Here is a 57,671-nt window from a genome sequence, read left to right on the forward strand (position 1 = left end):
AAACAGAAGACAAAACGAAGAAACAAAAATGAAAACGCCGTTAATACAAATACGAAACAAACCTCATCAAACCCGTTACGCGGCGCGCATACCTTCGCGTTCTTTTTGTTTTGCGTTGCACCGCGCTCGCCCGTGACAACACCATACCGCTCTTCTCGCGCGAGATCCCGTGGCTGCGGCTGGGCGGCCGTTTGGCACAAACGTCCATCTCGCTTCCTCTTACATTTCCTGCGTGAGCGGGCCGCAGGGCGCGAAGCGTCCTCGTAGAGGACGAGCGGGAATCCGCGAGCCCGGAGTCACGCGACTCGGAGCCGCCGGAATATTCCAAAAAATGAATGTAGTTTGGCCGACCACCGGCGGCTCCGAGACACGCCCCGAACCCCCCTAAACCCGATCGCTTCTTCCGGACAAACCTTACAAACCTTTTCCGTCGAAACGGCCAGGGGCGACGTTCCAAAAGATCGCTTATTGCGAAGCTCGCGATCGCAAACTTCCCTTCGATTCTGCCGGCAACCAATCGAGGTTCCCAGAAATAACCGTTTGACAGTCAGGTTTTCCGGATTGAAATGGAATCGGAGCTACGTTTGGAATCAAAAGAAACTTCTAAAAAGAAATCGGGCTGGCTGCTCTACATTGCGGCGGGGATTCTTTTATTTTCCGCGCTCCTATTTCTAATCGGCAAATTCAACCGAACCGGGCTGGAAGAGAAAATCGCTTCCGGTAAACCGATCTACTTTCTCTTTCACGCTTTAGGCGATAACGAAGAATATGAATTCGGTCTTCTCGCAACCCTCTTCCCCGCGAATAACCGCTGTGCGTTGTATTTCATTCATCCGATCACTTCCTTCGACGATCCGGACGATTCCTTAGATCTTCTCAAGTCCGGGGCCAAATCCTCCGTAAAAAGCGCAGTCACCGATTTGATCGGCGCAAAACCCAATTATACGATTTCCATTTCAGCGGGAAATTGGATCCGTCTCGTCGATCTACTGGGCGGTTTAAACGTTTATATGGATCACAAAACCGCCCGCAGCTCGCAGGAATACAATCGGGAAGCCGGGGTTTATACGATGTCCGGTCAGGACGTTTACGACTACACATCGACGATGGAAAAAAAGGAAACACTCGATTATTTGGATCGAATCAGCCGACAAGAAAGTATCGTTCTTACCCTTTACGAAACTCTGACCGAAAGAAAGGAATTCCTAACTCTACCGCTTCTCCTCTTCGCACACGGTCTGATCGAAACGGATCTCTCGAAAGAGGATTTCCTCAGTCTCGTCAAATACGTCAATTCCAGAAGAATTCAATTCGGAGTGGGAGAACTTCCCGGCGAACCGCAAAACGACCCGAAGACGAAAAAACCCTTTCTCAAAACGGATATCGCAAGAGCCAGAGTCGCGTTTCGTAAATTCTCCAAGGATATGAACTCCGACGTCTTTACGGATGCGGAATTCGGAAGAACCGAGGTTCTCAACGGAACCGAAGTCGCGGGACTTGCCAAAGACGTCCGCGGAATTCTTTCCGATAAACGGATCAAGGTTTTGGCCGCAGACAACGCTTGGAAAAAAGGATTTCCGAAAACCGTAGTCATCGACCGCTCCGGCAACACGGCGATCATGGATCGCATCTCTACGGTCCTCGAAAAAGCCGAAGTCCATCACGTCCTCAGAAAGGATTTGGGAATGGACGCGACCGTGGTAGTAGGCTCGGATTACGAACCCAGAAAATAAACGCATGAACCCTACCCCGAAACAAGATTCCAATACATTAGAAATTCTTAAAGTTATCCGCGATATCATGACGGATAAGAAGTGCGAAGAAGTGAGTATTCTCAACCTCGAAACCGTGAACAGTTATTTGAGTTACTTCGTCATCTGTACAGTAAACTCCGCCGTTCAAGCGAATGCGGTCGCGAGAGAGGTTCGCAAAACCTTGAAAGAATACAAACTTTCCCACAAAGAAGCGGATAAAACCGGAACATCCGCAAACTCAGGCTGGACGCTTTTGGATTTCGGAGAAATCATCGTGCACATCATGACCCCCGAAAAACGGGAATATTATAATTTAGACAGACTCTGGCGGGACGCCAAGAGAATGGAACTCTAAGGAGAATTCGGACCGTTTCGGACCGCCCGATCCAGGATGATTTTCAACTCAGCCGTATTCGTTTATTTCTTTTTGATCGTTCTTGCGGTCAGTTATTGTTTCGCGCTCCGCAAAACCTCTCGCGCCGTGCAGAACCTCTTTCTTCTCGCGGCTTCCTATTTGTTTTACGGTTGGTGGGATTGGATTTTTCTGATTCTGATCATCACGACTACGGTTTCCAATTTTTTCATTGCGATTCTGATCGAAAAAAAGGAATCCTCACGTTTACGAGGCTGGCTCCTTTTCCTGGCGGTCTTGATCGACATGGGAATGTTGGGCTTTTTCAAATATTATAATTTCTTTATAGATAATCTCAAAGCCGTCGTCAAAACCTCGACCGGTCTTTTGGGGGTAAACGATCCTTCCCTCTTTCAGGACGCTACGTTTTTGCAGATTATTCTTCCGGTGGGAATCAGTTTTTTCACGTTTCAAACTCTGTCCTACGTGATCGACGTATATTTCCGCAAACTCAAAGCGGAAGACAATCTCGTGGATTTTTCCCTATTCGTTTGTTTTTTTCCGCAGCTCGTCGCAGGCCCGATCGAACGAGCCGGCGATCTTCTACCGCAGATAAAAGAGGATCGAAAGATCGATCTGGATTTGTTCTATAAGGGTTGTCTTCTTTTACTCGTAGGATATTATATGAAAACCTACGTCGCGGACAATCTTGCGGAATTGGTCGATCTCGTATTCCTGGACAATCCCCTGATCTACAAAGCCGATCCGAGTCTGGCGGGTGGGCATTCCGCGGCGCATACGATCCTCGCGTTTCTCGCGTTTTTCTTCCAAATTTACTGCGACTTTGCAGGCTATTCCTACATAGCGCGAGGATCCGCCTTTCTATTGGGCTTTCATCTCAGCGAGAATTTTATAACGCCCGAGTTTAGTGTGAACTTCCGAGAACTCTTCCGTCGATGGCACGTAACGTTAAATCGATGGTTCACCGATTACGTTTATATCCCGTTAGGTGGAAGTAAGGTCAGCCGTCTATACAACTTCAGGAATCTCCTGATCATATTCGGCCTATCCGGAATCTGGCACGGAGCGAGCTGGAACTTCGCCTTTTGGGGGCTTTCCTGCGGATCGTTCATCATCCTTTATATGATCTTTAAGGAACCGTTCGAAAGTTTGAAAGGATTTATGCTCGCGAAATTTCCGTTTTTGCAACGGAACGTATTCCGAAAAACTTTCTTTTTTTGGTCCTGTTTTTTTACGGTTTTTATGTTCGCGATGACTTCCATCTTCTTCCGTAGTTACGACTGGAACCACGTAAAGATTCTGTTCTCCGGGATTTTCGAGAATTTTTTCTCCCTACGCGGACCGAACGATCAGATTTCTATTTCGAATTATCTGGTGGAGATTCTCAAGGTCGTAGTACCTCTGTTAGTCTGGGATTACCATCATTTTAAGAATAACTCCGCGTTTTTTATCTTCGAAAAACACGCCGTAGTCCGCGTGTTGACGTATTTATTTTTCTTCTACTGCATAGTTCTGAAAGGTGTGTTCGGCAAGAATGTCATTTACTTCGCTTTTTAAGAATAAGGTCGTACTGAGCGTTTTGGCGATTCTTCTCTCAGTGGAAACGATCGCGCGGTTTACTGAAATTTATTTCTACGAGCACACGGAAGTATTCTTGGTAAACAACGTGCGTAAAAGAATGGAATCCGGCACACTCGCTTACGACGGATTGATTTTCGGGGATTCACGAAGTATGTCCCTGATTCCCTCTTCGGAATCCCACGTCTACAACTTCAGTCTTCCCGCGATGGGGGCAAGATATTATACGCATTACCTCGCTAAGTATCTGCGCGCAGGAAACAAAAAACCGGAGTATGTCATTTTCGCGTCCAGCCCCGGCCTGATCGCGGGAGGATACGGCGAACCGATCGTAGATCCTTCCCTGATGAAATACGTCCGTCCAAATATGAGTCTTTTCGAATATTTAAAAAATCGATTCCTTTCCGGATTAACGTATAAGAATTTCATCATAGAATCCGATCCGGCGAATATGCGCAAGACAATCTCCGAAATCAATTGGAAATTTTTTTCGCACAGGATTCTACATCTGTTTTCGATCCGAGAGATGTTCGATCAATACGACGGTCCGGAACTTTTATACGTCCTTTCCTCTTCGTTGCCCAACGGACTTTCTACGTATCGATACCGTAAGGCGTTGTTAAACGTATTCTCCTACGAAAATTACAAACCCGCGGAAGCCGCACTCAAGTTGGATTGCGGTTGTGAGGAGCTCTATACTCCGCGGTGTACTGCTCCGGAAAGTAATTACAGGGACAATCGTTGGATCGCGGAAAAACTTTCGTTTCAAAACGGAGGTTTGAACATCTCCGACCGGATCAAACCCCAACACGCCCTTCTGTATCAGATGAGCCGAGACAAACTCAAAGAGGAAATCCTAACTCCGTATAAGGACGAGCCGCATTTCGATTTTTCCGCGTTCGAGGATTTTTTACGGTATACGAAAGAGCAAAAAGTGGAGGTCCGTTATCTAGTGATGCCCTTTCCGGAATATTTGGAACCCACGGGATATTTCGATAAATTCTGGAAGGCCTTCGCTCCGCTCTTAGAAAAATATCCGCATCTCAAAGTTCTTCGATTCGAAAAACAGTTTTTAAAACCGGAACACTATTCGGATCAAATCCATCTCAACTGCAATGGCGCCAAAATCACCAATGAGATGTTTCATAAATTAGGATACTGATTCCTCTTCGAAACGTCCCCTACTGCAAAAGTTGTTTTTCCAATTCCGATACGGAATCCGTCGGAAGTTTGCAGGAGAAATTTTCGCAGACATATGCCGTGGCGGAATTTCCGGCGGACCGTCCCGCAAAAAGATCGGACAACTTCGCCGCTTCCTCCAGTTCTGCTTCGTCGAGGATCACGACGACCGCGTCCGGAAGAAAGCGGGTCTGAACGGCTGCTATCAATTCCCTACCGTGATTTTTGTCCTTCCGAACGATTACGATTTCCCGTTTGAGATTTTGGCTCGACCAGAAGGCGGAAAGCATATAAGGAAAACTTAATCCTTGAGAGGAAATTTCCTTCGAAAAATAGGCGAAAATCGTTTCCGCCGCGGCCCGATAACGATCCGAATCGACGCCTAACGCGGAGAGACGAACGAGAGAATGGGCGATCGAACTGTTTCCCGAAGGTTCCACTCCGTCGTATCCATCCACGCTTTTACGCAGAAGAACTTCAGCGTCCGTTCCGGTATCGTAAAAGACGCCGGCCGGGGAGCGGAACAGACGGATCACGTCCTCCATCCACAAAACGGCGTTCTTGAGAAAACGGACTCCACGGCCGGCCTCGAACAAAACGATCGAAGCGGCTATCATCTCGGCGTAATCATTAGAATATCCTAATATTCCAGATTCTCCGTCCCGGTAACGCCGTAGAATTCTTCCATTCGGATCGACGAGTTTTTCGGTTAAAAACGAATACGTTTCCTCCGCGGAAACGAGTAAACTTTCGTCCTGAAACGCGGTCCCCGCTTTCACCAAGGCTTTGACGTAGAGTCCGTTCCAAGAGGTGAGAATTTTGTCGTCGCGGAGCGGGCGAATTCTTCCGTTTCTGCGTTCTAAAAGTTTTTTTCTGGCCCGCTCCGCGACGAGTACAACTTCACCGAAATCACCTTCGTATTGTTCGGCGAAAGAAAGAGGAAATCCCTCGTGCAGAATGTTCCTTCCTTCGAAATTACCGGCGTCCGTAACGTTCCAAACCTTCTCCAACAAGGAAGAATCCTCGCCGCATACTTCGCGGAATTCCTCCGAACTCCAAACGTAAAAACGACCTTCCTCTCCTTCCGAATCTGCGTCTTCTGCGCTGCAGATTCCACCTTCGGCCGTTCGCATATCCCGATGAAGATATTCGATCACGTCCATCGCAAACTCTCGCGCGGAAATACGACTCGAAACTTGCGAACATTCCGCGAGAACCTCGATAAACAGGGAATTATCATACAACATCTTTTCGAAGTGGGGAACCAACCAACGATGATCCGTCGAATAACGACAAAGACCTCCTCCGATTTGATCGTAGATCCCTCCGTGTTTCATCGCGATCAAAGTCCGTTCCGTCATTTCGAGCGCACGAGGATTTCCGGAAGAATAAAAATATCGGAGTAAAAACGAAAGCCCCATACTGGGAGGAAATTTGTTAAGCGAATTCGTTTTAAAACCGGCGAACTGCGGATCGTAATAACTTTCGAATAATAAAAACGCTGAATCAAAACTCTCCGGTCCGGGAAGAGAGCTATCACCGGATTCGCCCGCTTTCGCTTCTCCGTTATCCTTCAAATACCGGGTCAATTCCGCGGAAGCCTGGAGCAACTCTTCTTTTTTTTCTTTCCAGACCCGATCTAAAATATTCAAAACTTCTAAAAAACTCTTTCGACCGTATTTCGGTTCCGGAGGGAAATACGTTCCTCCAGTAATCGGTCTTCCCTCCGGTGTGAGGAAAAGATTCAACGGCCATCCTCCGGGTTGATCCATCGCGTGTAACGCATCCATATAAATCCGGTCGATGTCGGGGCGCTCCTCCCGGTCCACTTTGATGGAAACAAATCTCTCATTGAGAAAGCTCGCAATCGTTTGATTTTCAAAGGATTCGCGTTCCATAACATGACACCAATGACAGGTAGCATAACCGATCGATAAAAAGATCAGTTTATCTTCCGACTTGGCTTTTGCAAATGCTTCGTCTCCCCAAGGAAACCAATCCACAGGATTGTAGGCGTGTTGTTGGAGATACGGACTTTTTTCTCGCACAAGGCGGTTGGGAGTTTGTGAGTGACGCTGCATTGTACTGATTCCTTTTTAAGTTCGAAAATTCATTTTTCGATTTGTAAAAAACTTCCTGAATTAGAGCATGTCCATTAAGTAGGCACTTACATGGCTTTCAAAAAGGAACGGATTCGTAGAAAATTCAAAACAGTTCTCATTTCCGGAACCCTCCTTTTTGCCGCGATTCAACCGGCAGTCGCTCAGGAAATCAATCCGAACGAAGCCCTTGTGGAAGAGGAAAAAAAATCTTCCGAAGGGAACCTCAGCGATTCCAGAAAAGTGCTTCGTTTGACTCTTCGAGAAGCGGTGAATCACGTTCTCGAAAAGAATATAACAATCCAAAATGCCAAGATGGAATATGTCAAGGCGGATGGAACCGAACTCAAAAACGAATCCCAATTCACCTGGAATTTGATCGGTGGGATTACCGTTTTTAAGACCACTCTTCCCAACAACCGAAACAATATTTTCTTAGGAACGAAACAAAGTCAGGATAAGATCAGCGTAGGGATCGAAAAGAATTTCCGTAGCGGAACCTACGCGAAATTAGAAGGAAGCACCACTCGTTTTGATACGAGCGCATTCGAGGATCCGGCCACGACCCCGTCCAGTTTGTCGCAACTTGCGATTCCTCCGCAATATACGAGCGCCTTGACGATTACTCTGAGCCAAGAACTTTTAAAATACGGCTTCGGAGAAACGCAGAAATACAAGGATTCGATTCTCAGACAAAACACCGTAGTAAAACGGGAAGAATTGATTTATACCTTATCCCAACTCGTGGTCCAGACGCTGATCCAATATTGGAGTTTGAACATTTACGATTCCAACGTAAAAACCTTGGAAGAATTACAGTCCAACACGAGAAATATCCGGGATTTGACCGTAAGAAAGAGGAACTTAGGACTTTCCGAAGGATTTGAAGTCAATCTCTGGAGTTCCATTCTTTCGCAAACCGCGGCTAATTTGGAAAAAGCGAAGGTTTCCCGACGGGAGGCGGAGAGGGTTTTGATTCGAATTCTAAACGCGGATCCTTCTTCCCGGGTGGAAGGGGTCACCGATTTGCAGGAAACGGTCCCTGCGGACTTCGACGTGGAAAAGGATTATCAATTCGCTTTAGAACACAGAACGGATCTGAAAAATTTGCGGAAGCAAAGAGAAATCGCCGAACTCAATCTTAAAATCAAAGAAGCGGAAGATATGCCTTCTTTGAAGATTTCCGGTGCGTATTCCACCCGCGGGCAGAATATCGTCGCCCCGCAACAAAACGTTACGGATACGAATCGTGGAATTGCCTCGTTTAAGTACCCCGAAGCGTACGCTGCGTTTCAATTTTCCTATCCTCTTTGGGATAAAGGAATCAAAGCGGACATTCGCAACGCCAAACTCGACTTAGAAAACTTGGAAAAAAAAGAAACCGAGTTAAAACTTTCCATCAAAGAAGAATTATCCAATCGTTACGCTGCCATTGTGGCCGGAAAAGATTTATTGGAAGGCACCAAAAAAAGAAAGGAAGAAGCCGGTAAATTTTACAGAGGACTTTCGGAGCGTTTTCGACAAGGGCGTTTCACCGCTGTCGCCGTCAAATCCGCGTTGGACAATTTGATTCAATCGGAATTGCAAGTGACTCAAGCCAAAATCCAATTCAACATCGATATTCTTCGTTATGAACTCGCAAAGAACCATATCTTTGAGAAATTCGGGGTGAATGCGCAAGAGATCATCGATCGTTTGCTGAAAGCCGCCGCAGATTCCAAAGCGATTTCAGCGGGCGCGTCTTCGGACTAATTTTTCTTCTTCTTTTGCCTTTGCGGCATCCTGCGCCCTTTTTTCCAAGGATCCTTCCGTCGTTTCATCTCCGCAATTCTTTCCCGCATGCGCTTTTCCCGTGTGAGTTCCCGCACAAGTTTTACAACAAAACCTTCATCTCCGCAATTCTTTCCCGCATGCGTTTCCCCGTGTGAGTTCCCACACAAGTTTTACAACAAAACCTTCATCTCCGCAATTCTTTCCCACATGCGCTTTTCCGTGTGAGTTCCCGCACAAGTTTTACGACAAAACCTTCATCTCCGCAATTCTTTCCCACATGCGCTTTCCCGTGTGAGTTCCCGCACAAGTTTTACAGCAAAACTTTCATCTCCGCAATTCTTTCCCACATGCGCTTTTCCGTGTGAGTTCCCGCACAAGTTTTACGACAAAACTTTCATCTCCGCAATTCTTTCGCACATGCGCTTTCCCGTGTGAGTTCCCACACAAGTTTTACGACAAAACTTTCATCTCCGCAATTCTTTCGTGGGAGGACCAAAAGAAACGGATGCCGATCCCGAAACCACATCCATCCAAAACCGAAAGGCCGAAATCAAGCCTTCGGAATTTTAGGCATTTCGAAAGGAAGAGATTCACCTTCCAGAGATTTCAAAAATTCGATCAAGTCCCTCTTTTCTGCTTCGGAAATCGCAGCGGGTTTCAACAACGGATCTTCGATCGAACCTCTGGCGCCGCCGTTCACGAAATGACTGACCACGTCCTCCAAATTCCTAAATTCACCGTTGTGCATAAATTCGTTCTTTTTACTCACGTCCCGCAGACTGGGCGTTCTCACAGTTTGGGTGATTCCCTTCAAACCGGTCGTATGACGCTCCGAATCCGAAAAATTGGGCCCCTTATGGCACTGCGAACACTTCGCCTTGTTCATAAAAACGTCGAGTCCTCGTTTTTGGGCCGGAGACAAAGCCGATTCCTCACCCATCACATAACGGTCGAATTTGGAATTTTTAGAAACGATCGTTCTTTCAAAAGCGGAGATCGCTTTTACGATCCGATCCATCGTAATACCGGGAGATCCGAACGATTTTTCAAAAAGCTCCCGATACTCCCGTATCTGATTCAATCTTGCGACGATGGTTTTTTCGTCCTTCAACATGACGGCGGTGTGGACCCGTTCTTTGACGATGTCTTCGAGATCGTTCGCCTGCGGATCCTTGAAAACATCCCGATACAACGCAACGTTCGTCAAGGCTGGAGCGGAGGATTTATGAATTTGATTCCGAGGCGCCGCAGAGGAATTTTGAATCTCCACGCCGTGACAGATGGCGCAATTCGTGTCGCCCTTTAAAGAAAGACGTTTGTCGAAGTAGAGCAGTTTTCCCAACTCCACCTTATCCTTGTTATAAGGATTGTTGTTCGGATGAATGACGTTCTTGACCACAAAACTTTCCAGTTCCGGTTTTTGAACCGGTTCCTTGCAGTCGCTCAGAACGAGCCAAACGCAAATCGAAAACGAAATGGACAAAATCCGTATCATAAGGACCATCCTGCGTCCATGGTTCAATGAAAATCCCTTCTGTCAATTCGAATTTAGAACAATTCTAATTACATATTCCGTGTTAAAAAGAAAGAAACCTTTTATCGTTCGCAAACCGTAACGATTTACGAAAGAAAAAATTTCATTCTTTGTCACACGACCCTTGGAGCCTGCGTCTTCCTTTCAGAACAGGAGGCTAACATGTCGCAAATCAAAACCGTGCTGATCGCAGGCGGAGGATACGCGGGGATCATCGCAGCCAATCGTCTCGTCAGAAAAAAACTTCCGATTGAGATCGTATTGGTGACCGCTCGGGAAACGTTTCAGGAAAGAATACGGAACCATCAACTGCTCGCGGGAACTCTCAAAAACACGTACACCATACGATCGCTTCTTCATAAAAGCGTAAAACTCGTAATCGAGAAAATCGCAAAGATCGAACCTCAATCCAAGCGTGTGGTTCTCGAAAACGGTTCCGCTTTGAAATACGATCACCTCGTTTACTCCCTCGGAGTGCAAGGTTCGTCCGCCGCAAAAATCAACACGAACGTTTACTTTCGAATTTCGGAAACGGAAGAATGTGCGAAGATGCACGAACTTCTAAAATCGAATCCGAACGCTAAAATCACGGTTCTCGGAGCCGGTTTGAGCGGAATCGAAACGGCCGCGGAACTTGCGGAGAATTTTCCGAACCTTCGACTGACACTCGTGGACGCAAGTCCGCTTGGAAAAGGTTTTTCCGTTCCAGCACAGAAAAAACTGAGAGAATTTTTCGAAAATAAGAACGTAAGAATTTTAGAACATTCTAAAATTATGGAATACGAAGACGATGCTCTCGTAACCGCGGACGGGAAAAGAATCGAACACGATTTCTGCGTTTTATCGAGCGGACTTTCCGCTTCCAAAGTGGGAGAACAATCGGGTCTCAGAACCAATCCGATCGGTCAGGTTTACGTAAATCAATTCCTCGAAGTAGAGGATTATCCGGAAATCATCGGCGCGGGCGATTGTGTACAAGTGGTTTCTTCCGGTTACGATCATTTGAGAATGGCTTGTGCGAGTGCGCTTCCGATGGGAATCTACGCGGCTGAAAGACTTACCCATTTGCTCGGGGGAAAAACCAAAAAAGGAATCGCGCCATTTTCGTTCGCGTATTTGGGAAGAAACGCAAGCCTTGGAAGAAAAGACGGAGTAATCCAAGTATCCAATCCGGACGATTCTCCGACTTTAAAAATCTGGACGTCACGAAGCGCTGTTTGGATCAAAGAATCGATTTGCAAATTAACAATCCTTTCGTTCCGACTCGAAAAATGGTTCGATTTTTATTTCTGGAAATCCTTTCCTGAAACCAAGGCAGAGTACGGAACCGCGGTTCTTGCGACAGAATCGGAGAAATGATCATGGATAGACTCGGGCAATTTTTAGAACACAAGTCTCTCGTTTTCGGGATAGCTTATCGAATGACCGGAAGCGTCAACGACGCGGAAGATATCGTTCAAGAATCGTATCTGCGTTGGGAAAAATCCGGTTCCGACGAAATCCGTTCACCGAGAGCTTTTTTGTCCACGATTGCCACGCGTCTATCCCTCGACACTCTCCGCAAAGTGAAAAACAAACGGGAAACTTATATCGGTCCTTGGCTGCCGGAACCGATCCCGACTTCGCCCGAAATCGAAGAGCCGGATCCGGAAACACTGGATCTGGCCTTTCTTCATCTATTAGAAAAATTGAATCCGATTGAAAGGGCGGTTTTTATCCTACGGGAGTCCTTCGACATGGACTACAGTTTGATTTCGGAAGCGGTCGAAAAATCCCAGGAAAATTGCAGACAAATCCTAAAACGCGCCAAAGACTCTCTGAAATTCGGAAGAAAAAAATTCACCCCCGACAAGGAAACCAAACGTAAACTACTCCACAACTTCCTACTGGCTTCCTCCAAAGGAGAACCGGAACTTTTACTTCCCTTTTTAAAAGAGGAAATCGTGGTTTGGTCGGACGGGGGCGGCAAGGTCCACGCGGCGAGGATTCCGATTTTCGGCAGAAAACGTGCCGCCTCTTTTTTGATACGAACCTCCAAAAATGCTTTCTTTAAAGAATCGGAAGTCGAACTCTATTTTACGGAATGCAACGGTGCGGAAAGCGTTTTAGTCTACAGAAAAAACAAACCCGTTTATCTAAGGAGTTTCATCATCGACGAAAACGGAATCTCTTCCATCTACAGTGTGTTAAACGAAGAAAAGATGAAGGCGTTCGAAAATAAAAGCGAACTTTTGGAACGTAAGGTTATCCTTCCTCTGGAATTTTTTCTTCTGTTCCCCAAGGGTTCCGCACGAAATCCTACCCCTCCTCTTTGGACAAAACCTTTGTTGAAAATCGTACACTGGGCCATACTCAGAAAAAAATGATTCACCGAACGCAAAACGTATTGTTTACGATTCGAACGTGATTTCGTTCCTATACTTTCAATTCGTCGGAATTCATTCCGAGTGGTTCCGCAAGAAGATTGAAATAATGCTCCGTTGCGGACAACCAGGTTATTTCCACGATTTCTTTTTCGTCGTAAAATCTTCTAAGTCCGTTAAACGTTTCGTCCTTTACGAATTTCGTTAAACATATCTCTTCCAAATATAGGAAAAGAGCTTTTTCCTTTTCCGAATACAAATTGCTGACTCTGAAATTCATCAACTCTTTGACTTTTTGAAATTCGACGGTTTCCTTTTGTGCGGTATATTCGGCGAGATTACTACAGTATTCGCATTTATTTTGATAGGATACGAAACTGCGGATATGAAGTTTCGTATCCGCGGACAACGAAAGTTTTTTTTCTGTCGAAATGATCTTTGTGGCCACGAACAAAAGCGGGGAACTTCTTACGTATAGCACGTTAAACAATGCCAAAACTTTTCCGAATCGTCTTTTGGACATCCAATATACTACTCTCATCAAAAGGGAAGCGGGACGATCTATCGGTTTTAAACGAGTCATGTGATTCTCCTGAACAAATCATCGGCTTGAAAATTCCGCCGAATCGTTCAGAGAATATACCGCCGGCAAGTTCAAGAATAGGAAAAACCTGCTGGAAATTTCTTTTTTTCTGGAAAATTCAGCGTTTTTAAAAGAATGGATCATTATGCGCGATCTATCGAGAACTCTACTTTATCTCTGGGACAATAAGGGTTTGTTTGCAGGAAGACATCCAGATATAGAACTTCATACGCACGCTGTTCATGCTTTATGTGTGGGGATCGACGGAGAGTTTGAACACAGCGAAGACGGATTCAATTGGATCCGATGCAGATCCGCGATGGCGCCTCCTGGAACTCCCTCGGCGATTCGTTTTTCTGGAACTTATTCCGTCATTTTATTTTACGAGCCGAACTCTTCCGAACTTCCAAATCTAACATCGGAAAAGGAAAGTCCAAGTCGAAGCGGAGTGATTTTACATCTTAAAAAAGAAAAAGAGCTTCTAAACAGTATAGAAACGTTGATCGATTCGAATCGAAAGGAGGATATCCCGAAACTATTGGAAAATATTTGTATTCCTCCTATCCGAAGATCGAAACCAAAACCTTGGAATCATAGGCTTTTGCCGGTGATGCGTTTGATTCTGCAAGATCCGGATGAGAATTTCTCGATCGAAGAAATGTCTCAAAAAGTCGGGTTATCGCCTTCCCGTTTGGCGCATTTGTTCAAAGATGAAATCGGAATTCCCATTCGCCTGTTCCGTACTTGGTTCCGATTAAAAACGGCGATTTTATTCATCAAAAACGGAGCTTCGATAACCGAAGCGGCCGTCAACGCGGGCTTCTACGATTCATCCCATTCGTCGGAATTCATTCCGAAAAATGTTCGGAGTTTCTCCGACGGAGACGTTCCGTTCCAACCGAAAGATAGAGTGGTACGTCGAAAACGAACTCGAATTTCAGGAATTCGCCGTTAAATGTTTCGTATAGTCGATCAAACCAGGATTGAGAAGCGGAGACGATCCCATAAGAAATCCTGCAACCGATTCGTCGATTTTATAGTGTTTCCCAGAGTCGCGGACAAACGGGATGAATTTCCTCGGGAAACGTTAGGCGGAATTGCAAACCCATTCGCGACCGAATGCGACGTCCTCGAAACGAAAGGATAAAAACGGAAGGGACCTACCTCCGAAAACGAAAAAGCGCGTCCTCAGGGAACGCGCTTTCGAAAATTCTAATTTTCTAATAGAAGATTCTTATTTCGCGGAAGCAGCCTCGCGGATGACGTAAGCCGCGATTTCGTTCTTCTGGATCTGAGTCGTTCCTTCGAAGATACAGAGAATTTTCGCGTCTCTCATCAGTTTTTCAACGGGGTATTCCTTCGTATAACCGTATCCGCCGAAGATCTGAACCGCATCCAAAGCGCATTTCATCGCGGTTTCGGAAGCGTGCGCTTTTGCGATCGCGGAATACTTCGGAAGTCTCGGATCTTCCGCATCGGACATTCTCGCAGCGAGATACGTAACTTGACGGGAAGTTTCCAAACCGATCGACATATCCGCGAGCATGTGTTGAACCGCCTGGAAGCTGGAGATCTTGGATCCGAACTGTTCTCTTTGTCTTGCGTATTTAGAAGCGTAATCGAGAGCCGCTTGTGCGACGCCCACACCCATCGCCGCGACGTAAGGACGGGAAGCGTTCAGAGTTTGAAGAGCGTAAATGAATCCTAAATTTTCCTTTCCGATCATGTTGGCTTCTTCAACCGCACAATCTTCGAAAATGATCTGACGAGTATCGGAGGCGCGAATACCGAGTTTATCTTCCTTTTTACCCACGGTCAAACCGGGGGTGTCCCGCTTAACGTAGAAACAGCTGACCCCTCTGGTTCCTCTTCCTTTATCGGTATATGCGAATACGGTATAAGCTCCAGCGCTGCCTCCACCGGTGATCCATTGTTTGGTTCCATTGATGACCCACTTGTCGCCTTTTTTAACGGCGGTGGTGCTCATGCCGGGAACGTCGGAACCTGCGCCGGGTTCGGAGAGACAAAAGGAAACTCCGTATTCCCCTTCGACGACGGGAGGAAGCCATTTTTTCTTTTGTTCGTGAGAAGCTCCTTTCAAGATAGGAAGGATTCCGAGACCGGTATAACCGAAACAAAGAGAAATTCCGAGACAACCTCTGGAAAGTTCTTCCGTAACAAGACATTGTTCCACGGAACCGAGTCCCCATCCGCCGTATTCTTCCGGAACAGTAAGACCGTTGACCCCCAATTCTCTTCTCATACGATTGATGAGTTCTTCGGGATGTTTATTTTCTTCGTCCCAGTGGATTGCGACTTCATGAGTGATTTCTTTTTTCACGAAATTACGGATCTGATCCCTGATTTCGATCTGCTGTTCAGTATATTCCTGGTACATGGGCTTTCCCTTCTTGCGCGAGTGATTCTGATCCTACTTTTTTTTTTACGTCGATTAGATCAAACCAAAATATGAGGAAAAAAACGGTCGCATCGATTGTTCACTGCATTTTCGAGAAGAATCTTGTTTCTATTTTTTTAACGTAAAACTCGAGTCCAACAATCGGATTCAAAATAAAGAATCCGACCTTTTTTCAAAGAACGAACGTTCTGTTGCGAATTTAAACCGACTCAATCAGGAAAAATATTCCGATGTCCGAACGTCATAAAAAAGGATTTATATCACTTTTTCCTTCTTCATCGTTTCTATTTCCTCGGGAGAATAACCCAGAGATTGGTAAATCGAAGAATTATGTTCCCCGTGTTCCGGAGGATCCAATCGATATGTGATCGGAGTTTCCGAAAAAGGAAACGGAGCTCCGAATTGGAAATAATCGCCGTAACGCGCGTGTTTCTTATCCAGAATCATCCCCCTTTCCTTAAGAACGGGATCACTGCTGACTTCCTCCATCGTCTTCACTGGCGTCAGACAGGAATCTTCGTTTTCAAAAAGAAAGTTAAGATCTTCGTACGTTTTCGATTCGAAGTAAGAGATAAGAATTTCCTTCCATTTAGGAAAATGTTTTTCCTCGGTCGGGAATTCTTCGAGATGTTTGTCGAGTCCCGATTGCCTAAGAAAGGTTTTGAAGAACATATCCTCCAGAGCGCCGAGCGCCACCCATCTTCCTTCCTTAGTGCGATAAACATTATAATTCGGTAATTTACCGGAAAGAAGCTCGTTGCCTCCTTCCGGATTTTTTCCGGTCGCGGCGAAAATTCCCCCGTACAAGGAGAGAAACGGAAGTGAAGCGTCCATCATGGAAACCGCAATTTTTTGTCCTTTGCCGGTTTTTTCCCGGGCGTATAACGCCGCTAAGATGGAAGAAAGTGCGGTCATCGTTCCGCCTCCGATATCCGCGAGTTGGTATCCTGGAATCTGCGGAGTCGCACCCGTCTGCGACAAAACGCCGGAAAGAGAAAGGTAATTGACGTCGTGCCCGGCAAAGTCCCTGTATTTTCCTTCCGCGCCGTAACCGTAAATACCGCAATAAATCAGACGCGGAAAACGGTCCTTGAGATCGTCGTAACCGAGACCCATTTTCGCCAAACCGTCCGGACGAAAACCCTCCAACAGTATATCAGCATTTTCTAATAATTTAAAAAGAATCTCTTTAGACTTTTCCTTTTTGAGATTGAGCGTGATCGCCTTTTTGTTCCGATTGAGCATAAGAAACAAAGAAGGAGCCCCGTTCGCCTTTTTGAACATCACCCGGGTCGCGTCCATCGCCCTCGGATTTTCGATCTTGATTACTTCCGCCCCCATGTCTCCCAAATACATGGAACAAAGCGGACCGGGAAGAAGCAGACTCAAATCGATTACCTTTATACCGGAAAGTGGACCTTCGTTCATTCTAATCCTCGCGCGTTAAAAAGTTTTTCTCCCATCTAACAAAGAAGAGGAATTTAAGATACCTTTTTTCGCTTCGTAAACGATTCCGGAACAAGCGAAGGCGGACGAAGACGTGCGGCCGTTGATCGACGAACCGAGGTCGAAATCAATGAGGAACTTCGATCGTGTGTTGAAAGAATTTTACGATAACGATAACCGCGAGCGATCCCCGCGGCGAATACGAATTCCATCCATGAGATATTTAGAAGTATAAGTATTCGGGCGAATTAAGATTTAGCGTCGAACATGTTTGCCGCACATAACCAAACACCGGCGAGGATCAAAACGATTCCGGCCCATTGAGACCAGCTCAGTCTTTCCTTAAACGCGAACGAGGAAACGATCAACACGATGATAAAACCGGCGCTCGTAAAAACCGGATAAGCGAGGGAAAGTTTCAAACCTTTACCTAAAACGAAACGATAACCGAGCAACGCTAAACCGAAAGAAGCCAAACCTCCGATAAAGATCGGATTCAAAATCGTACGGAGAATTCCAGGAACTCCTTCCGGATTCGAAGCGGCGTCTCCCAACGAGCTCGCTTTGATGAGAATGTTCGCCAATGCGTTGAAAACGAGAGCAACGATAAACACGATAAGAACTTGGATCTGCATGACGAACTCCGGTTTTGACTTTACGAAAACCAGTTCACCGAAGGAGTTGGAAAGATCAAGGTCAAATCTCTTTTCAATGTTCAGAAAAACTTTCCCTTTCCGCGGACTTACGCTCTCTTACATAGATACCGATCCGAAATCCGTCGATAAACCGACGATCCTACTTTGTCACGCAAACGGCTACAGCGCCTACACGTATCGTTTTTATATCGAAGAACTTCGAAAAACGCATCGTGTCCTCGCCCTGGATTTTTCCGGTCACGGAGAGTCGGAGTCCACGCTCGAGTTCGCGAATTGGTATTTTTTCAGGGACCAAGTATTGGCCTTGATCGAATTCGAAAATCTAAACGACTTAGTCGGAATCGGACATTCCCTCGGAGGAGCAAGTCTTCTACTTTCCTCGTACGCGGCACCGCGCCGTTTCAAGAAAGTGATCGCTCATGATCCGGTAGTATTAAGTTTTCTTAAAGTAACGTATTCACGCATCGCGCACAACCCGATGGCCAAAGTGGCGATCAAACGAAGAAGGGAATTCAAAGACTTGGACACGGTCCGAAAAATCTACAAAAGAACTCCTTCCTTTTCGGGCTGGGATCAAGAAATCTATGAGGATTACATAAAAAGTTGTTTTAGGATCGACGAAACCGGAAAAGCGCTCTTACGTTGTGCACCGGAAGTGGAGGCGAAAATATTCGATTCGGTGAGTTATCTGAGTCTCTATCAGTACGGAAAAATCGAAACGGAAACGCACCTGACCATTCCAGAACCGTACGAAGTCTGTTCTCCGAAAGGAGCCGAACGGATCGTCCGCGGAAATACGGAGTCCACTTTGGAAATCTGGCCCGGAACCAATCACTTTTTTCCTTTCGAACACAAACGGAAAACTTTGGAACGGATCCGCGCGGTCTTATAACGTTTCTCTTCTTGGATCAGGAAATATTAGAATTTTCTAATTCGATTAGAAATAGCGGAACACTTTTACCGAAAACGAGACATCGTAATCCTTCTCCTGAAACTTCGTATCCCGGGCGGTCAAGGTTCCGTCCGGTAAACGAATTCTCGCGGTGGTTATCGGAAACGAAACGCCAAAGCTAAAGGGTTCCGTATCTAAAAGAACTCCGGGAGCAACCACGGTCGAATAAAATATTTCCGCTTTAGGATCGGACGTTCGTGTCATTTCCAAACTAAGCTCGAACGAACGCAGCCCATACGACAACAGAGATCGAAATACCGAGTTTTCTCGAATTATTCCCCGTCCCTCTCCGTAAAATCTGTGTTAGTCTGCAAGTTCCACCGCGTCGCAGAAAAAATTCCGAACGTGTACTTCCGAAAAAACAACCTGCCGTAAAATTCCACATTACCGAAACGTTCCGAACCGATCGACAAATTTCCTTTCCCCGAAACAAAACGATAACTCGTTCAATCTAAAACGGAAAACGATCCGAAAGTAAAAAAATAATTTAACGCCGATTTGGTGATCGTTCCAACGCGCTTTCCGTCCTTCCCGGCCTACCGGACCATCGCATAAGGAAGAACGGCAAAAATAGAAATCCATTAAATTCCGGATTCATAATAAAAACTGTATATTAAATAACTTATAAGTAGAAAAATATAATACGCCGGAAGTATTCTACGGTTTTTTTTTCAGAAAGAAATCGAGGACGAGGATCGATACTTAAAATAAAAGTCACATAACGCTAAAAAGGAAAAAATTTTCGGATCGGCACAAAACAATTCCTGAAACGTATTTTTCGTCGCTTCGGAAACTATTTTGATTTACGTCATTTTTTTAGAAAACCCAGGTGAAGGACAGAGAATTGGCGCGCCCACCGTCCGAAGTGGAGACGCTAACACTTTTTAAATCCCCGGACGATAGATCCCTATTACTCAAAAAAATATCCAAGGTAATCGCGGTCAAAAGCAGATACGCGTAATTTCTTCTTCGTTCGTAAAAGAGTTCCTCTTCCATACGGGTACCGTTAGACGAAACCACGTAGTCGGAACCTTTAAGTCCGAACTGATAGAGTAAAAAAGCGGCGCTGGCTGCATTGTTTCCGGTAGGACTCGACAAGAAGGCTCCAAACGTCAAGTAAAAATCCTGCCTCCCCTGCGGAGAAAGATCTTCCTGCCCAAAAGCGAAATAAGGGCGGGGTTTTTGGAAATAAGTCCGCCCCTCGTAGAGAATAAATAATTTGGTGAAGATCATAAGTCCTCCCAAAAGCTGCTGACTTCCGCGATCGGAAAGTAATAACGGAGACCAAAACGGGAGCAAGGCCTGCAACAAACGCCAGCGACTTTTTTTACCCGGATTCTTCGCATTAACGTCCTTTGGATCTAAAGCGACATCCGGTATCTCCTCCCGAACCTTTGGAGTCTCAGAAGTCTCAGCAACGTTGGAAACTTCGACGATCTTTCGAGTCTCTGAAACTTTTAGAGCTTTGTCCGTCTCGGGATTTTCTAAAACTTTCGGCTTCTTCGGAATTTGACCGACTGAATCGGTCTTATTTTTTTTTGCAGGAAAATCCGGTAGAATCGATTCTATTCTGGAAAAAGGAATCGTCTCCACCTTATTTCCGATCACGATTTCGACCGAATTGCCTCCGTTTTTCATTCGAACCCTATCCGCTCGGATCTTTTGGCCGTTTTTTAACACGATTTGATCGGCATCAAGAATCGGGCAAAAGACAAGGATAAGAGCGAAAACCGCAATTTTTTGAAACGTTGCGTTCTTGTCCCTATTCCTGAAAAAAAATAAAAATAAATTGGCGAACATTATAATTCTCATACGTAAACAAGATGTAAGAGCTTAAGCGCGAATGAGCGATACATTAGAAGAAGTAGAACGCCTTTATAAAAGTTACTATAATAAACTCAAGTTTTTCTTTTTGAAGTCAGGTTTAACGAACGAATCTGCGGAAGAACTTTGTCAAGAAACTTTTATAAAGATATACAAACATCACCAGAAATACGACCCGAACAAAGGTTCCGAAAACACGTGGGTATACGCGATCGCCAAGAACGAATTGATCGATTTTTATCGGAGGAATAAAAACGAAAAAACGATCATCGATTGGGAGAAATGGGAAAATTTGACTTTCTCCAGCGGTTCTTCTCAAAATGATGCGGAAGAAAAAATGCTGATGGAACAACTCAACAAATCGATTCATCAGTTGAAAGAACCTGAAAAATCGATCGTGGTTCTGCATTGTATTCACGGTAAATCGATCGCGGAAACTTCGGAACAAACCGGAATCGCGCAGCGAACCGTGAGCAGAAGATTGGTATCCGCTTTCAAACTTTTGAAAGATGAATTAAAAATGTCCGGCATCGATGGCAGCTGGTTACAAGGAGTTCAGGAATGAAAAAAGATTCGCACGAAAACCTACTCCGCCTGATTCAAAATTCCGGAGACGCCGATTTAAACGAGATCCTTTCCGATCCGGAAGCTAAAAAGGAACTTTTCGATTATCTCAGAATGAAACGTATGTTGAGTTCCTTGGATCCATCCGACTTTCCCGTCCCGACAACCGTGCTTCGACCTCCGATTTCGTTGTGGAAAAAAACGGGAGCGTTCGTATTGGCCGCTGCATCCCTGTTTTTCGTGTTCGGATTATTTTTATTCTATCATAAAAACGAAGAGAAAATCTCTCTCGTGACGATCGAAAAAGCTCGGCAAGGCCGGTGCGAAAAGACCGCACAAGAAAACGGAGCGGTCGTTTATCAAACGGTGGAAAATTCGTACTGTGATCTTCGTTTGGAAGGTTTCGGAGAATTTTCGATTCGGATTCTTCCCGAAACCGTTGTGCGGATGGAATCCCGAAATGAGGAGCTGAATTTTATCGTGCAAACGGGATCGGCGCTTTTTTCAACGATTCGGAAGAAGGAAGGAAGTATCGTGAGCGCTAACAGCCCTCACCTACGCGCTGTTATGTTAGGAACTTCGATATTTATTTCGGCGTCCGGATCGAAAGAAAGAATAGTGCTCATAGACGGAGCCCTCCGTTTGGAACCTTCACAAGCAAATTCGGCAAACGGAATTCGACTTGAAAAAGGATCTATCGCCGAAGCGACGAACAACGGTGAGACGGGAAATTGGAACGAGCCTAAGATCCAAAAATTATCGGAAACGGAAGAATCCGTACTTCGAGAACAATTCGAATCGATGAATTCGATCCAACGAAATATCGTCGAGCACGAATATCGGCCTCTGGAACTTCAAAAAATCCGTAAGATCAAAGAATCTGAAAAATGGTCCGATCGACCTTACGTCAGAATTACCTTACAGAACGGAGATACGAAAGAAGGGTATTTAATCGAAATAGGAGATTCTTATTCAATCCAACCCATCGACTCCGACGTAATTCGAATCAATCGATCTTCCATTCAGGAAATTTCAACTCTTCGACAGTAAATCGAGCCGGATCGTCTTTGACCTTTTCGTTTTTTAGAAAAGCGTCAAGACCGCCTTCCATTTACAAAACCTTCCACCTAAGTGATAACTAGAAGATTTTTTTGTTTTCATCATTTTGCCTCTTATTAATATTGGTTTATCATTAGTAGTAAGAATAAAATGTCTCTCAACCGCCTCCAAATCGGATTTCTGCTAATTCTATTACTTCTTTTCGTAAGCAGGGAGACTCATACCCATTCGGAAAGGGAACTCGCGGAGAAAACGGTTTTCGAAATCGAATCTTCCGACCCCGATTCCAAGCCGAACGCTTCCTGTCCGATCTGCGAGCTGCAAAGAAGTTCGCACACGATCGCAAATCCAGATCTTTCGGAGATTTCGATTTCTCCCGTTCTAGGACGATACGCGACCTATTTTTTAGATTCACTTTCCCTAATATCTTTTTTTTCCGGCTCCGTTTGTTTCGGACGCGCACCTCCCTTTCTATCGGCGTAATCCTTTAGTTCCGGTTACTCGATTTTAAATGGGCGTTTTACGTCCGGGAGTCTTCTTTGAAAGATTATTTATATATTCATATTAAAATATTATTATTTATTACTTTTCTTTTTCCTTTTTCCGTAAACGCCTTGGACGTGGCTTTGAACGGATACGTCCGGGATAAGGACGGCAATCCGGTCGTCGGCGCGAAAGTACTCATCCGCGAATCCAGAAAAAGCGCGGTTACAGACCGGAAAGGGGAATTCACTTTGGATCATATTCCGCCGGGAAAATATACGTTAACCGCTTTCGCAAACGGATTTCAATCGGAAACGATATCCTTCTCTGCGGGTGACAAGGACGAAAAGATCCAGTTTATCCTAAACAGAAGTTTGCTCGAAGATACCGCGATAAACGTCACCGCGAAATCTACCATTTCTGATTTTTTGAATTCCCCCCAACCGATAACCGTTTTGTCCGGAAGACAACTGGATAGACAAAGGGGTGAAACGGCGATGTCGGCCATAAACAACACTCCCGGTGTCTCGAACCTCACCACGGGAGCGGGAACGTCAAAGCCGATCATCCGCGGTCTTACAGGTCAGAGGGTGTTAGTCATGACCGACGGAATACGTCAAGAGGAACAACAGTTCGGCGACGATCACACAGTAGAATTAGATTCGTTTAATATTCAAAAAATAGAAATCATACGGGGACCGGGAAGCGTTTTATACGGTTCGGACGCGTTAGGCGGCGTTGTAAACGTAATAAGGGATAAGGCGCCGATTTCCGGAGACGGAGTTCCCAAGATGGCGGGTATTTTCAATTCCAACAGTTACTCGAACAATAAGCAGGACGCCGGAAATTTTGCGGTTTACGGGAATATCAACGGTTTCGGATATCGCGCCAGCTCGAACACGAGGAAGGCCGGGAGAATCGCCACTCCCAAGGGCACGCTACCGAACACCGGTTTGATAGAAAAAAATCAGAGCGCCTCGGTTGGAATGGATGGCAAGTGGGGAAATTTCTACGTCGATTCCTTCCGTCGGGAACAAACACAGGATCTCTTCGACAATCCCAACGAAAATCCCGGTTCGACCGTCTTTCAAAAACTCTTGCACGAAAAGTCGCATTTTCATTCCTTCTTTATTCTTCCTGCGGGTAATCTGGAATTGGACGTTTCCTATCAGAGAAACAACAGAAGAGAGGTGGAATCCAAAAACAAGCTGATGCCGATCAAGGACGTTCTTTTGGACGATTCGGTCGATACTTTCGAAAAATCGTTTCAGCTCTATCAGGTTTTAGGTCGCGACAAATATCAGGGACTCAATCTTTTTTTAGATACCTCCACCGCTGATGCAAAGTTTCACCACAAACCTATATTCAATATTCTGCATGGAACATTCGGAGTTTCGGCGTTCCAACAAACGAACAAAACCAAAGGGACCGAACCTTTGATCCCGTCCTACGGAATCGTCAACGTCGCAGGTTTTTTTCTCGAAGAATTAAAACTGGGATCCGTGACGTTGAGCGCCGGAATACGGGGCGACAAGCGGAGTCTGGACGTTAGAAACAACGCGGACTTGGGTATTGGAGAACAGACTAAAAATTATTATGCGACAACGGGTTCGGCTGGAATGGTTTGGAGGATCGAAAAATCGGTTTCCGCCGTCCTGAACTACGGCAGGGGGTTTCGCGCTCCGACGCCGTTTGAACTTTTTTCAAACGGTATCCACGAAGGAAGCGGCAGATTCGAAATCGGAAAAGACGCTCTCAAACCGGAATATTCGAATAACGTCGATTTTGCGCTGCGTTATGCGTCTTCTAAGGTCCAAGCCGAACTTGGCGTTTTTCAAAACCGGGTTCAAAATTTCATTTACGCTTCTAGTATCGCGGAAATAGATTCGGAATCCGGATTACCAAAATATCAATACAAACAAGGAAACGCGGTATTAAAGGGCGGAGAGTTTTCCATACAAGTGGAAGCGACCAAAAAACTCGTATTGTCCGGAGGAATAGACCTCGTTTATGCGAGGAATCAGGACGATACGAATCCCCTTCCAAAAACGACCCCCAACCGAGCCCGAGCAGGATTAAGATGGACGGAAGAATCGCTATTCGGTTTAAAAAATTTCTATTTTTCGATCAACGGAAGATTTTACGATTCTCAATACAGAGTGGATCCTAAAGAAACCCCGACGAAAGGTTATAATTTAACCGATTTCGGACTCGGTTTCGAATTACCGTATTTCGGAGACGGCAACTCGAAACCGACTTTGGATTTCAGCGTCCAAAACGCGTTTAACGTTGCGTATGTCGATCATCTGAGCCGATACAAGGAATACGCGTTGGCCCCCGGGATGAACGCGATCCTGAAAATATCCTTCCCGTTTACAGTATTGGAGTAAAAAATGAAATATTTAGTTTTAATTATATTCTGTTTTTCTGTTGTATTTTGTCAGGAAGACAAGCGGCAGTATGAAAAGGAAGATTTCAATCGTCTTTTAGCCAATGCCTTCGTACAGACCAGATCCGACTGCGTTTACTGTACGGATACGCAGGCGTTTCAAGGGAATTGTACCTGTTTTACGCAAATTCCAGTTTGGAGTTGTCAGGGATATTCTTCCGGAAGACAAAAATCCAATTCGTTCAAAATATCCTGCGATGATTTGACATCTAAGGGAATTTGGACGGAGGATCCGGAAAATACGGGTGCGAGGTCCTGCACGTATCTGACCTGTCCTCCCGAAGCGTATCGGGCTGCGTTCACTCCGGATGGATTATAAAATCCAAAAGGATTAGATAAAAAGAAATCCGATTTACAAATCAAGGTTTTTCCGTATCAATGCGGTTTAGGAACGAAACCCGGATTTCGTTCCTAAACGAAAAAAGGAAAGTCGCAAACCTTATGCCATACGTTAACTTACAAGTCGCCGGCCCTCTCACCAAAAAACAAAAAGAGGAAATCGTGAAGGAATTCACGGAAACTCTTCAACGAGTCGCCGGAAAACCTCCCGAAGTCACATACATCGTAATCGAAGAAGTGCCCCGCGAAAACTGGGCCAAAGGAGGAAAACTTCTGGAATAGAAGTATCCTTTACGACATCCGATCCGTTTTCAAGGATAAATTTCGGAAGAAAATTTGTTATCTTTTTGAAAACGGTTCGACCGATTCAAAATAACAAACGGAGGGGAACCGCCGCGTTCCAAGCCATGTCCACTGTATTATTTTCCGTCTCTAAACTCGCAACACTCTTCCTGTTTCCCTTACCGCTATTTCTTTTACTTCTGCTGATTGCCGGAGCCAAGCTCAAACCGTGGAAGGAAAAATTCTCCGTATTGATCCCGACCGTTCTTTTGTGGATCCTTTCCACAAGCACCGTCTCCCAAAAGCTGGTTCAATCTCTGGAAATTTATCATCCTCCCGTTCCGATAGAAAAAGTTCCTAAAGCGGACGTAATACTCGTGTTAGGCGGAATGGTCTCCACCTTGAGCCGCTACGACGAACAAGTAGAACTCTACAACACGGCGGAACGACTGACCGAAACCGTGCGTCTTTATCGCGCGCAAAAGGCTTCTAAAATTCTCTTCTCGGGCGGATCGGGAAATTTATTTTATCAGGAGGTTCCCGAATCCGAACCGGCGGGAAACTTTCTCAAGCAGATGGGAATTCCGGAATCCTCTTTAATCTTAGAATCCAAAAGCCGCAACACTTCCGAAAACGTGTCTTATACGATGGAGTTGTTGAAGGAAAAGAAATGGAAATCTGTGATCCTCGTCACTTCCGCCTTTCATATGAAACGTTCCGTATCTATTTTCGAGAATAAAGGAATCACTCTGTTTCCTTATCCGGTCGATTTTAGGGCGCAAAAACCGGTTTTGACTTTGGATAATTTTTTTCCTTCCACCTTTTGTCTCGAAAACTCGACGATCTCGATCAAGGAATGGATCGGAATTCTCGTGTATAAAATCAGGAATTCGTAAACGATTCGAAAACGCGTAAGGAGCGGAAGAATAATTCCACTTTTCTCTTTCCGTTCCGTATGTTTTCATGGTCTAAACACAGATAAATGAGATTGGAACAATCAAGATGAATCTTAAATTTACGCTCCTCGCAGGGATCATCCTTTTATCCCTCGGCTCCATCGCTTACTTCTCTTCCAAAGAAACTTCTTACACTCTTTTGGACGCTTCGGAACTCGCCGCTTCTCCCGCACGGTATCAGGACGAACTTTTAAGAGTCCGGGGTTTCGTAAAACTCGGTTCGGTGGTTCGCGAAGGCAAGACCGCGAAATTCATCCTGGAATTCGACAATCGACAGATTCCCGTTTTTTTTACCGGCGAATCCATGTTGCCCGATGCGTTTAAGGAAGGCACGCGCGCGCGCGTGGACGGTTATATGAAGGACGGGGTGTTGGTCTCCGATCACGTGGAAGCCAAATGCGCCTCGAAATACGAAGCGGACTATTCGGAAGAAAATAAATAATTCAACTTTTCTAATTCGCATTCGTGCGAAAGGATCCTGGACTTTTGACATGAACGATTTTGGCGCCCTCTGTATCATCTCCTCGTTTGCGATATTGTTATTCTCCGTCGCACAAACCTCTTACGGAATTTGGAAACGGGACTCGCAGGCGATCGAGCTCGGCAGATATACTTTAATGGCGAACTCGGCGGTGATACTACTCGCGTTCGTCGTATTACTCGTCCAACTTTTCCGGACCGATCTCTCCAACTATTACGTGGTGATGCATTCCAACGAACACCTGCCCTTGTTCTACCGACTAACGGGCATTTGGTCCGGCTCTTCGGGATCGCTCCTCTTTTGGAATCTTCTACTTTCCTCATTTACGTTCGTCGTACTCTGGCAAACCCGCGACTTAGTACACGATCGAATTCCCGTCCTAAATCTTACGTTAGCCGTCCTTGGGGCTTTCTTTTCTTATCTCGCCGTTTTTTATCCGGACGCACAACCGTTCCGAGAATTCCAACCGGCCGCAGCAGCAGGCAGAGGACTCAACCCGCTCCTACAACACTGGGCTATGGTGATCCATCCCCCGATCCTTTACGTCGGCTACGTGAGTTTTGCGATCCCTTTCGGAATCGCGGCTTCGGCATTGATCACCGGACATCTATCGGAAAACTGGTTCCGTTTCGTACGAAGATGGACGATCTTCTCTTGGTTCTTTTTGGGAACCGGGATTCTTCTCGGATCCAAATGGGCCTACGAAGAATTGGGCTGGGGCGGCTATTGGGCCTGGGATCCGGTGGAAAACGCTTCGCTGATGCCGTGGCTTTTATCGACCGCGTTTCTTCATTCCATGATTATCCAGGAACGGAGAGGAATGTTAAAGTTTTGGAATATGCTTTTGATCATACTCGCGTTCCACTTCTGTTTATTAGGAACTTGGATTACGCGAAGCGGAGTATTGGAAGGTCCGCACAGTTTTTCCAAATCGACGATCGGTACTCCTTTTATCATTTTTATCGGAGTCAGTTTTTTCTTCTTCGTTGGCTTTCTGATCTATAGAAGAAATTCCTTAAAACCCGAACACAATCTGGAAGCGCTGACCTCCAAAGAGGGAAGTTTTCTTTTTAATAATTTTCTTCTCGTGATCGCGACGCTGGCCATCCTGTTAGGAGTTTTTTCGCCGCTTCTCTACGGAAGAGAATTTAAGGCTCCTTGGTTCAATTCATGGGGAGTTCCCGCGGGAATATTTCTGATACTTTTGATGGGCTCGGCTCCGTTGCTCGCTTGGAGAAAGGGAGCGGATAAGATTTTCTTTACCACTCTCCTCAAACCGTTGTTAGTCGGATTTCTCGGAGCCGGATTGTACGTCCTTTTTTATACGAGAAATTTTACGATCAGCGAATACAGCCTCGGGGACGTATTGGGTGAAGTATATTCCGTAGTTGCGGTCGGCCTCGGAATTTTCACGATATCGGGAATCGCACAGGAATATCACCGCGGAATCTCGGCTCGGAAAACGGCGTATCCCGGGGAAAATTATTTCTTCGCAGGTTTGCGTATGCTTCTTAAAAACAAAAGAAGATACGGCGGATATCTCGTACATCTGGCGATGGTAATTCTTTTTATAGGATATGCGGGAAACGCGTTTAAACAGAATACGTCCATCAAATTCTTTTATTTCTTAAATCCGCCGGAAAAGAACGAAATCGTCTATTCGAGTCAAGATACGGGCGTTTTAGGCAACTACCAGATATCGGCCAACACACTGAAGATCAAACCTCTCGTAAACGGGGATCCGAAAAACGGATTAAATATTCAGAATGTGATCGTATCACACGAGGCTACGTTCCAGATCAAAAGGCACCTGAAGGATTTTTCCACGATGGTCACTGAAAGAAGATTTTATCCGCAGATTTCCCACTTGAGCGGAGAATTCGAAACTCATATTCCGACGAGCGAACCCGCGATCGCCTCCACACCGAAAGAGGACCTCTATATCCAACTCGGTGCGATCGAACATTCGGATCTTTCCGACGAAAATCCCGATCTGCCTTTTCTATTTATGAATTACCTTTTTACCAACGAAAACCAACCGGTGCGTAAACTGGAAAACTTCAATCGTTTTCCGAGACAGATCGTCGCCAATCTGGAAGTATGGGTCAATCCGCTCGTGAAATTTATCTGGGCGGGTTCGATACTTTTCTTTTTTTCGGGACTTCTTATCCTATTACCGATAGGAGAATCCAGAAATTGAAACTTCCATCTTACCTACGTTATTCGCCTTTGCTGCTGATTTTTTGGGCGTATTTATCGGCGCCGTTAACGGCCGATTCCACGTTCACAAATTTGACCGAGCCGGATCAGATCCGGACGTTTCACGAGGTGACGTCGCGAATACGTTGTATCTGCATCCCTTCCATAACGATCAAAAGTTGTTCGTTTAACAATTGTACGGTTTCCGCAAAGTTAAAACTTTTCATAGAGAATCGTATTCAAAAAGGCGAAAACGCAGAAACGATCGTGAATAAGATGGTGAACGGATTCGGAGAAGACGCGTTATCCGATCCGGTGATACGAAAGTTCGCCGAGTCCGGAAATACCGGAATGGTCGAGTCGGTGGTCAACGGTTTCGGCGAGAACATACTCGCTACGCCCGATTCGACTTGGATCAACCTGAGCCTTATCCTCGCGGGGATACTCGGCGTCGTTCTGATCTATTTCTATTGGAAGCGTAAGAGCCCGAACTCCGGTAAAAACGGACTCGATTCCGCCGTTGCGAAAAAGGAGGAAACCTCCTTCCAGAAATATCTTTCCGAAATCGAGGAAAAACAGAAATAATGGATCTTCTACTCATTCCTTTTTACTTCATACTCGCGGGAATACTCGCCGCTCCGTTTTTATACGTTCGTTTTTCCGAAAATAAAAAACGCACCGAATCCGAATCGGACAAACAGGAATTGATCAATAGACGGGAAGTGATCCTGGAGAATCTTCGAGATATCAAAATCGAATTCGACACAGGCAAACTCACCGAATCCGAATTCCAAAGTATATCCGGCGGAATCGTCAAGGACTTGGAGGAATTCGACGACCGCATCCGCAAAATCGCGCAGAACTTATCCGGACCGGTGCAGGACGCGCAAACCTCTTCGGTAGTACCGACCAAATTTTGTCACGAATGCGGATTTAAAATCGAGATCCAAGGAGCGAAGTTTTGTCCGTCCTGCGGAACCAAATTGATCGTATAATCGACGGACATCGGTGCATCACGCCGTATTTCGCATTCGTATTTTCTTTTTTTCTAATATTCGCTTGTTCCGAAAAAAACCTCAAACTCCAAGGAGAATTGAGAAAACTCCCCGAACTGCCTTACTACGGATCAGGATTTTACGTTTCCGCTTCGAAGGTGGATAAAAACGATTTCGAGGAAATCCGTAAGGATTTAAAGAACGAACTCGCCTCCCGAGCCCCAAAAGACGGACCGGAACGTTGGAAGGAAATATCCTCTCTCAACGGTTCGGAAGGAACGTATATTCTGTTCCAGATCGTTCCAGAAACCCGAGTGCTTCCTGAATTCCTGAATTTCGAATTCTCCTTAAACGACAAACCGGCGGAAAAAGTCTGGGGCTACTACGTGCAGACGTTTACTTCGAAAATCAGAAACTCGCGTTATGCGGCTCTTCCCGCCTACGGAACGTTCGCCTATCCGTATCACCCCGGAGCTACAAGCGGCTATTTTGCAGGACCGATCCTATACGATTCGGACGTAACGACCGACACCGAACACATTTACCGTTTTTTGGCGCGTTTTCCAGTGACGAATACCGTCGCTCCTGGAAAGAAAACTTTTTTCCAGGTTGTAACCCCCGCGAAGTCCATTCTTAAATTTGAATATTAGAATACGTTATTTATTTAATTCTAGGAAGTATTCCGATTCTAGGCGTTTCCGTAGTTCCGCGTCGGTTGTGCCCACAAAGGGAATTCCGTATAGGGAGCTACGATATACTTCCAAAACGAAAGGGTAACGAAAACCTTTCGGAAACCGCGTGAGGAAGTTTCCCCTCCCCCTAAACGAAAAATCGAAGATCGCCGCAAAACGTTCCTCCGTCCACAAATCCTCTTCGCTTAACAATCGGATTTCGTAAAAAAAACGGTCCAAATCCGGATCCGAAAGTGAAGAGGAAGTTTCCTCGATAAATTCCTTATATCCTTCCGGGAGAAGACGTATATAGTGCCCGGGAAATCCCTTACCGGGCAGTCGCGCCAAAAACGGGTCGGTAATTCCCAATAAATCGATCCAATGAATTTTCGGTCCTCCGTAATATCCCGCCAAACCTACGTTAGTCGTTATTTGGACGCGTTCTATGGAATTAGAAAAAGCCGGATCCGCCGCCAAACGCCGAATATACGATTGAGCGAAACGTCTAGGGACGCCCCCCTCCGTAGCATTTTTCCCGATTTTCGATCCTGCTTGCGAAAGCGAAATCGCGTATCGCGCCCAAGGGTGCGAGTCGGGGGAATGCCCTCGAATCAGACTTTTTAAGGAACAATCGTCTCTGTAAGACGCCGCTTCGTCCACTACCCCGCTTTCCAAACGGACTTCGTTTTTGGAAAACGTATTCCGAAACGGGGAGGATTTAGAGATAAAAAAAACGAACGCTACGATCGTATAGATGAGGAATCCGATCCGTTTTGCCACGACAGAATTCCGCTCCGACCAGGAGGAAAAAATTTTCGCCAACACGAACAAGGATACGATTAGGCATGTCCCCAAAAATCTCCCCGACATAAAATCTCCGCCGATCCAGAGCAGATACAACGGCACCGGAAACACGGAAGCTCCCCCTACAAATAAATAAATTCTTTCCTCATCGTTCAAAATCCCCTTTCGTTTCGAAAACGACCGGAATAAAACTTCCACGAGCATCAACGACAAGTGAACAAAAAACACGATGGAAGCGACCGGATCCCAACGAAGACCGATCCGAACGTAGTTCCAACCTGCGACCAACCGATCCGAAAGCGGAGATACGACGTTCGTTTTCGCGTAAAAGGTATTCGGCAAAGGGGATCCGTAATAGACCGTCGAAAAACAAAGATACAAAAACCATGGAAATATTCCAATTATGGAATATTTGAGAAATTGAATCCTATTTTCACGATGGGTTTTAAAAAAAAGAAACGGAAGAGGTATGACGAAAAACAGGATCAAATCCAAACGGGTCAGCGCAAGACAAGCGATCAAAAAACCCAACGCTAAAGAATCGCGACGAACTTCTCCGTCCGGAGTTTTTCCCTTTTGCAGACAACGAACGAAATATATCGCCGCACACAAAAGTAGAACGAAGGAAAGCGGATTCTCCAACCCGCTCGTATTATAATCGAAATAGGTTTTGGAACAGAATAGGATCGTGAAAAGAAAAGTTCCCGCGGCGGTTTTCCCTTCCGATTTCCGAAACTGAAAATACCAAAGTAATAACAAAAGAATCCCGCAGACGAAAGAAAGCAGATACGCGGTCCAGGAAATATCGCGAATGAAAGCCTGAACGGGAACGAGCAAAAACAACCAAAGCGGATGGGTGAAAACCTGGACTCGTTCGACGGGGTTCCAGCGCAATCCGTATCCGTTTAGAAAATTATCTACGACTCGGAACGTGATGAAGGAATCGTCGGAAAGCCATGCGTTGTGATAGAATAAAAATACATAAAGAAAAATGAATATAGAAAACGTCGCGTCTTTTAAGGAAATTTTTTTCGTAAAGAAATTTCCGAAAATCGACATCGTTCAGGAATGTCGCTTTCGCAATTCTTCCACGATGTCATGCAGGGAAAGTCCTTGTTCGACGAGAAGAACCTGGAGATGAAACAACAAATCCGCAGCTTCGTGCGTAAGTTCCTTTTTGTCCGCGTTTTTAGCCGCTATGATTACTTCTCCGGCTTCTTCGCCGACCTTTTTCAGGATTCGATCGACCCCGCCGCGGAACAGATCGGCTGTGTAGGATTTATCAGGAAGCTCCTGTTTTCTTTTTTTAAGAATCGTTTCCAGTTGTATCAAAAATTCCATGAATCGGAGGGTTCCTTCGGTAAATCTGCCCCTAGTTTTCCCGACCGACTCCTCGGAGACAACCGTATTTTTACCGATCGAATACAAGAAAACGCTGGCTAAACGATTCGCCCGGCGGTCCTATGATTGACAATGAAGAATTTTGTTTTTGCGTTCGTATCGATACTTTGTTTTTCTCACGCTGATTTAAGCGCCGAAATCCGATGGGAAAAGTCAGTCAAAATCGCCTTTGAAAAAGCAAAGGCGGACGGTAAACCGATCTTTATCGACGTGTACGCGGATTGGTGCGCGTATTGCAAAACCTTAAAGAACGAAATTTATCCAGCAAAGGAAGTTCAAAACGAACTCTCCAAATTCGTAACGCTTTCCCTGGACGGAGACGCATTCCCGAACCTGAAACGAAAATACGGCATCAAAGGTTACCCTTCGATTCTGTTCCTGGACAAAAACGGAAGCCTGATCGATAAGATCACGGGAATGCCCGACACGAAGATGATCCTCAGATCGATCCGGAACGCGTATACCCGTAGAAACCTGGAGAAGGAATATCTGGAAGCGCTAAACAAGGATCCGAACGGAACCAAATCCAATTTTCAAGCTGGCGTATATTACTTCGAAGCGAGAGAATATTCAAAATCCGTAAATTATTTCCGTAAAGTTATAGAATCCAACGATCCCAAAAACGCCGACAAAAAACACGACGCACTCTACAACCTCGGAATTTCCCATCTCGAAAGCGGAAACTTTAAGGCCGCCGTCGAGACGTTCGGCTCGTATTTGGAGAAATATCCCAACGGGGACGTGGCTTCGGTCTTATTTTACAGGGCGAACGCATACGAGGAACTCGGCCGCAAAGAGGAAGCAAAGAACGATTTCCGCAAAACGCTGGAACTGACTTCCGACCCGGAAGAAAAAAAGGATCTACAACTCAGAATCGACGCATTAAATTAGTATATTTTAATATTCTAAAAATCGAATCCCCCAATCGCGCACGTTCCCCGCGCCGAGCGTCACCAGTTTATCCCCAGGTCGCAAGGAACGTCTTAGGATCGGAATCCCTTCTTCGATTTTTTTCGGAAGAATCTCCGGAGTTGTCCGCATTTCTGCGGCGATCATCTCCGTTTCCACTCCTTCCATCGGGTTCTCTCCCGCGGAATAAATCGGTAGGAGATAAACTTTTTCTCCAAGATCCAAACTGGACGCGAATTCCCGATATAGATTCTGTGTGCGCGTATAACGGTGCGGTTGAAACAGGATAACCGCCCTTCCGTCCTTTTTTAATCCTTCCATAGATCGAATCACCGCTTTGATTTCGGTGGGATGATGACCGTAGTCGTCGTAAACTTCCACCCCGTCCCGATTCCCCAGATACTCCAACCTACGGCTTACGCCGGAATAATCCCCTACGACCGAAACAAGCTGTTCCGTTTTCGAACCAGCCTCCGAAGCGGCCAGAATTCCGGCGAGTGCGTTTTTAAGATAATGTTCCCCGGGATACTTTAAAGAAAACGAATATTCACTTTTTTGAAAATTAAATCGTAGAATTTGACCCTCGATCGTATATGAAACGATTTGGGAGGCCTCGAGGCCGAGAGAGGAAAGAAAAGGATCCGAAGCCGGGTCGGAAGCGGAGGAGAACCCGAGAATTCTGGATCGATCCTTCAGAAGGAGAACCGAATCCCGAATACCGACGTCGTCCAGATTGAGGATCAACCGGTCTCGGGCTTTTTCCATATAACGAGCGAATGCGTTTAACAAATTGGTGCGATTCTGATAATAGTCGAGATGATCCTCGTCCACGTTAGTAAGAATTCTTACCGAAGCGTCGTGATTGTTGAACGTTCCATCCGATTCGTCGGATTCGAAAACCGCCCAAGCACCCTTCCCCCAACGCCCGCCTCTTCCGTTTAAAAAAGCGACCTCTCCGCCCACCATAACGGAAGGAGAAGCCCCGCACCTTTCGAGAAGAAAGGCGGTCATCGCGGTAGTCGTCGTTTTTCCGTGCGAACCCGCGACGGAAATTTGTTTTTTTTCGGACATGACTTCGTGCAACAACGCAGAGCGATGAAGGAGCGGAATCCCCTCGTCCTTAAACTTTTTTACTAGTGGATGCGAATCGAGTCTGATTGCGGACGAATATACGGCAAGGTCGTAATCGTCGGCTTTTAATACGTCGTCTTTTCCGAGGACCTGCGCCCCGTCTTCGATCAACTTAGAGACCGTATCGGAGATTTTACCGTCGTATCCGGAAACCTTCATCCCCTTGCTCAAAAGCAAAAAGGCGAGAGAAGACATTCCGGATCCTCCGATTCCTAAAAAGAACGGCCTCTGATAGGATTCGTACCCCTCTTTCATATCAGTCGAGGGAGAAAAAGTATTTAGCGGTGTCTTTGGACGCGTCCACGTGCGAACACTGAAGCGAGCTGATGGACATGTCGTTTAACAAAGATACGTTATTCGCCATTTGATCCAATATCCGAAAAAGATGTGATTCGTCTTCGTCCTTCTGATCCAACACGATGGCCGCTCCGTTCATTTCGAAATACTTCGCGTTTGCCATCTGATGATCGTCTTTGGCAAACGGATACGGAATCAGGATCATGGGAAGCGCGAACGCCGCACATTCGGACAAGACCCCGGAGCCGGAACGGGCGATCACGAAATTGGCCCATTCGTAGTGTTCCTTCATATTGTCCGAGTAGGATATCAATTCGGCGTCCTTGTCCTTTTTCGTTTTTTGGGAGACTTCCTCGTACAACGCGGTTCCAGTCAGCAAACGGAATCGGAACTGAGTGTTGATCTCTTCGTGGCTCATCAGCCCAAGCACTATGTTGTTGACCTGCCTCGCCCCCTGACTTCCGCCCATGACGAGCACGTTGAACTGCTTTTTCTTTTTCGTGTCGTATTTTTCGGAAAATTTAAGCGACATCTTTGGGATCGTTTTTTTACGGAGCGGATTTCCGAGCACCTGCCAATCGCACGGAATTTTGGAATCCTTAGGCGGAAAACTGAAAGCCGCCTTATCGGCGAACCGAAAGAACAGACGATTCACGTTTCCGGGAACGGTGTTCTGTTCGCAAAGGTAGATCTTTTTTTTAAATAGAATCCCGTAGAGTATCGAGGACACCGTCGAATATCCGCCCATTCCGACGACCGCATCTACTTGCAATTTTTTGAATATATAAAAGGTTCTGAGTATATGATACGCATAACGGAACGGGAACAGAAGAATGTTACTGGAAAGCGGCGGAAGATCGTGCCAAAGGACGGGACAAGGAGCTTGTTCCAAATCGGGATTGTTCCGGTTCCGCTCCAAGGAGAAAAGATATAAGTTTTCGAATCCGATTTTCTCTTTCAAATCGGTTAACACTTCCGCCAAGGCTACTCCGGGAGAAATATGTCCCCCGGTTCCGCCGGCCGCGATTACGATCGATCTCATAGACCTAAGTTTTCCTTTCGGGTAATATTGACAAGAATTCCTAACGAAATCAACACGATGAGGATCGACGACCCTCCGTAACTGACGAAAGGAAGACTGATTCCGGTAATCGGAAAAATTCCGGTGACCACGAACATGTTGATGATGAACTGAGTTCCTAGGACGATCAGGATTCCGGCGCCCAGATAAAAACCGAACGGATCCTGAACTTTTTGGATCAGATAAAAAGAGCGGAATAACAACAATAGGATCAAGGATATAAAAACCATAAATCCTATAAAACCGAAATCCTCTACGAAGGTCGCGAGAACGAAATCCGTGTGGCTGTAGGTTAGATATCGATGCGCGTATCCTGCCGCCAGTTTATTTCCGAACCAACCTCCGTCCAAAAACGCACGAAACGATGTAACCAGCTGATGCCCTTCGTCGAAACGGTAACGATACGGATCCAACCAAACTTCCACCCTTTTCTTACGATAACCGACACGGTCGATAAGAACGTATATGAGCGGGAGCGAAACGATTCCAGCGATCAAAAGATTGCGGAAGGGGAAACCGAACAGAAATATAAATCCTAAAATCACGAAAAGTATTTCCAACGTGGTACCGAACGCGGGTTCGACCAAAATCAATACGATCACGGTCAAAAGCAACGCCGCCGGAAATATTAGCTTTTTGTAATCTGGCGTAGATTCAAGTTTCAGTTTTTGAAACAAGGAAGCGAGATACACGAGCACGGCTACTTTCGCAACCTCGGAAGGTTGCAGCTGATACGGACCGATCGCAATCCATCGATGGAAGTTCCTTCCGTAATAGGTCGAAACCGATTTCCCCACTCCGGGGATGAACACCAAAATCAAAAGTACGATCGCGGCGATCATCCCGAAAGCAGCGAGTTTTTCCAATCTACGATACGGAAACAACGAGAAAAAAAAGAAAAAACAAAGCCCGATACAACTCCAAACGGCCTGTTTTTTCAGAAAATATTCGGAATCCTTAAACTCTCTCCAAGCGGTGATACTCGAAGAGGAATACATCGCACAAAGTCCGGTGAAAAGAAGTACGAAAACGGTCAGGACCAGAAGCGGATCCAAGGAACTTCTTCCGGGAAGCCAAACCTCCCTCCACTTTTTTACGATCCAATCGATCATTGAATTTTCAAAGTGGAAAGGGATATGATCGCAAGGATCACCGCGATGATCCAAAATCGGATGACGATTTTCGTCTCCTTGACTCCGCCCAATTCGAAGTGATGATGTAAAGGCGCCATCTTGAAGATACGTTTTCCCGTCAGTTTAAACGAACCCACTTGTAGAATGACGGATAACGCTTCGGAAACGAAGATCGCTCCGAGAATCAAAAGTAGGATCTCCTTTTTCAGAAGGATCACGATCATTCCCAAGGTCGCGCCCAAAAACAGGGAACCGGTATCGCCCATAAAAACCTGGGCCGGATGCGCGTTAAACCATAGAAAACCGAGGAGCGCACCGGCGAGCGCCGATAAAAAAACCGAATATTCGTGCGCTCCGGGTAGATACGGAATGTTCAGATAATTCGCCACGATCGGCGTACCCGAAAAGTAGGCGATGATTCCCAAAGTAACGACGGCGATCGCGACCGTCCCCGTGGCAAGTCCGTCCAATCCGTCGGTGAGATTTACCGCGTGCGAAGAACCGATGATAACAAGAATCGAAAACGGGATCGCAAAAATTCCCAAAGCCAAAACCGGACCTTTGACGAACGGAAAAAACAAATCCGTCAATTCAAACGGAATTTTTCCGGAATGTCCGACCGGCGTGACACCTGTATGATAAAAAAATAATATACAAAACGCGAACGAAATCAGGATGGAAAGTACGAACTTAGTGCGGGCCCGCATCCCGCCCTTGATCTTTTTGACCGATTTCATATAATCGTCCGCGAAACCCAGGGCGGAAAATAATATCGCAAACACCGTCAATATTACTATATTAGGATTTTTTAAATTTCCCCAGAGTAGGACCGACAACAAAAGGGAACCGATGATCAACAACCCTCCCATCGTGGGGGTTCCTTTTTTCGCTTCGTGCGATTTCGGACCGTCGTCGCGGACGGATTCTCGGAACTTAAGACCGTAGAGAAAATCTATGATTCTTCCTCCGAACCAGAACGTCACGAACATGGAAGTCAAACCCGCCATCAACGCGCGAAAAGTTACGTAACTGAAGATTCTCAGGGAATCCAGATGATTGAAGTACAAGTCGTAAAGATAATAAAACATGAAATAACCCGCCCCGTTTAGAAAAACCGGTATGTTCCTTTTTTTGTATCGGAAAAATTCTAAAAAATACCGAACGCTTTTTGCACTTCTTCCACGTCGCTGAATCTCCGTTTTTCCCTGCCGATGATCTGGTATTCCTCGTGTCCTTTTCCGGCGACGAGAAGACATCCGCCTTCGACCAAAAGTTCCACTCCCCGAAGGATAGCCTTGGCCCGGTCCGCTTCGCGTAACAACGGTCGGAACCCGTTGGAAAAACCCGCTTGAATCTCGTCTAAAATCGATTCGGGTTCCTCCGTCCTCGGGTTGTCCGAGGTCAGTATGACCTCGTCCGAAAGTTCCTCTGCGATACGCGCCATCTTCGGTCGTTTGGTGCGATCCCGATCCCCTCCACATCCGAAAAGTGTGATCAGTTGTTTCGGTTTGGAGTCGCGCACGTTTCGAATGATGTTTTCCAATGCGTCGGGTGTGTGAGCATAATCCACGACGGCCATTCGGGAACGATCCTTGTCGTAGACGATCTGGAAACGGCCCGGAATCTGGGGAACTGTCCGCAAAGAATCGCACATTGCCGTTTCATCGAAACCGAGTCCCCTGCCAGTCAAAAAAGCCAGAGCCGTATTACGCACGTTAAACGAACCGAGAAGATTCGTTTCGATTCCGAAAGACAAATTCCCTTTGAAGACGGAATACGAAGTTCCCTGTAGGGAAAGGGAAACGTTATGCGTTCTCCAATCATCCGCGGAACCGTCTAACGCGTGTATCGTTAGTTCGGGAATTTCTCTACGGATACGATCGAACATCTCCGAACCTCCCGCAGAGGCGCGATCCAAAACCCCGAACGGAGCGCGGGAAAAATCCAAAATTTCGAAAAGACGAAATTTACTTTCGAAGTAGTCGTCCATATCGGGATGAAAGTCTAGATGATCCTGGGTGAGATTGGTGAACACTCCCGCGCGTATCGAAATTCCGTTCATCCTTCCGAGTTTAAGACCGTGCGAACTCGCTTCCATAAAAACGAGATTTATTCCCTCGTCCTTCATCTTCCTTAAAATTTCGTTCAACGACGAGGCGTCGGGTGTAGTATATCCCGTATCGATCAGACTGTCTCCGAACTTCACGCCGATCGTACCGATCAAACCGCAACGTTTTCCCTGGTCTTTGGCGAGGGAATATAAGATATTCGTTAAGGACGTTTTGCCGTTGGTGCCTGTGACCGCGACGATCTCCATTTCCCGGGAAGGATGGCCGGATAAAAAAGAGGCGATCGGTCCTTGGATCCGTTCCGGGTCGTCTCCGTATTCCAGAACCGTTTTGGATTCAGGAACGAGAACGTCGGACCCGGACTTGAGAAGTATTACTGAGGCTTTCGCATTGGAAATAAATTCTTGTTTTCTGGAAGAGGAAGATTCCGGAACGCAGAATAGGTCGTTTACGTTCGTCTGTCTCGAATCGGATCGGACGTAATCGATTTCTACGGAATCAAGAGATACGTTATCCGAAACCCGTACCGGTTTGAGTTCAGGAAATTCACGGAGAAGTTTGGTTAGGTTCGTTTTCATTGTCGTTTTTTTCGGGAGGAAGATTCAACGTTATGATCCTGTCTCCGACGGTGATGGGAAGATAGTTGTACGTTTTGCGGTATAAGGTTTCGATCCTTCTCGCGGAAGTGTAGGTCGCGACTCCGATCTTTAAATCGTCGTTCTTTTTGATCTGTTTGATCTTTTCTCCCGTGGCGATTCCTATCTCCCGGTTCAACCTCGCGACCTGAACGTTCTGCCAAACGTAGAGAAAAAAAAGACTTAAAAAAAGAACCACCTTGCCTAGGTGGAAAAACAAAATTCCCAAATCCCTCCAAACGGGACTGCGAAATAAATCGGACAACGCGGACATGTTCTATTCTTCCTCTTCTTCTTCGAACTCTCGTTTTCCATATTTCTTATCGACCGATTTTGTCTTTCTGAGTACGCGTAATTTTGCGGAACGGGACGCAGGATTCTCCGTCGTCTCCTCTTCGGAAGGTAGAATCGGTTTTTTCGTGAGGAGTTCGAAGCCGTTTTGTTTGGCGTAATCTCGAAATAAATTCTTAACGATACGATCCTCCAAAGAATGAAAGGATATGACCTGCATCACCCCGCCGATCCGGAGTAATTCGAGAAGCGTATTTACTCCCGTTTCCACGTGCGCCAGTTCCTGATTGACTTCGATACGAAGCGCTTGAAAGATCCGAGTCGCGGGATGTCTTCCCGGAGGCCAAAACTTGCGGGGGATGATTTTAGAAATCAGATCGGCGAGATCGGAAGCCGTTGAAAACGGATTTTTTTTTCTGCGCTCCAAAATCGTTTCGACGATCTTTTTGGACCAACGTTCCTCTCCGTACGTGTAAAAGATATGAAGAAGACGATCCTTTGGATAAAGATTAAGAACCTCCGCGGCACTCGGACCGCCGTCCTCGGAAAGTCTCATGTCCAACGGTTCCGCTTCGCGAAAGCTGAATCCCCTTCCGGAATGAAAAAGATGAAACGTGGAGATTCCCAAATCGAGAAGAATCCCCTGCGGTGCCTCCGCGATCCCGTGTTCGTTTAACAAATCAGCGTTTATCTTAGAGAAGTTGGTTTCGATCGGAATCACACGATCCTGAAACCGGGCGAGACGTGCGCAAGCCCTCTGCAACATGACCGGATCACGATCGCAAAGAATCACCTTGGAGCGGGGAAACTCGTTTAAGAAAAGAAAACTGTGTCCGCCTTCTCCGGCTGTTCCGTCCAAAAACAAAACCGGGTCGTCTTTCGAAAAATTCTCCCGAAAGATCCTAAGGATATCGTTGCCTTGGACTGAATAGTGAACCGGTTCCAAACTCTCTCCATTGTTTTACTAAGTTTCCGAGCGGCAAGGAGATTCCGCCGATTCCCGCGCATCGACTCCGGCCCGATGGAGCGGATTAAATCCTTCGGTCGGATTTCGAAGGACAAAAGCCTACGTTTCCGTTTTTTCGTTTTCGAAAGGAACTCGAACGGTTTTCGTTTTTCGGAAGGTTCCCGCGAATCCTTTGACATTCGGCGTTCGAAAAATAATTTAGGGATATGGAAAAACCGGATCCGGATCCTTGGGAAGAACCCAGAAAAAACTTATTTTCCATTCACAAATTGGAATATGCCAGAGGCAAACGCCCCGACGTGGATTGTATCCTCTGCGGAATTTGTAGAAAAGATCCGGAGGTTCCCAATCTAACGGTTTCCGAAACGGAACATACCGTCGTCTCGGTGAACTTATACCCTTATAACCCGGGACATCTCATCATTTTCCCGAAACGTCACGTTCTTTCCTACGAGGAACTTTCCGACGAAGAAGCCCTGGAAATCCACCGAGGAACCGGCAAAGCGATTTCCATCCTGAAAAAACTCTGGAACGTACAAGGATTCAATCTGGGATACAACCTGGGTAAAAACTCGGGCGGCTCCATTCCGCACATACACCAACATATCGTACCCCGGTTTCCCAACGAGGCAGGTTTTTTGGACGTATTAGCGAATTCTAGAATTGTAATATACGAACCTTATGAAATGCAGAAGGAATGGATACGTATCTGGAACGAATTTTCCGGTTCGTAATCGTACAACGGTCGGTTCTACGCCGGACCGGCTTATACGAGCAACGACCGGAAACGATCCCGGGACAAGGAAAGCGCACTTTGAATCAACAAACGCCCGTTATACGACGGGCTTTTTTTGGTAGATCGTATGTCCCAAAAACTTATAACTTTCGGAAATTCCGAAGAGGGTTTCGGAATGGCCGATGATCAAAAGCCCTCGATCCTTTAGAACCCGTTCGAAATTTTCGAATATTTTTTTCTGGGTGGGTTTGTCGAAATAGATGATCACGTTTCTACAAAAGATACAATCCATCTTATCCGGAATCGGATAAGGAGTCTCCAAAAGATTGACCTTTCTGAAATCGATCAAAGCCTTGAGTTCCGGTTTGGCGAGATATTGGATTTCACCCCGCTCGTCCTTTTGTTTGAGAAAATATCTGGTTTTGAGTTTTTCCTCCACCGGCGACAGACGTTCTTCCCGATATTGTCCTTCCCTGGCGGTATTGATCACGTTCGTATCGATATCGGAGGCGTAGATTTTTATGTCCCAACCAGGTTTGAGTCCGAAGTATTCGAGACAGGTGATCGCGATGGTGTACGGCTCCTCTCCCGTCGAACACGCGCTAGACCATATGCGCAGCGTCTTTTTTCCGGTTTTAGCCGCCTTTTCCTCCACGGAGGGGAAAAAAGTCCCCTTTAAAAAATCGAAATGATGGTTCTCCCGATAAAAATCGGTTTTATTCGTGGTGATTCGGTTGATGAGTTCGGTGAGTTCGGCCTCGAAAAACTCCCGGTCTTTCCGCAGTTTTCCTATGTATTCCGAAACGGATTTGAGGCCGAAATTCCTCGCCCTTCCGTTTAACCGGGATTGAACCATGATCTTTTTATGGTCGGCGAGAAAGATTCCCGTTTCCTTATACATTAAGGATTTGATGAATTGAAACTCCTCGTCCGAAATGGCGTTTAAACTGGATTGTAGGTCCGACATATTAGGGTTGTTTTATAAAGGACCGAAAGCTCTGTCAAGAGATACAAGTCGAAGGATTTGTTTTAGACGATCGGAAACGTTTACGGATTCAAGTTCGATTCCGAGAGCGCGAAGGCGATTGGAGAAGCCCACAAGGACGCCGAGGGCGACGGAGGTCACGGCTTCCACTTCCGCAAAATCCAGGACGACGCAGGAAGGATTTTTTTCCAGATGCGAGTTCAGATAATTCCTGAACTCATCGTGATCCATTGCGAAGTCTTTTAGTTTCATGGATACGTAGACTTTCTCGTTGAAAACCATTGAAAAAATTAGACGGTATAAAAAATGGAATTCAACCGTTATATTTCTGAAATCGATGATGGAACCGTTCGACAAAAGGGAAGAAGAGGAGGAAGAGGAATTCTCCGCAAAATTCGAAACCTCGGATCGTCTTTTGCTTGCCTTAGTCCGATCCTTTCTGGACGCGAACGAAATACCGTACTTCGTTTTGGGCGAAGAGTTGTTCTTTTTGGAAGGAGCCGCCGTTCCTGCGGGAAATCATATCGCGGTGTTGTTCATGACGGAAAGGGATTACCCAGCCCTTAAGGAATTCTTGGAAAGAGAAAATCGTTGAAAATAGGAATCGTAAAACATTTAAACGCACGACCTCTTACTTGGGGTTTTGAAACGGACGAAAACCACGAAATAGTTCCCGAAAACCCGGCGGTATTAAAGGATTATCTAATAAACGGAATGATCGATGTCGGTTTAATTTCTTCGATCGAATGTATCCGTAACGCGGAACTTTTGAATTCGTACGAAAGCACCGGGGTTTGTGCGGCCGACAAGGTTCGGTCCATTCTGTTTTTTAAGAACAAACGGGAAGAGTTTCCTCCCCGGTTGATCCTAACGGACAACGGATCCAAAACGAGCGTGTCCTTGGTTCGCGTTCTGATTCACGAAGAAAGCGGAAGTGTTCCCGAGGTGATTCCCACCGATTCGGCGCTCATCCAAGATCGGATCGCCAAGGGAATCGGATCGCATATGCTCTTCGGTGACAACGCGCTTTTGGCGAAGTGGAATCCGAACGACTACGAAGTGCTCGATCTTGCGGAGTGGTGGCACAGGCTCACCGGTTTCGGGTTCATCTTCGCTTTGTGGGCCAGCAAAAAGCCGCTTCTTTTGGAGGAATCCCTGTTTGTCGCTTCTTTGCAATACGGTCTTTCCCATATCGAAGAGATCGTTTCCCACGAGTCCCGTCTTCCGAACGAACTGGTTCGAAGTTATCTCACGCAGGAACTTCATTACAAAGTGACCGAAGAGGACAAAAAGGGTTTCGTCTTATTCGGCGATAAATGCAAAAAATTGAATATTCTTTGATTCGGAGAATATATGGGAGCGGTTTTAAAAAAGGAAGAATTCGATTTTTCTTATTCGTTTCGGGTGCGTTACGCGGAATGCGACGCACAGGGAATCGTATTTAACGCCAATTATCTGACGTATTTCGACGTGGGAATCACGGAATACTTCCGCGCACACGGTCTTCCTTACGGGGAATCGTCCGAAAAACTGGGACTCGATTTCCACGTCGTCCATTGTTCTATCGATTTTAAGTCGCCCGCCCGTTTCGACGATACGGTCGAGGTTTTCGTACGTGGATCCTTTTCGGGTGTGAAGATTTTTTGGGACCTCGCGATTTATCGGGAAAACACCGCCCTCTGTTCCGCTTCGCTCGTTTACGCTTGTGTGGAAATCCGGGGAGGCGGACTCAAACGGGTTCCTCGGGAATTGGCGCAAAACCTCGGTTTAAACGAAGGTTGAGATCGGACGGTTTCAGATCCGTTAGAATATTAGGAAATTCTTTATAAGAATAGTCGAATACTATGATCGCCCCGGAGAAACTGCGGATCCTTCCAATCCCAGACCCGGCTAGGATCCGTATCCACGTCCTTGGGATGACGATTCCAGAGAGAAGGACCGGGATCGACCGATGCGCGCAAATGGACGGTCAGACTCAGGATACAAAGTATAATCCAGATTCTTCGTAACGGAATCGAAGTCCGAAACGAGGAAAAATAATCCTCGTAACCCCTCGCCGCAAACCAGATCCAAAAAGGGATCGTTTCCGTCCATAGACGGGGACCTACCGAATGTCCGCCCCACCAGGAATCGAAACCGGAAATCACGATTACGTGCAAAAGAATCGATAACGAAAGGACCGCGAAGACCGGTCCATTATCTCTTACGGCGGAGAACATTCCGAAAAACGAAAGGATCAAAAATGGAGACCATATAAACAAGCCTCTGGAAGGACTGATCCAATGACCTAAAAACGCCTCCCCAAAGGTGGATAACGTGAAAATTCTTTCTCCGTCCTCCCGGTAATACGGCGGCAACACGGAATCGTATAAACTCCAGTTGAACATTAAAAATACGAGTAAAAACGGAATCGCAGCGAGTAGAAGCCGTAACGAATCCTTCGGCCTGGTTTTTAGTACTCCGAAAAACAAACAGACGGAAACTAGTACGCTCGTCGGACGGATCCACAAGGCAAAGCCGCATAACGCACCGAGGAGAAAGTAATCCTTCTTCGAGCGGAGTTCCCCGGTAAATATTCTTAGTAGGATAGAATTGACGAGCAAAACTCCCGTTTGTTGCCAAAGCGCCCTTCCCGCAGTCGATAAAACGGGCGTACAAAACGCGAATAAAAGCGAGAACATCAAAGCGGTTTTTCGCCCATATCTTCCGCGAAGCGCTCGATACAAAAACGATACCGAGAGAGCGATCCAACCCGCTGCTATAAATCGTTCGGCCTCGGGAAGATGACGGAGGATTTCCCTGGTGCCGTTGATCTGCATCAACAAAAACACTTGAGGAATCGCTAATATGGAAACTCCTACTGGAAAATAATTGTACAGATGTCCGCGGGAGTTACGGATCGCATAACCGGATCTTTCTGCGACGAGATCCGGATATTCGTCCAGATCAAAATTTCCGGTCTTGAGTATGCTGACCGTAGTCGGAACGTTCCAGATCGTATCGGAGACGGGGCTGATGGGAAGCACGAGATCGACGAAAAATACGAGCAGAAAAATCCAGAAAGACGCCGACGTCGTTGAGCGCATAACAGTGGTTAGTAGATGACGGTGATTCTATAATCCCAGGAATTATTTCCGGTTTTTTCTATGGTTTCGGCCAAGGGCAGCCGGTAACTGAGTTTGCCTAAATTGACGTCGCCTCGGTTGGATCTGCATACGGACGCGATCGGAAAATTCACCTTAAAGAGTATGGAACTGGTTCGTAGGAGACGGAGCGTTTCCGAATAGATCTTTTTTTCTCCGTCTTTTTTTAGGGTTTCCGGCGCCCGGCTGATCGAAGGGATTTCGCGTTTGACGTAGATCGTATTTCCTTTTTTTCGAACCTGCACCTTTCCCAACATCGCGTCTTCGATTTGCGAAAGATCCTGAAATTCCACCTTATAATACACTTTCGCCTTTTCCCGAAATAAACCCGGATCCGTTTCCGGTGTTACGATCTTTTGAAACGTATAATCTTTAAGTGAAACGTTTTTGGAAAAAAAGCCCTTGTTCAGCCGACCCAAAATCTCGTCCTTTCTGGTAGGTAGAAATTTGATTAGGGATTCGTCGGAATTCCGACGGGTCGGAACTACGTAGGAAACCTCGAGAGTCCCGGAAAAATCGTGATTGATCGTCACGGTTTCTTCGTAATCGAAACAGTTGGTGAGGCAAAACGCGACGATCGTAAAAAGAAAAACTTTGGAAATTCGGCCGGAAACGAGGCTCATGCATCAAATCTGGGACGAAAAAGGATTCCGTCAACGTAAATCCAAAGCCGTCCTTCCGGGGTCTTTCCCGAGCCTTTTGCACAAAAGAAAGATCGTCTGCCGAGTCCGATTCGTTTTCAAAGATGAATCCGTTTTTGAAAACGTTCGGAAATCGGAGGCGATTTATTTCTCGACGCCTTCTCCGAAATGTTCAGGATTTTAGAAAAGAATCGAATCCATGCAATACGTTCAATCGCTTCGCACGTCGCTTTCTTGGAACGAAATCTGCGAACAGATCGTCCTTACAACGAAAGGAACGGTCGTACAAATTCTCGAAAACGTCGCCGTAATCCAGTCCGAAGAAGTGGAAATCAAACTCGAATATATGCCATTCAATCCTCGACGGGAAACCGATTGTAATCTGCGAACCAGTTTTACCGAATCGAAGGAAGACAAGACTGGAATTCGACTGATAGAATGGCAAAAACTTCTTAGGTCATTGGAAACCCATGTCGGAATTCAATGTATCGATCATTACTATCTACATTCTAAAATTTCTCTGAAACAATTCTGCGCAAAGATCGAAGAGATATTCCGAACGTTCTCCTTTGACTTTGACTTTGAAGACGCGAACGAATGGGCGATCGCTGAAACGGACGATTTCATCCTTTCTATTTCCAAAACCTATCGGAGGAATTCCTTCCACGAATGGAATCCGAAAGAATGTCCGCCCGGGTGCAACTATTCGTTGCGTTGTACCGTAAAGGCGACGGATCGGGAGGATTGGAATCAAACGCTCTACCGAGAGATTTGGTTTCCTCGTTGGAAAGAATTTTTTGTGAAATGTTCCTGCTCGTCCGTCGTTCGTCTTTGGAAAAGCCCGATTCATTCTTAGGAAACCCGTCACCGCTTCGATCCTCCGTCCCAGCGAGAAACGTGGGAACTCCTCAACGCGCGAACGGACCGTACAACTCGGACTGCGGGAACTCTCACAAAAACGGTGCGGGCCGCATCCGCGAAGGGAAAATTTCACAGAGATTGTAGGAACTCCCCGAACTATACCTTCGCGGACCGCGCCGACTCCGGGCTCGCGGATTCCCGCTCGGTCCGAAAGACGATCCCCCAAGAATGATTTCTTCCGGGAAACGAACAAGTTCCGTGCAATCCGGACCAAGCCCTACGTGTCGCTTGCGGAACAATTTGCGGGAACTCCACGGTTCTCCACCGGACTAAGGCAACATTTGCTTCGAAATCCAAACTGTGCGGGAACTCCTGCCTTTCTTGTGGGAAACCGGGAAGTTCCTTTGCTATTCAAACTGTGCGGGAACTCCCCCAAAAACACCGGAAGATCCGTCTCGTGCCCTACTTCGAAATCGGATACGCCTCGTTTCCGTGTTCCAAAATATCCAAACCGGTAATTTCTTCCTCTTCGGAAACGCGCAGACCCAGCGTGTATTTCAGAACCAAAAAGATAATCGAACTAACACCGAACGACCAAACAAACGCGATTCCGATTCCGGAAAGCTGGGTAAAAACGACGCTCCAATCTCCTCCGAAAAAAAGACCGTTCACTCCGCCGAACGCCTCTTGCGCGAACAAACCCGCCGCGAGAGTTCCCCAAGCGCCGCAAACTCCGTGAACCGAAACGGCACCGACGGGATCGTCGATATGAATCCGATCGAAGAACAAAACGCTCAACACCACGAGGATCCCCGCAACGAAACCGATGATCAAAGCGGAGGAAATACTTACGTTCGCACAAGGAGAAGTGATCGCGACGAGTCCCGCCAAAGCGCCGTTTAACGAAAGACCGATATCCGGCTTTTTAAACATGATCCAAGTCACGATCATCGAAGCCAGTGCGCCCGAGACCGCAGCCATGTTGGTCGTAACCGCGATGACCGCGAAGTTTCCGCCGTTGACCGAAGTGGTGGAACCGGGATTGAATCCGAACCAACCGAACCAAAGAATAAAGACGCCTAACGCAGCCATGGACATGTTGTGTCCTAAGATAGGAAAAAGTTTTCCGTCTTGATACTTACCGATCCTCGGCCCTAAAATCAAAGCTCCTGCAAGACCGGCCCAACCGCCTACCGAATGAACCACGGTGGAACCTGCGAAATCGATAAACCCTTGTTGTTCCAAAAAACCTTTGCCCAAACCCCAAAGACCGGCCCAAGCCAAACTTCCGAATACTGGATAAACGAAAGCGGTGATCACAACGGAAAAGATAATGTAAGAAACGAACTTGGTCCGTTCCGCCATCGCCCCCGAAACGATCGTCGCCGCGGTTCCCGCAAAAACCATTTGAAACAGGAAGAACGCGAATCCCCACTTATCCGGAGTTCCGTCCTTAACGATCAATGAATCCGCAAATCCGGGAACCCCGATTCCGAAACCGGGAAACAACTGAGGACCGAACATCACCGAAAAACCTACGAGCCAAAAAAAGACGGATCCCAGACAGAAGTCGATGAAGTTCTTCATCAGAATATTCACAACGTTTTTCGCGCGCGTAAAACCGGCTTCCACGTATGCGAAACCCGCCTGCATAAAAAAGACCATAAACGCCGCGATACAAGTCCAAAGCCAATTGATCTCCGATCGTAACGTAGAAAGTTCGGTACTAACGGCTGTTATAGCCGGATCCGAGACGGGTGAAGTCGTTTCCACGACGGGGGTTTCTTGGGCAAAAATTCCCGAAGCGGCCAGCGAAAGAATTAGGATAAAACACCAACGCATAGTATAACTTAATCTCCTTTATTATTTAAATCATTCCAAACTAAAATCAGACGGCGAGTTTCTCCTCTTCGTCGGAAAGGGAGGAATCCTCCTTTTTGTTATACATCAAGTCCTCCAACTTTTTCAGAGAGATTTTAAGGTATTCGTTCGTAGGAGCGCTTTTAATTCCCTGTTGAAGCACCTTGATCGCCTTCGGGCTTTGATTCTCTTTGAGATAACACCTCGCCAAACGAAGACTAGCCTTGGAATACGTGTGATCGATCGCGAGAGAACGTTTGAGCGAACGTTTCGCCTCGGTCACGTTATCCGTTTCGTAATAAGCTCTACCGATCAGATAATGGATGTAAGCCGAATCTTCTCCGGAAGTTTTGACGAACTTATCCAAAAACTGGATCGCCTTGGGAAAGTTCCTGTCGCGGTAATACATTCTTCCGAGAAGAAGCAGACTGTCCTTGATCGAATCGTCCAAAGAATAAACGTCCAACGCTTTGTCGTAAGCGAGCGAATCGTTCTTTTCCCGAGCCGCGGTTTTGGCAACGTTCATCATCGACTTGGCCTTGTTTAAAAGAGGATTACACTGAAGAGCCAGGATCGAAATATCGTCTCCGTTTTTAGCCGTTCCCTTATAACGTTTGAAACGCGAGATCAACGAATCGACGAGATCTCCGACGTAGATACGATCCCTTTGTTCTTCGAGAGTTTGTTTTTCCTGACGGACCCATTCCAAAAAGCGGGCATTTCCGAGCTCTTGTCGTTCCGGATTTTTCTGTTCCACGATTCCGTCGGAAGTGAGAATGAGAATGTCTCCCGGATGGATGCGGCCGTGTTTCTCTTCGAAGTTGCTTCTGCCGACTTCGAAAATTCCCATAGGAACACCGTGAGAATCCAACTCGTCGATCTCGCCTGTGTCGTTGCGAAAATGAATCAACTTCTGATGCGCTCCGTTTACGTAGGAATACGAGTAGTCTCCGTAGATTCTCAAAATGAACGCTGTGAAATACGTTCCGTCCGGAAGTTGAGGACGGATGGATTCGCCGAGTTCCGCGAGCGTTTCCGTCAGCCCGAGCCCCAACGAAGTACATCTTCTAAATTGATAATGGATGGACATGGTGACGAGAGCCGCAGGAATACCGTGACCGGAAACGTCGGCTATGATGACGGTAACCGCGTTCCCGTGACGCACAACGTCGAAGTAATCCCCCGAAACTTCGGTCATCGGTTCGTAGTATGTTCCGAAGTGGATTCCGTTCCAAGGGGCGATATTCGTATCGATGATCTGACTCTGAACGTTACGCCCCATCTTCATATCGAACTCGAGTTGTTTTAGAACCGCCGCTTCTCTGTGGTTCGCCTCCACAAGACCCTCGATCAGACGGACCGTGGTCAAAGCGAGCGCCAGTTGCGCCGCGAGCGCCTCCAAAATTTCCACGTCGTCTTCGATGTAAAAAAAACTGTGTTCGGATTCCACGGCGATCGTTCCGAGCACTTCGTCCTTGTAAAGAATGGGAACGCACATAACGGAGAGCGTGGATTCTCCCTCGTCCACGTATTCGGGATGATACGCGAGGTTCTGCACCAAAAGGGAATGTTTCGTCTTAAACGTGTGACCGGAATATCCTTCGTTTTCGGTGACGCTTCTGCGGGGAGGAGTCGTCTCCAAAAGATAACGAACCGGCACCAAAAGACCGTCCTTCCAGATACGAAGGGTCGTATTGTCGCATTCGAAAATATCTTTGCAAATGTTAATTACGGAATCGTAAAGTTCCTCGTGTTTATCCACGGAGGAAAATTCCTTACTGATATAAAGAAGAATATCGATCTTATTCTTTTCCGTAAGTCCTCCTACGACCTTGTGACTTCCCCGGAAACTTACGACCTTGCGTTGTCCAAATTTTATATCTATCATATACCGCACTCCAAGGAAAGAATGGAATCCTTGAATTCGCTTCTGTTTACAGAAGTATCTGCAAAAAGCGTACCAGTATAGAAAACGAGGAAAAATCTGTTGTTTTTTTAGAAATAAAGAAGAATTTCGCGACCTACATTTATAAATCGCTTATTTTTTAGGCATGACATAATTCAGTTCTTTTAAGAAACAGGCAATTTTAACCGGCAAATCACCGGCGCCGTTTCGAAAAAAAACGGCGGATTCCCTCGCCCAGTTTCCCCAAAACTCCGACCGAAGAACGAGTCCCGTGTTTTCTAAGAAAGGATTCCACGTATTGGAACACGTCGTCTTCTGCTCGGTCGCCCATCACAAGACAAGCGTGACCGTAGTCGTCGGAAGAACCGCTCGCCTTGGAAACGATTCTGAATTCCTTCTTTTTGGAACCGGCGCGTTCGAAAACAGAACGCACCGAATCCGGAGTGGCGATGACGTCTTTCTCGCCTGCGATAAACAAGGAAGGGGCGGTGATCTTTTGTTGGAGTTTTTCGTAATCGAAAAAACCGTTTAGGGAAACCATCCGTTTGGTTTCGATCCAACGCATAAACTGCTCGGTCACACCGTCCGCGATGTTTTCGATCGCGTTTTTCATGATCTTCTTCACGGTTTTAGGAGAAGTCACCTTAGGGTTGTAGAGAATCTCGTCCACGGGAGTATACAACTCTCCCGCAAGGGGAGCAAGAATGGAAGCGCCGAATTTCAGATCCAACATTTTCCTCGCCCGGGGAAATCTGGAAAGAAGGCCGATGAGGGTGATTCCGATATGATTCAGATTGCCCGGACCGCCTAACGAAACAAAGGCGGCGATATCCTTGACGTCCTCCGCTTCCTGCATGCAAAAATGCGAATATACGATCATCGCACCCATGGAATGTCCGACGTAGGAAACACGATCCGAATTCGCGATCCGTTTCACCTTATCGATCATAGCCGGAACGTCGTATTTCACGATGTCGTCGAAGGTGAAATCCTCGTAACGGGTGGGACTATCGTGATACGAACGACCGCATCCGCGCAGGGAAACCGCGAAAACGTCGTATCCCCGCAACTTGAGATAATACGGAAGGGAATGTCGTTTATCAAGATCCACGACGAATTTATTCGTGGCGATTCCGTGGACCACTAAAACCGGAGCCAGGCGAGGATCGGGCTGGGGCGGAATATGACGATGTAGCGCGAGATTCCAACCGTCTTTGGTCTTGGCGAAGTAAACCTCGTCCGCGATGTCTTCTTGTCCGTACAATTTCCCGATCCAATTCAGAAGAAGTGGGTGAATCAGAAGAATCAAAATCAGAACGCCCGAAAAGATGAACGCGAGGGTCGATGCAAACAGCGCAAACAAAAGAAGAATGAGAAACGTAGTCGCTAAGTAGAAAGGACTTCTACGATTCTTAAGAATGGCGATCACAACGATAAAAATAAACGAAATCGGGAAATGTCAAGGATTAGAAGCTGCTTGCCCGAAAATTCCAAAACGGAAATCTGGTAGAATCCAGGCATACGGATGTCGCAACCGGAATTCAAACTCTACAACTCCCCCAACGGCTGGTATTCGATGGTCGTTCCCTCGCATTGGGTCCATATGGTCATCGAAGGGATCCCCGCTTTTTTCGAAGAGAACGGAAGCGGCGCTTTGCAGGTGTACGCCTTCGAAAACAAGGCGGGCAGCTACGATCTGCACGAAGAACTGCGCCGATATCTGAAAACCCACGAGATCGACTTCGAAGAGGACAAGGTCGCTTCCTTTGAAAACGAGGAAGGCAGCAGAATCATGGCCTGCGAATTCCGGAAAGAGGATCGGTTTTGGATGGTGTATATGATCGCAAACGGAAAACGGATGATCCTGCTTACCTACAACGGAGACGAAATTCCTCCCTCCGCGCTGGTCCGCGATTTGACGACGGTGATCAGCTCGATTCGTTTCGCATAACGGTTTCCCGTGACGGTTTCGTCTAACGCGATGCCGATCCTTGCCTTTTCCAGAGTTGAAATTCCCGATTTTCTGCGGTGGACATCGATAGGATAACGTTCATAAAGTCGAAGTTATCGTATTCCGAGACGATATCGTAGACCCGAGAATAACCTTCGGAACCGTTCGGAATCGAACAACCTCCGTTCTCGCCGATCAAAACCAACCAGATATCCGGTTGGAAAGGACCGGCGTCCGTGTTGATCAGTCGAATCTCGTCGATCTCCTTCCAAAGGATCTCTTCCGTTTTTCGTTTCGGATGTTCCACTCTAACGAATTCATCCGTAAGGGTGACGACAAATTCGTCCTCAGGCTTTCGAAACAGATTCAATTTTTTGAATATAAAATCGAACATACGTTTATCGTATCCTCCGATCGAACGGCCTCCGTCCTTTTAGAAATTCGCGCGGAGTACCGCGGGTTTGAAAAAAAAACGGAATTCGTTCGAACTTCGAAAAACCGAACGTAAAAATCATTCGATGGCAAGGGTTGCGGCGACCGCCTTTTTCCAACGTTGAATTTTTGCGGAGCGTTTGGACGGATCCATCTTCGGGTCGAAGGATTTATAACCTTTTTGTAATGTTTTGAGTTCCTCCAGATCCTTCCAAAAACCCACGGCCAGACCGGCCATATACGCGGCTCCTGTCGCGGTCATATCCGGTTCGGGCGCGCGATCCACGCGAACGTTCGAAAAATCCGCAAGACATTGCAGAAGAATATCGGATTGGGAAACGCCTCCGTCCACCTTGATGTCTTTGATTTTCACTTTCGTATCCTGTTGAATTCCTTCCAGAATTTCGTATAAACTCAGCGAAATTCCTTCGAGAACGGCGCGCGCCACGTGTCTTCTATGAGTGGCGAGAGAAAGACCGATTACCGAAGCCTTGGCTCTCGGATTAAAATACGGAAACCGGGCCCCCGTAGGCGTAGGAATAAAAACTACCCCTTCCGTATCCTCCGCTTGAGCCGCCAATTCGTTAAGAACCTTCGGCGTGTCCGAAAGACCGATTCCCTTACCGAGCCAATCGATCAGAGTTCCCGCAGTCGCGACAAAACCTTCGAGCATATAGGTGGTTTTGCCGTTCAACCTCCAAGCGATCATAGGGAACAGACCTCTTCTCGAGAGTTTGGCTTTGTGGCCCATGTTGATATCGACGAACGCGCCGGAACCTTGGGAAATTTTCACTTCTCCCGGTTCGAAACAACACTGACCGAACAACGCCGCCATCTGATCTCCGATGGAAGCCCGGATCGGAATCGAATGCCCGCCTAAAAATTCGGGAAGGGTGAGGCCGAAATCTCCGTTGCTGTCCTTGACTTCGGGGAACAAATTCATCGGAATTCCGAAAATACCGCAGACCGGTTTGTTCCAGATCAGTTGAAACGGATTGAACATTCCCGTCGCGACCGCGTTGGAAGAATCGGTAAGGTGTTGTTTTCCACCGGTGAGTTTATAGATAAACCAAGTGTCCAAGGTTCCGAAAAGAACCTCCCCTTTTTTGCAGCGTCTTCTGAGATCGGGATTCCGATCCAAAACCCATTTCAAACGGCAGGTTGCGTGATCGGTCGTGAACTTGAGCATAGAAGTGGCGATCATCATCGGGTGATTGGTCAAACGTCCTATGACCGTGGAGACGAGTTGAATGAATCTCCAGATCCAATTTCGATTCATGGCTTCGGAGGTTTTGTGGGAGCGGACGTCGGCCCAACTGATCAACGGAGTGAGCGGTTTTCCGGTCGCCTTTTCCCAAAGGACGAAGGAACCTCGTTGATTACAAATCCCTAATGTGATGATATCTTTGGCGATCTCTTTGCGTTTTTGGATCTTTTTCAAAAGAGAAAGAAGCGCTTTCCAGAGGACTTCCGGATCGTGTTCCAGAGCGCCCGCCTCCGGAATATTCGGAGGAGTTTTTTCGTATTGTCTTTCTACGATTTTTCCCTTACGATCGAGCACGAACGCCCGAATACCGCTTCCTCCGCTGTCGATGGAAAGAACAAACTTACCCTGAGAATTAGCCATTCGAATCTCCGAAAATAAAACCTAAAACCGAAAAAGAAAACGAAGTCGTAGCAAACGACCACGAAGGCTCAATCGAAATCAAAAAATTAGATAATCGAAGACGCCGGATTCTGTCTATGTTTTTCCGACCGGAAAAAAAGAAGAGCCGAGGCAAAAGGACGAAAACAAACCGAATTATAAAAATCAGACTGCGAAAAAATGACATTCAAAATCCAACCCGCCGCAAACAAAAACAAAACGCGGCGGCGGATCGGAATTCGAAAAACGAACCGACGACTACTACGCGAGAATTCCCCGAAGTTGGGAGAGAATCCTTCGGTTGTCGCTTGTATCGATGTCTTTTTGCATTTTATGAAAGATCATCGTTTGGGAACGACGGTCCAGCTTATCCAAAAGAATTCCCAAAAAACCCGGTTCGGAAACGAGGATGAGGCTCAAAAAACGATTCGATTTTCTGGCTTTTGCGATCCGATCACCGATTTGACCGGCAAAGGATTCGGCGACCTTGTGTTTGGGTTCTTGGACGGATTCCGTGTCGAACGCGACTCGTTTCGTTTTAGAACCTCGACCAATCCCGGAGGAATGCGCGGAGAGTTCCCGATTTTTCAATCTGCCTTTCGGATTTTCGATACTTTCCAAAAGTTCCAGCCCGTTGCGAGCGCCCTTGTATTCGTAAATTTTAGCTTCCGAACGATTTGCAACCACGACCCATTTATTCTTCATAAATCAAATCCTCCAAAATCGAATCGACAAGACCGAATACGAATCCCCCGAAACGGAATCGGTCCCGTAAACGGGCTCCGTTGTATACGAAATCGGATCGAACTTCAATTCCTTTTCCAAAAAAGAAACGAAACCGAACGAAGTAAACATAACAAACGTTCCGTTTACGAATACAAATAATGCGGGCGTTCCCCAACGAATGCGCAGCTTTTGAGAAGTCTTTCTCCGAAATTACGTTGGGTCGGGCTGGTCCGGACTTCGCGTTCGCTTCGGCCCCTTCGCCCAAAACGGCTCCGGGTCCGCTTCGCGTCCTTCCCATCCCTAACGCGATCTTTTTCGAACCAAGAAACAATCTCATCGATTCAAAACGCTTCCGCAACACATGCAGTTCGTTTAACAAAGAATGACATCAAAAAACATCAGACTATTTACTTCTATAGTTTGAATTCCATGAATATTATTTCACATAGATCCTTCTTATTTCAAATTATATCGTGAAAGGATTTATACTCTTTCAACCTGTAACGTTTTTACAAAAGCCTAAGTCTTTCGTATTAAATTCTAAACTTCATTTGGAGTAAGAATGAATACAAAGGAACGGGCATTTCGTTTTAAAGAACGATTCAATTTTTTAAAACGAAGAGAGGAAGGAGTAGCTTTCCCGGTCGTCAAAAAAATATTGACCGAAAGCGGAGAAAGCGAAACGGAAAAACAGGAGCGAGTGTGATGGGATTTTTTCCGAACTTGGACATATCGATGTATGGAACGTTTGCGACGGAAGTGTTCAATCGATATATCGAATATTTTTACGCCGTAAGTATTGCGATCAGCTTTTTGACCGGGATTTCCGGATTATATAAAGCGAAAAAAGATCGTTTGAATTTGGTACGGGCCATTTTTCTACTGAGTATTTCCTTTTGTTTATTGGGACAAGGGAAGGCGCTGTTTTACCTAACGCAAGGCAACGGGCTTTTAGACGAAGAACGAAGACTTTTCTTTTCGTATTTTATCGGATCCGCAATCTGCGCTTGCCTCACGACCGCCGTATATTCGTCGTATCTTCTCGGAATCATCCAG

The 57,671-nt window shown here is 46.4% G+C and carries 56 protein-coding genes and 1 pseudogene (1 of these 57 running past the window's edge); 29 read left to right on the plus strand and 28 right to left on the minus strand.

The window, feature by feature from the left end:
- On the minus strand, nt 1–200 hold a 200-nt coding region (locus EHQ17_RS19945), incomplete at its 3' end, for a hypothetical protein (protein ID WP_210414541.1).
- 366 nt (nt 201–566) lie between these two features.
- Here EHQ17_RS19945 and EHQ17_RS08390 point away from each other — a divergent pair.
- Genes EHQ17_RS08390 through EHQ17_RS08405 form a run of 4 tightly spaced genes read left to right on the plus strand, consistent with a single transcriptional unit; the run spans nt 567 to nt 4,867 of the window.
- The gene (locus EHQ17_RS08390) at nt 567–1,733 is read left to right on the plus strand and encodes an LCP family protein (RefSeq protein ID WP_135591003.1); all 1,167 of its coding nucleotides are present in this window, start codon (nt 567–569) and stop codon (nt 1,731–1,733) included.
- A 4-nt stretch (nt 1,734–1,737) separates the two neighbouring features.
- Nucleotides 1,738–2,109 (plus strand): ribosome silencing factor, encoded by a 372-nt coding sequence (gene rsfS / locus EHQ17_RS08395; RefSeq protein WP_135591004.1) that lies wholly within the window; start codon nt 1,738–1,740, stop codon nt 2,107–2,109.
- A gap of 36 nt (nt 2,110–2,145) precedes the next feature.
- Nucleotides 2,146–3,684, plus strand: coding sequence for an MBOAT family O-acyltransferase (locus EHQ17_RS08400; RefSeq protein ID WP_135591006.1), 1,539 nt, complete (start codon nt 2,146–2,148; stop codon nt 3,682–3,684).
- Nucleotides 3,662–4,867: a hypothetical protein gene (locus tag EHQ17_RS08405; RefSeq protein WP_135591007.1), complete on the plus strand. Its 1,206-nt coding sequence runs from the start codon at nt 3,662–3,664 to the stop codon at nt 4,865–4,867. The genes EHQ17_RS08400 and EHQ17_RS08405 overlap by 23 nt, the downstream gene beginning before the upstream one ends.
- Nucleotides 4,868–4,886: 19 nt before the next feature.
- Here EHQ17_RS08405 and EHQ17_RS08410 read toward each other — a convergent pair whose 3' ends face one another.
- Nucleotides 4,887–6,965 (minus strand): thioredoxin domain-containing protein, encoded by a 2,079-nt coding sequence (locus EHQ17_RS08410; RefSeq protein ID WP_135591010.1) that lies wholly within the window; start codon nt 6,963–6,965, stop codon nt 4,887–4,889.
- 90 nt (nt 6,966–7,055) lie between these two features.
- On the opposite strand from EHQ17_RS08410, the gene EHQ17_RS08415 reads away from it, so the two are divergent.
- A complete protein-coding gene (locus tag EHQ17_RS08415; RefSeq protein WP_135591011.1) occupies nt 7,056–8,735 on the plus strand; it encodes a TolC family protein in 1,680 nt (559 codons plus the stop codon).
- Nucleotides 8,736–9,306: 571 nt separating this feature from the next.
- Here EHQ17_RS08415 and EHQ17_RS08420 read toward each other — a convergent pair.
- A complete protein-coding gene (locus tag EHQ17_RS08420; protein WP_135591013.1) occupies nt 9,307–10,251 on the minus strand; it encodes a cytochrome-c peroxidase in 945 nt (314 codons plus the stop codon).
- 201 nt (nt 10,252–10,452) lie between these two features.
- Here EHQ17_RS08420 and EHQ17_RS08425 point away from each other — a divergent pair, with 201 nt between their 5' ends.
- On the plus strand, nt 10,453–11,649 hold the full coding sequence (locus EHQ17_RS08425) for an NAD(P)/FAD-dependent oxidoreductase (protein ID WP_135591015.1): 1,197 nt from the start codon (nt 10,453–10,455) through the stop codon (nt 11,647–11,649).
- Between the two features lie 2 nt (nt 11,650–11,651).
- Nucleotides 11,652–12,656, plus strand: a complete 1,005-nt coding sequence (locus EHQ17_RS08430; RefSeq protein ID WP_135591017.1) for a sigma-70 family RNA polymerase sigma factor — start codon at nt 11,652–11,654, stop codon at nt 12,654–12,656.
- Between the two features lie 49 nt (nt 12,657–12,705).
- On the opposite strand, the gene EHQ17_RS08435 is transcribed toward EHQ17_RS08430, so the two are convergent.
- A complete protein-coding gene (locus tag EHQ17_RS08435; protein WP_135591019.1) occupies nt 12,706–13,236 on the minus strand; it encodes a carboxymuconolactone decarboxylase family protein in 531 nt (176 codons plus the stop codon).
- A 145-nt stretch (nt 13,237–13,381) separates the two neighbouring features.
- Here EHQ17_RS08435 and EHQ17_RS08440 point away from each other — a divergent pair, with 145 nt between their 5' ends.
- Entirely contained in the window at nt 13,382–14,191 is an 810-nt protein-coding gene (locus EHQ17_RS08440) for a helix-turn-helix domain-containing protein (protein WP_135591021.1), read from the plus strand.
- 279 nt (nt 14,192–14,470) lie between these two features.
- Here the strand turns inward: EHQ17_RS08440 and EHQ17_RS08445 are convergent, their stop codons facing one another.
- The 3 genes from EHQ17_RS08445 to EHQ17_RS08455 form a co-directional block, all read right to left on the minus strand.
- A complete protein-coding gene (locus EHQ17_RS08445) occupies nt 14,471–15,634 on the minus strand; it encodes an acyl-CoA dehydrogenase family protein (protein WP_135591023.1) in 1,164 nt (387 codons plus the stop codon).
- 276 nt (nt 15,635–15,910) lie between these two features.
- The gene (locus tag EHQ17_RS08450; RefSeq protein WP_135591025.1) at nt 15,911–17,083 is read right to left on the minus strand and encodes a CaiB/BaiF CoA transferase family protein; all 1,173 of its coding nucleotides are present in this window, start codon (nt 17,081–17,083) and stop codon (nt 15,911–15,913) included.
- A 266-nt stretch (nt 17,084–17,349) separates the two neighbouring features.
- Complete coding sequence (locus EHQ17_RS08455) at nt 17,350–17,736, minus strand: SMR family transporter (RefSeq protein WP_135591027.1); 387 nt, start codon at nt 17,734–17,736, stop codon at nt 17,350–17,352.
- A 76-nt stretch (nt 17,737–17,812) separates the two neighbouring features.
- On the opposite strand from EHQ17_RS08455, the gene EHQ17_RS08460 reads away from it, so the two are divergent.
- Nucleotides 17,813–18,649 (plus strand): alpha/beta fold hydrolase, encoded by an 837-nt coding sequence (locus tag EHQ17_RS08460; RefSeq protein WP_135591029.1) that lies wholly within the window; start codon nt 17,813–17,815, stop codon nt 18,647–18,649.
- An 876-nt stretch (nt 18,650–19,525) separates the two neighbouring features.
- On the opposite strand, the gene EHQ17_RS08465 is transcribed toward EHQ17_RS08460, so the two are convergent.
- Entirely contained in the window at nt 19,526–20,347 is an 822-nt protein-coding gene (locus tag EHQ17_RS08465) for a hypothetical protein (protein ID WP_135591031.1), read from the minus strand.
- A 205-nt stretch (nt 20,348–20,552) separates the two neighbouring features.
- On the opposite strand from EHQ17_RS08465, the gene EHQ17_RS08470 reads away from it, so the two are divergent.
- From EHQ17_RS08470 to EHQ17_RS08525, 12 genes are all read left to right on the plus strand, one after another.
- On the plus strand, nt 20,553–21,098 hold the full coding sequence (locus EHQ17_RS08470) for an RNA polymerase sigma factor (RefSeq protein WP_135591033.1): 546 nt from the start codon (nt 20,553–20,555) through the stop codon (nt 21,096–21,098).
- Nucleotides 21,095–22,147 carry an LIMLP_03685 family anti-sigma factor gene (gene rsx, locus EHQ17_RS08475; RefSeq protein WP_135591035.1) on the plus strand — a complete coding sequence of 351 codons (1,053 nt, stop codon included), beginning with the start codon at nt 21,095–21,097 and terminating at the stop codon, nt 22,145–22,147. The genes EHQ17_RS08470 and rsx overlap by 4 nt, the downstream gene beginning before the upstream one ends.
- 159 nt (nt 22,148–22,306) lie before the next feature.
- A complete protein-coding gene (locus EHQ17_RS08480) occupies nt 22,307–22,639 on the plus strand; it encodes a hypothetical protein (RefSeq protein ID WP_135591037.1) in 333 nt (110 codons plus the stop codon).
- A 74-nt stretch (nt 22,640–22,713) separates the two neighbouring features.
- Nucleotides 22,714–25,029, plus strand: coding sequence for a TonB-dependent receptor (locus EHQ17_RS08485; RefSeq protein WP_425460693.1), 2,316 nt, complete (start codon nt 22,714–22,716; stop codon nt 25,027–25,029).
- Between the two features lie 3 nt (nt 25,030–25,032).
- Nucleotides 25,033–25,407, plus strand: coding sequence for a hypothetical protein (locus EHQ17_RS08490; RefSeq protein ID WP_135591040.1), 375 nt, complete (start codon nt 25,033–25,035; stop codon nt 25,405–25,407).
- Nucleotides 25,408–25,529: 122 nt separating this feature from the next.
- A complete protein-coding gene (locus EHQ17_RS08495; protein WP_100746049.1) occupies nt 25,530–25,709 on the plus strand; it encodes a tautomerase family protein in 180 nt (59 codons plus the stop codon).
- Between the two features lie 125 nt (nt 25,710–25,834).
- On the plus strand, nt 25,835–26,605 hold the full coding sequence (locus tag EHQ17_RS08500) for a YdcF family protein (protein WP_135591088.1): 771 nt from the start codon (nt 25,835–25,837) through the stop codon (nt 26,603–26,605).
- A gap of 106 nt (nt 26,606–26,711) precedes the next feature.
- A complete protein-coding gene (locus EHQ17_RS08505) occupies nt 26,712–27,107 on the plus strand; it encodes a cytochrome c maturation protein CcmE domain-containing protein (protein WP_135591042.1) in 396 nt (131 codons plus the stop codon).
- Between the two features lie 49 nt (nt 27,108–27,156).
- On the plus strand, nt 27,157–29,346 hold the full coding sequence (locus tag EHQ17_RS08510) for a heme lyase CcmF/NrfE family subunit (protein WP_135591044.1): 2,190 nt from the start codon (nt 27,157–27,159) through the stop codon (nt 29,344–29,346).
- Between the two features lie 29 nt (nt 29,347–29,375).
- Complete coding sequence (locus EHQ17_RS08515; RefSeq protein WP_425460694.1) at nt 29,376–29,930, plus strand: cytochrome c-type biogenesis protein; 555 nt, start codon at nt 29,376–29,378, stop codon at nt 29,928–29,930.
- On the plus strand, nt 29,930–30,340 hold the full coding sequence (locus EHQ17_RS08520; protein ID WP_135591048.1) for a zinc ribbon domain-containing protein: 411 nt from the start codon (nt 29,930–29,932) through the stop codon (nt 30,338–30,340). The genes EHQ17_RS08515 and EHQ17_RS08520 overlap by 1 nt, the downstream gene beginning before the upstream one ends.
- The gene (locus EHQ17_RS08525) at nt 30,307–30,990 is read left to right on the plus strand and encodes a hypothetical protein (RefSeq protein WP_425460690.1); all 684 of its coding nucleotides are present in this window, start codon (nt 30,307–30,309) and stop codon (nt 30,988–30,990) included. The genes EHQ17_RS08520 and EHQ17_RS08525 overlap by 34 nt, the downstream gene beginning before the upstream one ends.
- Nucleotides 30,991–30,996: 6 nt before the next feature.
- Here EHQ17_RS08525 and EHQ17_RS08530 read toward each other — a convergent pair whose 3' ends face one another.
- Both EHQ17_RS08530 and hisE read right to left on the minus strand, forming a co-directional pair.
- Complete coding sequence (locus EHQ17_RS08530; protein ID WP_135591050.1) at nt 30,997–32,874, minus strand: hypothetical protein; 1,878 nt, start codon at nt 32,872–32,874, stop codon at nt 30,997–30,999.
- Between the two features lie 3 nt (nt 32,875–32,877).
- Nucleotides 32,878–33,156, minus strand: coding sequence for a phosphoribosyl-ATP diphosphatase (gene hisE, locus EHQ17_RS08535; RefSeq protein WP_135591052.1), 279 nt, complete (start codon nt 33,154–33,156; stop codon nt 32,878–32,880).
- A gap of 132 nt (nt 33,157–33,288) precedes the next feature.
- Here hisE and EHQ17_RS08540 point away from each other — a divergent pair, with 132 nt between their 5' ends.
- Nucleotides 33,289–34,107 carry a thioredoxin family protein gene (locus EHQ17_RS08540; RefSeq protein WP_135591054.1) on the plus strand — a complete coding sequence of 273 codons (819 nt, stop codon included), beginning with the start codon at nt 33,289–33,291 and terminating at the stop codon, nt 34,105–34,107.
- Nucleotides 34,108–34,113: 6 nt separating this feature from the next.
- On the opposite strand, the gene murC is transcribed toward EHQ17_RS08540, so the two are convergent.
- Genes murC through rsmH form a run of 7 tightly spaced genes read right to left on the minus strand, consistent with a single transcriptional unit; the run spans nt 34,114 to nt 41,708 of the window.
- On the minus strand, nt 34,114–35,511 hold the full coding sequence (gene murC / locus EHQ17_RS08545; protein ID WP_135591057.1) for a UDP-N-acetylmuramate--L-alanine ligase: 1,398 nt from the start codon (nt 35,509–35,511) through the stop codon (nt 34,114–34,116).
- A 1-nt stretch (nt 35,512) separates the two neighbouring features.
- The gene (locus EHQ17_RS08550) at nt 35,513–36,595 is read right to left on the minus strand and encodes a UDP-N-acetylglucosamine--N-acetylmuramyl-(pentapeptide) pyrophosphoryl-undecaprenol N-acetylglucosamine transferase (protein WP_135591059.1); all 1,083 of its coding nucleotides are present in this window, start codon (nt 36,593–36,595) and stop codon (nt 35,513–35,515) included.
- On the minus strand, nt 36,592–37,746 hold the full coding sequence (locus tag EHQ17_RS08555) for an FtsW/RodA/SpoVE family cell cycle protein (protein ID WP_135591061.1): 1,155 nt from the start codon (nt 37,744–37,746) through the stop codon (nt 36,592–36,594). The genes EHQ17_RS08550 and EHQ17_RS08555 overlap by 4 nt, the downstream gene beginning before the upstream one ends.
- Nucleotides 37,743–38,855 (minus strand): phospho-N-acetylmuramoyl-pentapeptide-transferase, encoded by a 1,113-nt coding sequence (gene mraY, locus EHQ17_RS08560; RefSeq protein ID WP_135591063.1) that lies wholly within the window; start codon nt 38,853–38,855, stop codon nt 37,743–37,745. The genes EHQ17_RS08555 and mraY overlap by 4 nt, the downstream gene beginning before the upstream one ends.
- 59 nt (nt 38,856–38,914) lie before the next feature.
- Nucleotides 38,915–40,414, minus strand: coding sequence for a UDP-N-acetylmuramoyl-L-alanyl-D-glutamate--2,6-diaminopimelate ligase (locus EHQ17_RS08565; RefSeq protein ID WP_135591065.1), 1,500 nt, complete (start codon nt 40,412–40,414; stop codon nt 38,915–38,917).
- Nucleotides 40,383–40,745 carry a hypothetical protein gene (locus EHQ17_RS08570; protein WP_135591067.1) on the minus strand — a complete coding sequence of 121 codons (363 nt, stop codon included), beginning with the start codon at nt 40,743–40,745 and terminating at the stop codon, nt 40,383–40,385. Before EHQ17_RS08570 ends, EHQ17_RS08565 begins: the two co-directional genes overlap by 32 nt.
- 3 nt (nt 40,746–40,748) lie before the next feature.
- A complete protein-coding gene (gene rsmH / locus EHQ17_RS08575; protein WP_135591069.1) occupies nt 40,749–41,708 on the minus strand; it encodes a 16S rRNA (cytosine(1402)-N(4))-methyltransferase RsmH in 960 nt (319 codons plus the stop codon).
- Nucleotides 41,709–41,935: 227 nt separating this feature from the next.
- Between rsmH and EHQ17_RS08580 the strand changes: the two genes are divergently transcribed.
- A complete protein-coding gene (locus tag EHQ17_RS08580) occupies nt 41,936–42,463 on the plus strand; it encodes an HIT family protein (RefSeq protein WP_135591071.1) in 528 nt (175 codons plus the stop codon).
- 99 nt (nt 42,464–42,562) lie between these two features.
- Here EHQ17_RS08580 and EHQ17_RS08585 read toward each other — a convergent pair whose 3' ends face one another.
- Nucleotides 42,563–43,432 carry a CheR family methyltransferase gene (locus EHQ17_RS08585; protein WP_135591073.1) on the minus strand — a complete coding sequence of 290 codons (870 nt, stop codon included), beginning with the start codon at nt 43,430–43,432 and terminating at the stop codon, nt 42,563–42,565.
- A gap of 12 nt (nt 43,433–43,444) precedes the next feature.
- Nucleotides 43,445–43,702, minus strand: a complete 258-nt coding sequence (locus EHQ17_RS08590) for an STAS domain-containing protein (protein ID WP_246057472.1) — start codon at nt 43,700–43,702, stop codon at nt 43,445–43,447.
- Nucleotides 43,703–43,787: 85 nt separating this feature from the next.
- Here EHQ17_RS08590 and EHQ17_RS08595 point away from each other — a divergent pair, with 85 nt between their 5' ends.
- Genes EHQ17_RS08595 through EHQ17_RS08605 form a run of 3 tightly spaced genes read left to right on the plus strand, consistent with a single transcriptional unit; the run spans nt 43,788 to nt 45,232 of the window.
- A complete protein-coding gene (locus EHQ17_RS08595) occupies nt 43,788–44,045 on the plus strand; it encodes a putative signal transducing protein (RefSeq protein WP_342776113.1) in 258 nt (85 codons plus the stop codon).
- A complete protein-coding gene (locus EHQ17_RS08600; RefSeq protein ID WP_135591077.1) occupies nt 44,042–44,791 on the plus strand; it encodes a menaquinone biosynthetic enzyme MqnA/MqnD family protein in 750 nt (249 codons plus the stop codon). Before EHQ17_RS08595 ends, EHQ17_RS08600 begins: the two co-directional genes overlap by 4 nt.
- Nucleotides 44,792–44,803: 12 nt before the next feature.
- Nucleotides 44,804–45,232, plus strand: a complete 429-nt coding sequence (locus EHQ17_RS08605) for an acyl-CoA thioesterase (RefSeq protein ID WP_135591079.1) — start codon at nt 44,804–44,806, stop codon at nt 45,230–45,232.
- 41 nt (nt 45,233–45,273) lie between these two features.
- Here EHQ17_RS08605 and EHQ17_RS08610 read toward each other — a convergent pair whose 3' ends face one another.
- Nucleotides 45,274–46,536: a glycosyltransferase family 39 protein gene (locus EHQ17_RS08610; protein ID WP_135591080.1), complete on the minus strand. Its 1,263-nt coding sequence runs from the start codon at nt 46,534–46,536 to the stop codon at nt 45,274–45,276.
- Between the two features lie 8 nt (nt 46,537–46,544).
- Nucleotides 46,545–47,216, minus strand: coding sequence for an LIC11874 family lipoprotein (locus EHQ17_RS08615; protein WP_135591082.1), 672 nt, complete (start codon nt 47,214–47,216; stop codon nt 46,545–46,547).
- 217 nt (nt 47,217–47,433) lie between these two features.
- On the opposite strand from EHQ17_RS08615, the gene EHQ17_RS08620 reads away from it, so the two are divergent.
- Entirely contained in the window at nt 47,434–48,090 is a 657-nt protein-coding gene (locus EHQ17_RS08620; RefSeq protein WP_135591083.1) for an aldo-keto reductase family protein, read from the plus strand.
- A gap of 467 nt (nt 48,091–48,557) precedes the next feature.
- Here the strand turns inward: EHQ17_RS08620 and EHQ17_RS08625 are convergent, their stop codons facing one another.
- From EHQ17_RS08625 to EHQ17_RS08635, 3 genes are all read right to left on the minus strand, one after another.
- Complete coding sequence (locus EHQ17_RS08625; RefSeq protein WP_135591085.1) at nt 48,558–49,937, minus strand: ammonium transporter; 1,380 nt, start codon at nt 49,935–49,937, stop codon at nt 48,558–48,560.
- Nucleotides 49,938–49,983: 46 nt separating this feature from the next.
- The gene (locus EHQ17_RS08630; protein WP_135736173.1) at nt 49,984–51,843 is read right to left on the minus strand and encodes a SpoIIE family protein phosphatase; all 1,860 of its coding nucleotides are present in this window, start codon (nt 51,841–51,843) and stop codon (nt 49,984–49,986) included.
- Nucleotides 51,844–52,054: 211 nt separating this feature from the next.
- Nucleotides 52,055–53,290, minus strand: coding sequence for an alpha/beta fold hydrolase (locus EHQ17_RS08635; RefSeq protein ID WP_135595369.1), 1,236 nt, complete (start codon nt 53,288–53,290; stop codon nt 52,055–52,057).
- Here EHQ17_RS08635 and EHQ17_RS08640 point away from each other — a divergent pair.
- Nucleotides 53,280–53,812 (plus strand): annotated as a pseudogene (locus tag EHQ17_RS08640) (hypothetical protein). The gene EHQ17_RS08635 and the pseudogene EHQ17_RS08640 sit on opposite strands and share 11 nt — an antisense overlap.
- A gap of 22 nt (nt 53,813–53,834) precedes the next feature.
- On the opposite strand, the gene EHQ17_RS08645 reads toward EHQ17_RS08640, so the two are convergent.
- The 4 genes from EHQ17_RS08645 to EHQ17_RS19775 form a co-directional block, all read right to left on the minus strand.
- Nucleotides 53,835–54,206: a hypothetical protein gene (locus EHQ17_RS08645; protein ID WP_135595367.1), complete on the minus strand. Its 372-nt coding sequence runs from the start codon at nt 54,204–54,206 to the stop codon at nt 53,835–53,837.
- A gap of 117 nt (nt 54,207–54,323) precedes the next feature.
- Complete coding sequence (locus tag EHQ17_RS08650) at nt 54,324–55,871, minus strand: glycerol kinase 5 (protein WP_135595366.1); 1,548 nt, start codon at nt 55,869–55,871, stop codon at nt 54,324–54,326.
- Between the two features lie 279 nt (nt 55,872–56,150).
- A complete protein-coding gene (locus EHQ17_RS08655) occupies nt 56,151–56,594 on the minus strand; it encodes a host attachment protein (protein ID WP_135595365.1) in 444 nt (147 codons plus the stop codon).
- Nucleotides 56,595–56,597: 3 nt separating this feature from the next.
- Nucleotides 56,598–56,744, minus strand: a complete 147-nt coding sequence (locus EHQ17_RS19775; RefSeq protein ID WP_167881124.1) for a hypothetical protein — start codon at nt 56,742–56,744, stop codon at nt 56,598–56,600.
- A 576-nt stretch (nt 56,745–57,320) separates the two neighbouring features.
- Here EHQ17_RS19775 and EHQ17_RS08660 point away from each other — a divergent pair.
- On the plus strand, nt 57,321–57,671 hold the 5' portion of the coding sequence (locus EHQ17_RS08660; protein ID WP_135595364.1) for a helix-turn-helix domain-containing protein. It continues 900 nt past the right edge of the window; 351 of the gene's 1,251 nt are visible here — the first part of the coding sequence; the start codon lies at nt 57,321–57,323; its stop codon lies beyond the right edge, outside the window.

The organism is Leptospira gomenensis, assembly GCF_004770155.1.
Taxonomy (GTDB): Bacteria; Spirochaetota; Leptospiria; order Leptospirales; family Leptospiraceae; genus Leptospira; species Leptospira gomenensis.

Coding starts and splice junctions, on each gene's coding strand:
- EHQ17_RS08390 (WP_135591003.1), top strand. CDS start 567: ATGGAATCGGAGCTACGTTTGGAATCAAAAGAAACTTCTAAAAAGAAA.
- rsfS (WP_135591004.1), top strand. CDS start 1,738: ATGAACCCTACCCCGAAACAAGATTCCAATACATTAGAAATTCTTAAA.
- EHQ17_RS08400 (WP_135591006.1), top strand. CDS start 2,146: ATGATTTTCAACTCAGCCGTATTCGTTTATTTCTTTTTGATCGTTCTT.
- EHQ17_RS08405 (WP_135591007.1), top strand. CDS start 3,662: ATGTCATTTACTTCGCTTTTTAAGAATAAGGTCGTACTGAGCGTTTTG.
- EHQ17_RS08410 (WP_135591010.1), bottom strand. CDS start 6,965: ATGCAGCGTCACTCACAAACTCCCAACCGCCTTGTGCGAGAAAAAAGT.
- EHQ17_RS08415 (WP_135591011.1), top strand. CDS start 7,056: ATGGCTTTCAAAAAGGAACGGATTCGTAGAAAATTCAAAACAGTTCTC.
- EHQ17_RS08420 (WP_135591013.1), bottom strand. CDS start 10,251: ATGATACGGATTTTGTCCATTTCGTTTTCGATTTGCGTTTGGCTCGTT.
- EHQ17_RS08425 (WP_135591015.1), top strand. CDS start 10,453: ATGTCGCAAATCAAAACCGTGCTGATCGCAGGCGGAGGATACGCGGGG.
- EHQ17_RS08430 (WP_135591017.1), top strand. CDS start 11,652: ATGGATAGACTCGGGCAATTTTTAGAACACAAGTCTCTCGTTTTCGGG.
- EHQ17_RS08435 (WP_135591019.1), bottom strand. CDS start 13,236: ATGACTCGTTTAAAACCGATAGATCGTCCCGCTTCCCTTTTGATGAGA.
- EHQ17_RS08440 (WP_135591021.1), top strand. CDS start 13,382: ATGCGCGATCTATCGAGAACTCTACTTTATCTCTGGGACAATAAGGGT.
- EHQ17_RS08445 (WP_135591023.1), bottom strand. CDS start 15,634: ATGTACCAGGAATATACTGAACAGCAGATCGAAATCAGGGATCAGATC.
- EHQ17_RS08450 (WP_135591025.1), bottom strand. CDS start 17,083: ATGAACGAAGGTCCACTTTCCGGTATAAAGGTAATCGATTTGAGTCTG.
- EHQ17_RS08455 (WP_135591027.1), bottom strand. CDS start 17,736: ATGCAGATCCAAGTTCTTATCGTGTTTATCGTTGCTCTCGTTTTCAAC.
- EHQ17_RS08460 (WP_135591029.1), top strand. CDS start 17,813: ATGTTCAGAAAAACTTTCCCTTTCCGCGGACTTACGCTCTCTTACATA.
- EHQ17_RS08465 (WP_135591031.1), bottom strand. CDS start 20,347: ATGAAAAACGGAGGCAATTCGGTCGAAATCGTGATCGGAAATAAGGTG.
- EHQ17_RS08470 (WP_135591033.1), top strand. CDS start 20,553: ATGAGCGATACATTAGAAGAAGTAGAACGCCTTTATAAAAGTTACTAT.
- rsx (WP_135591035.1), top strand. CDS start 21,095: ATGAAAAAAGATTCGCACGAAAACCTACTCCGCCTGATTCAAAATTCC.
- EHQ17_RS08480 (WP_135591037.1), top strand. CDS start 22,307: ATGTCTCTCAACCGCCTCCAAATCGGATTTCTGCTAATTCTATTACTT.
- EHQ17_RS08490 (WP_135591040.1), top strand. CDS start 25,033: ATGAAATATTTAGTTTTAATTATATTCTGTTTTTCTGTTGTATTTTGT.
- EHQ17_RS08495 (WP_100746049.1), top strand. CDS start 25,530: ATGCCATACGTTAACTTACAAGTCGCCGGCCCTCTCACCAAAAAACAA.
- EHQ17_RS08500 (WP_135591088.1), top strand. CDS start 25,835: ATGTCCACTGTATTATTTTCCGTCTCTAAACTCGCAACACTCTTCCTG.
- EHQ17_RS08505 (WP_135591042.1), top strand. CDS start 26,712: ATGAATCTTAAATTTACGCTCCTCGCAGGGATCATCCTTTTATCCCTC.
- EHQ17_RS08510 (WP_135591044.1), top strand. CDS start 27,157: ATGAACGATTTTGGCGCCCTCTGTATCATCTCCTCGTTTGCGATATTG.
- EHQ17_RS08520 (WP_135591048.1), top strand. CDS start 29,930: ATGGATCTTCTACTCATTCCTTTTTACTTCATACTCGCGGGAATACTC.
- EHQ17_RS08530 (WP_135591050.1), bottom strand. CDS start 32,874: ATGTCGATTTTCGGAAATTTCTTTACGAAAAAAATTTCCTTAAAAGAC.
- hisE (WP_135591052.1), bottom strand. CDS start 33,156: ATGGAATTTTTGATACAACTGGAAACGATTCTTAAAAAAAGAAAACAG.
- EHQ17_RS08540 (WP_135591054.1), top strand. CDS start 33,289: ATGAAGAATTTTGTTTTTGCGTTCGTATCGATACTTTGTTTTTCTCAC.
- murC (WP_135591057.1), bottom strand. CDS start 35,511: ATGAAAGAGGGGTACGAATCCTATCAGAGGCCGTTCTTTTTAGGAATC.
- EHQ17_RS08550 (WP_135591059.1), bottom strand. CDS start 36,595: ATGAGATCGATCGTAATCGCGGCCGGCGGAACCGGGGGACATATTTCT.
- EHQ17_RS08555 (WP_135591061.1), bottom strand. CDS start 37,746: ATGATCGATTGGATCGTAAAAAAGTGGAGGGAGGTTTGGCTTCCCGGA.
- mraY (WP_135591063.1), bottom strand. CDS start 38,855: ATGTTTTATTATCTTTACGACTTGTACTTCAATCATCTGGATTCCCTG.
- EHQ17_RS08565 (WP_135591065.1), bottom strand. CDS start 40,414: ATGAAAACGAACCTAACCAAACTTCTCCGTGAATTTCCTGAACTCAAA.
- EHQ17_RS08570 (WP_135591067.1), bottom strand. CDS start 40,745: ATGTCCGCGTTGTCCGATTTATTTCGCAGTCCCGTTTGGAGGGATTTG.
- EHQ17_RS08580 (WP_135591071.1), top strand. CDS start 41,936: ATGGAAAAACCGGATCCGGATCCTTGGGAAGAACCCAGAAAAAACTTA.
- EHQ17_RS08585 (WP_135591073.1), bottom strand. CDS start 43,432: ATGTCGGACCTACAATCCAGTTTAAACGCCATTTCGGACGAGGAGTTT.
- EHQ17_RS08590 (WP_246057472.1), bottom strand. CDS start 43,702: ATGAAACTAAAAGACTTCGCAATGGATCACGATGAGTTCAGGAATTAT.
- EHQ17_RS08595 (WP_342776113.1), top strand. CDS start 43,788: ATGATGGAACCGTTCGACAAAAGGGAAGAAGAGGAGGAAGAGGAATTC.
- EHQ17_RS08605 (WP_135591079.1), top strand. CDS start 44,804: ATGGGAGCGGTTTTAAAAAAGGAAGAATTCGATTTTTCTTATTCGTTT.
- EHQ17_RS08610 (WP_135591080.1), bottom strand. CDS start 46,536: ATGCGCTCAACGACGTCGGCGTCTTTCTGGATTTTTCTGCTCGTATTT.
- EHQ17_RS08615 (WP_135591082.1), bottom strand. CDS start 47,216: ATGAGCCTCGTTTCCGGCCGAATTTCCAAAGTTTTTCTTTTTACGATC.
- EHQ17_RS08620 (WP_135591083.1), top strand. CDS start 47,434: ATGCAATACGTTCAATCGCTTCGCACGTCGCTTTCTTGGAACGAAATC.
- EHQ17_RS08625 (WP_135591085.1), bottom strand. CDS start 49,937: ATGCGTTGGTGTTTTATCCTAATTCTTTCGCTGGCCGCTTCGGGAATT.
- EHQ17_RS08630 (WP_135736173.1), bottom strand. CDS start 51,843: ATGATAGATATAAAATTTGGACAACGCAAGGTCGTAAGTTTCCGGGGA.
- EHQ17_RS08645 (WP_135595367.1), bottom strand. CDS start 54,206: ATGTTCGATTTTATATTCAAAAAATTGAATCTGTTTCGAAAGCCTGAG.
- EHQ17_RS08650 (WP_135595366.1), bottom strand. CDS start 55,871: ATGGCTAATTCTCAGGGTAAGTTTGTTCTTTCCATCGACAGCGGAGGA.
- EHQ17_RS08655 (WP_135595365.1), bottom strand. CDS start 56,594: ATGAAGAATAAATGGGTCGTGGTTGCAAATCGTTCGGAAGCTAAAATT.
- EHQ17_RS19775 (WP_167881124.1), bottom strand. CDS start 56,744: ATGTTTACTTCGTTCGGTTTCGTTTCTTTTTTGGAAAAGGAATTGAAG.